This window comes from Flavobacterium sp. JAS (assembly GCF_020991455.1).
Taxonomy (GTDB): domain Bacteria; phylum Bacteroidota; class Bacteroidia; order Flavobacteriales; family Flavobacteriaceae; genus Flavobacterium.
In genome coordinates, this window is sequence record NZ_JAJMOX010000005.1 from 346029 (window position 1) to 403699 (window position 57671).

A 57671-nucleotide genomic window follows, 5' to 3' on the forward strand; every position below is an offset into this window, starting at 1 on the left:
CATTGAGCTGATTAAAAACATAAGTAGCATCATTTAAATTTTAATCATTAAAGTAAATAAGATAGGACGTAAATTATTTTAAAAAATATCTTTTACTCCCGATAATTTCTCTTTTTAGGATTTAGGGTAACTGGAGTAAATACCTTTTTTTCCACAAAAAATTAATAGTTGCTATTTTAGGGACATGACAATAACCGGATAGTACCTTTTTACTCACTCTTCGAATTTTGTTTCCATATCCAGCCGACTATTTGATAATAATATCAATTTTATTTCTTTTTTTAATCCTACGAAATCCTTAGCATAATACCTCTTAAAAAAGCCCATAAATTCATCCCTATTACTGAGTTTAATTTGCATTTGCTTATCTTGATTTTTTCCGTAAATGAAAAACAAATCTAAATTTTTATGAATCTTTAGAACGTATTCCTTCTCTGTATGGCCAACCCAGAAAGTACTATATTCATCCTCTATTCTAATTATTTCTTCAATAGCAAACTTAACATCTTCGACTGTCGCATTATCAATTAATTCTCCCCCAACCTTTCTCTATCCAAAATTCTGTTGCCATCTATCTTATTCTAAAGTTTTACTTTTTATATAAATCCAACCACCCTTTTTTATTTAATTAAAACTTATCAAATGTGATTAAGAGATTAGTTAACTTCAAGGGCTTTCTTGCTAAATTCTAAAATCCAACAATGGTGATCAATTTAAACCAGGACCAGATACAAAAACTCACAATTCTTTCTCTATAGAACGGTTTAAATCATCCAAACAAAAATCTAATGCCGCATTATGATTATGTACCAAATCCGGTACATCATTCAACTTAAACCATCTTTGAATTGGAAGATCAGATCCAAAATTGATTCTGTAATGTTCACTATCTATTAAAGCGTAATATCGTAAACGTGCCTCAGACATATTATAGAAAATTGAACAATTAATTTCTTTAAAAATAATGGTAGAATGAATATTGAACTCCTTCAATAAACCATGTACAGTATCATCAGTATCATTCGCATTCTTAACTATACCCGATAAGACTCCCCATTTTGCAAGGTCGATTCCTTTATCTTGTTTTACCAGAAGAACTTTAAGGTCATCTTCCTCGTAACAAAAAACTACGCAATCCACTAAAATCTTATCCATAAATCAATTAATTATTAACTTCCTGTTTTTTTATTCATCTCTAATTTTTTTCCCAGAATTCAATATCTGTTCCTGAAGAATCTTTTGTTATCATTTTATTTATTTTTTCTCTATTCTTTCTCCTCTTTATTTGAAGATATCTATTAGGAATTTCTCAGGAATTTTTCCGTTCCAAAGATTGATTGGTGTGCTTTGACCAAAAAAATTAAAGCTGACCATTATCAAACAGACGAAGGTCAATAAGGCTTGTTTTATACTTATATCTTTCATTTTCTTTTATAATATTGCTCAATAATATACCAGGCTTTCTTTTTTTCTCCTTTTTCAGATAACAATCCTTTTCTGTTATACCCCTTTTGATAAACTTGGTTCATCCTCCCCAATGATTTATAATCAAATAACAACCATGGAGAAATTCCGCATAAGTTTGGTATAGTTTTAAATAATTCTATTTGATCCTTGTAAATTTGTTTCTGATATCCTTCTGTCCAATAAGCAGCCTGATCACTTGGTTCAGTATTATTTCCATAGACTGCTTCTCCTCCAAACTCTGAAATAAATACCGGTTTGTCAGGATAAGCAAAGTCCCATTTTACCTCCGATGGTTTACCTTGCCACGGATCATACCATCCAATATACTCGTTAATACAAATCAGGTCAGAATATTCATAAAGTGTATCCCACACCTTAAAGGAGTTATCCTTGTATGATTGTGTATTGACTACATGGGTAATCAAACGGGTTGAATCTAATGCCTTACATTTTTGAGTTAACACACTAAGAGCATTATTTCGATTTGGTGTTCCCGGATATGTCTCATTTGAAAGACTCCATATTATAACGCCACAATGATTTTTGTCTCTTCGAATCATTTCTTTCAGCATAGTCTCCATCTTTATCTGAACAAGACTGTCCGAAAATTGAATATGTTGATAAATGGGAAGTTCACTCCACACCATTAAGCCCCTTTTTTCAGCTTCCTTAATTATGTTCTCATTGTGTGGATAATGGGCAAGACGAACAAGGTTACAGCCTAATTCTTTTGCTGCATTCAATAATACTAGGGCATCCTGTTTTGAATGGGCCCGAGTCCCTTTATATGGATTTTCTTCGTGGATATTTACTCCTTTAAAAAAGATTTCTTTTTTGTTAAGCAACACTTTATTCCCTCGTACTTCAATACATCTAAACCCAATAGTATCTGTTACCGTATCAGTTTCACTTTCAATTATTACGTTATAAAGCTTAGGATTTTCAGGAGACCAAAGCTTAAAATTTGAATCAAATTCAACATTGACATATCCCATATCATTTGATTCCATTTTATAAGATTTGTTAATCTCCGGAATCTTTATCGTAACCTTTTGTTTTTTAGCTGTTCCATTTAGCTGTATCCATCCCGAAACTTTTTTTAGACTTCCTTTTTTTAATTGAATAGAATAATCTTCGATAAATGTTTTATTCGTTTCAATCAAATTAACATCACGAGTTATACCGCCATAATTGAACCAATCATAGCCCCTACCAGGCAAACCGCTCTCCAGGCGCTTGTTATCTACTTTTACGATTAGAGAATTTTCTCCTTTTTTTACCTTACTTGTTATTTCAAACTCAAACGGTGTAAATCCTCCCTCGTGAATGCCTATTTTTTCTCCATTAAGATATACAGTGGCTAAATAATTTACTGCCCCAAAATGAAGAAATAGTCTTTTTTCTTTATTGAGCTTGTAATCGAATAGTTTCTTGTACCAAACAACTCCTTCAAAATAAGTTAGTTCACATAACTGCGAGTTAAAATCACCTGGAACTTTTAAAACTGGTCCGCCATCAAAGGAATATTCGATAAAGTCAGTCTTCTTTTGCGGTTTTTTCTCTAACCAGACTTGTTTCCAATCACCTATGTTTGTCGGGTCAAGAATAACCTGCCAATCACCATTTAAACTTAATAAATTTCGGGACTCAACATTTACCATAGCAGACTGAGCCTGTAAATAATTCCCAAAAAAAAGAATAATCACAATAGCCAGTTTCTCCATTTTCAATACTATTTTCTCTGTTCTTTCATGCATTTCTTTTGGTCCTTTCTATTAATATTAACGTCTATTACATGCGAAGTTTTGGAAATCAAAAAAACGTATTATTGAATTATTTTATCACCCCAACAAATCCTCCTCCAGAAAGACACTCCACTTTTACTGTACTTCCTTTTTTAATTTTTATTGTTTCTGAAGAAAAAGATTTGTCGTCCTTTCCATCTTTAATCAAATGTAAATCATAGTTTCCTTTGTCCAGAAAATCAAATTTTATGATTAAAGTCTGAGGTTCTCCTTTTCCGTTGAGTCCGCCTATATACCATTGATTTCCTTTTTTACGGGCAATCACTACTTTTTCGCCTGGATCGCCGTCGATTAATTTTGTATCATCCCATGCAGTTGGAACCTCTTTCAAAAAGTTTTTTGGTTCTGCTGGTAAAGATTTATATGCAGATGGGCTGTCTGCAAAATGCTGTAATCCTGATTCAAATACAACAGATAAAGCCAGCTCATGAGCATAAGTTGTTATATGTGGATGCTGCGAATTTGAAAAAGTAACAGGCGTGTAATCCATCGATCCAATTACATTTCGTGTAAAAGGAAGCGTAGTATTATGTGCTGCTGCTTTATTAGTCAATACCTGATCATTATTGTACCATTCTGCACCATACACAGCTTCTGTTGTCATGAGATTAGGATAAGTTCGCGCCCACCCACGAGGAATTGTCGCTCCATGAAAATTCACCATTAAATGATATTTTGCAGCATCTTTCAAAATATCAATGTAATACCTCATCATATCTTGCTGGTCACCGGCAAAAAAATCGACTTTGATTCCATAGACGCCAATTTTGTTGAGCCACGAAAATTCTTTTGCACGTTTTTCTGCTGTAAGTAAACGGTCATTCGGTGTTGGATCGAGCCAGATTGAGCCGGAATTATACCACATCAATGGTTTTATTCCTTTGCTTTTTGCATAATTCACTGCAGCATTTATATCACCTCCATTAGTCATTACATCCCATTCCCAGTCGATCAATACATAAGGCCAATTCATTTCAACAGCCAAATCAACGTACTCCGCTACCTTTTGATAATCCTTAGATCCATGATTGTTTGCCCAATAAATCCATGAAACTACACCTGGTTTAATCCAATTAGTATCTTTTAATTGGCTTGGTTGGCTAACATCTGTAATCAAAGTTGATTCGACTATATCTGATAATTTACCAATGATAAGGGTATGCCACTGAGAATTCCAAGGTAATGTAGTCTTAACTCCATCCTGCTTAAAATTATCACGGCCATTAGGGTAAGTAACCTGATATTGGTTCGTATTTTTTAAATTACTCAGCTTTGCTCCGCAATTATTTTCTGTTATATCTGCCTCCGAAATTAATGCCCAAACGGGCTGATTATTCACTTTATATAAAGCTGGAAAACCCCATTCCTGGTATTTATCAATATTCAAACCCGTTTTGCTTAAGGGATAAAAACCTTCATAAGCAAGATTGAAAGGCTGCATCCAACGGGATGTGTTCTCAGGCAAAACATACGTTGTAGCTTCATTTATGATATTAACTTTTGAGTCTGATTGATTTGGGAAAACATAGCGAAAGGCAATACCATCATTATAAACCCTGAAAATAATATCTAATGACTGATGATTGGAATTTTGAAAACTGAATGTTTTTTCGGTACCTGAATTCTCGCACTGCTGGCGTTTACCGCAAACCATTTCATATTTATCGTGTATTGAAACTGGTTTTGACGTTGAAATCAAACGCAGGTTATCTGCAAATTGTTCATCGGCACGATTAATACCTAATTTAGAATCCGGTAATACTTCTACAAACTTGTTTTCAGTTTTATACAATGCCTTAAAAAAAAGATTATGTTCCGTATTCTTTTCAGACAAATTCAAAACAACTTTTATTTTTCCGTTAGGCGAAATTATTTCCTGCGCATTTATACTTAATGAACTTAAAATAACAAATAGTACAGAAATACTATGTTTCATTGATACTCTCATATTTTAATTATTGTGCTTTGATTTAATAATTATACTTTTTGCTTCTAATCCATTAGAGATTACCGATAATTTAATTTCACCTGCCTCATGATTGCTTTTTATAACCACCAAAGCTCGTCCATGCCATGCTTTACGAGTACTACCTACATATTGCTCAGTGTCTTTTATATCAGCATTATCAACTCCTGCAATAACTCCCGGTCCTTCAATTTTAAAATCCAGACGATTAACAGCATTCGGTTGGAATATTCCATCCTTATCTGTTATTTCGATAGTTATATACGATAAGTCCTGACCGTTGGCCAATATTTCATTTCGATCTGCTGTAAGTTTTATTTTTGCAGCATCGCCGGCAGTTTGTAAAATGGTTGATGCTACTTCTTTATCATTTTCTACTCCAACAGCTTTAAGCAAACCGGGAGAATATGGAATTGAAAAAGTAGCCTTAAATTGCTCTTCTTTACTAGTTTTTTGTTCACCAACCAGTTTGTCGTTCAGGTATAATCTTACTTTAGGATATTTAGAATATACCTCAACCTGAACCGTTTTTCCTTCAAAGACAGGCCATGTCCAGCTTTCCCACGTTGGCCATACTGACCACCATGTTTCTTTTATTTCCAAAGGTTCCGGAGCTGGTTCACGAACCGCCATATAGAGTTTTTCGTTATTATTGTACAACATACTACGGTAATGAGAAATGGGTTTTCTCCAACCAAGCAAATCTATATCACCGCAGTAAGCACCATGATAGGGAAAGAAATCATTTTCCCAGTGCTGACCAGGTACTTCTCCCGAATAATACCAACGTCCAATTCCCGATTCTCCCAAATAATCCATAGCTGTCCAAACAAAATCACCTATTACATAGTTATTTTCCTGAACGAGTTTCCAATTGTTAAAAGCATCTTTAGGATAAGATTCGGTTTGAACTATAATACGTGAAGGCACTCTTTTATGATCGTCCGGAGCAGTATGCAGGTTGTAATTATATCCGGCAACATCGTGTACGTTTATCAAAGAATCTAAGTTTTCCCATTTGTCTAAATTCACAACTGCAGAAGTTACAGGCCTTGTAGTGTCTATTTTTTTTACTTCCTGCATAAGCATTTTAGCAGTTTCAACAGCCTCAGGTTTTCCTCGCTCTACAATTTCGTTACCGATGCTCCACATAACTATAGAAGGATGGTTTCGATCTCTCAAAATCATTGCCTGTAAATCTTTTTTCCACCATTGGTCAAAATATTTTGCATAATCATTGCTATTTTTTCCAATCTTCCAGCAATCGAAAGATTCATCCATTACCAATAGACCTAATCGATCGCAGGCATCAAGAAACGCCTCAGAAGGCGGATTATGAGAGGTTCTCACTGCATTGAACCCACCGGCTTTAAGCAATTCTACTTTGCGTTCTTCGGTGCGATCAAAAGCAGCAGCCCCTAAGCTGCCATTATCATGATGCACACAACCACCATTTATTTTTACTGTTTTTCCGTTTAACTGAAATCCATTTTCAGCAGTAAATTTTATAGAACGGATACCAAAATTAGTTTTGGTTTCATCAACTACTTTTTTATCTTTTACTATCTGAATCTGAGCCTGATATAAAAAGGAAGTTTCTGGTGTCCAAAGCTTAGGATTCGATACTGATATAGTCTGAGTTAATTCTTTCTCATTATGCGCCGGAAGCTCTATTTGCATCTGGCCATTTCCAACATTCTTAGAAATGTTGTTTGAAAGAACTGTCTTTACAACAATACTCTGAGCAAATTCTGTTTCATTTTTTATTTTGGTTTTTACCAGTACAACTGCCTTTTTTGAAGATACCTCGGGAGTTGAAACAGCAACACCCCAATTTGTAACATGTACAGGATCTGTAACCATCATCCATACATGGCGATAAATTCCGGAGCCACTGTACCAACGGCTGTTCATTTGCTGTGAATTATCGACCCGTACTGCAATAACATTTTCTTTTCCAAAGTTTAGATAAGGTGTAAGGTCATAACTGAATGATGAGTAGCCATAAGGATAAATACCGAGCGATTTTCCGTTAATAAAAACTTCAGAATTCATATAAACACCTTCAAAATAGATAGCTGTTTTTTTGGTTTTCCATTCGTCAGGCGCTTGAAACGTTTTGCGATACCAGCCAATTCCTGAAGGAAAATAACCGCCACCTGCGCCAGTAGTATTTTTAGGATGAATTTTTCCTTCGATACTCCAGTCGTGAGGCAAATCGAGATTACGCCAGCTTGTATCATTGAAATTGCTTGTTTTGGCTTCAGCGTCATCGCCTAAAAAGAATTTCCAGTTATAATCAAATAACTGTTTTCTTTCGGTTCTATTTTGGGCATATCCGGAAAGAAAGCTTATAAATAGTATAAATACGAATACTAGCTGTTTTGTGGGATATTGCTTTTTATAGGGTTTTAAACTCCTCATTTTGTTGTGTTTATATTTATAATTGAATTATTGGATATAGCATTCTTTTATTGATATGTTATTGCATAATTATAACAAAGGCTTTACAACACTTTGCAGAGAATTATTATCTTAACGCAAAGGAGTTATCCGATATAGTCCGGCACCATGTTGTGGCAATTCGCGCTCAAAGCTCCCATTAAAAGTTCCCAGATCTTTGTGATTCCACAAATCGCGCACTTTTACTTTTCCTTTTATATCAATAGCTTCAAAGTTTACTTTTACATTGGCCTTGTCGGGAAAATTTAATGTGCCTTTATCAACCAAAACCCCAAAAACTACTGAGCCTTTTTCCTGTGTTACGTAACCGGTTGCTGTAAAAGAATCATATCCTTCGAGCAACTCATAAACGATCACAGACTCTGCATGAGCGCCAATTCCCTCTCGTGTTTCATTATTTATAATAATTGGGTTATTGTCGCAGGTACGGTTGACATTCGCTTCTCCCCAGCCCGAAGTTGCACTCACCCATTTGAGGTTAGTCAGTTTTAAATCGCCTTTGGGGCCGTGAAGTACAGGATCGACCCAAACGATATGATCCGAATCAAACCCGTTATCACCATCTTTCACAAAGAGAACAAGTCTTTTCCCCTCTTTTACAGATACTTCTACCTTTTGCGAACTTCCTTTGCCGGCAATTATTGGACTTACATAATCGGCATTGTTTAAATCAACATTCTCTCCCTTGCTTTGTGCATTGAAAAGAACCACATACTTGTCTTTACTATTAGGCACATCGGCTGTCCACACAATTAAATTCTTTTCACGCGATACCTGATGGTTATTTATGCTGTGTTGATTTACTTTGAGCATTTCGGGATTGGTGAGCATTTCCTTAGTAAAATCGTCGAGTTTGGTCATGTCTCCACCAAAAATAAGTGGTGAACGACCAATAGCCCAAAGGCTCATAAGCGTATATTGTTCATTTTGGGTGAAATTAGTTGGACGTTTGAATTCAACAATTCCAATAGGCAGCATATCGGCATCTGGGAAATGTCCAGGTCCACGAAAAGGGGTCCACACATCCATTCGCTCAAACATGCCTTGCAACAATCCCCAGCGATCCCAAAAATCATCAGTGATACGCCACATATTGGCATGATTCATAACATGTTCGCCCATTTTAACCGGCGTTGCTCCCGGCGATAAACTTAACAGAATATGTCTTCCAGTTTTGTCTATTGCTTTGCGGAGAGCTTCAATTTCTGCTTTTTGCACATCATCATAAGGTCGTGAAATATCGTCACATTTGATAAAATCCACGCCCCAGTCAGCATACATCTGTACAATAGAATTATAGTAAGCCTGACCTTCAGGGCTATTGGCATTAACGCCGTACATATCAGGATTCCATCCACAAGTAGAGCTTTTAATAACAATATCCTGGGCTTTTACGTTTGTCCCAAGTACAGACGTATTTTTTTCGACAGCCTGACGAGGAATTCCACGCATAATATGAATACCGAATTTCAGTCCTTTGGAGTGCACATAGTCAGCAAGGTGTTTAAATCCTTTTCCATCAGCAGCTGAAGGAAATTTTTTCAGCCCAGGAGTTAAGCGGCCATATTCATCCATGGTGAGCATCGCTTTGGGGTCGTAAGCATGTCCTTTTGCTTCAGGTTCATACCATTGAATATCTACTGTGAGATAGTTGTATCCGCTGGGTAAAAGGTATTTTGCCATCGCATCGGCCTGTTCTTTTACCTGCTGTTCCGTAATGGTTGTTCCAAAACAATCCCAACTGTTCCATCCAAGAGGTGGGGTTGATGCCCATTGGTGGTATTTTGGGGTTGTTTGTGCATTCATAACGCTAAAGACAACTGCCAAAAACAAGGTAAGTTTAAATTTCATTTTTATTTTAGTTTTAAATCACTAGTTACTAATCACATAAGCTAATCCCTAATACTCATTTCGGATAGTCGCATACACTCCATACGACTCATTACTTACTTTGTAAAAAGGCAGAAGCGTATATTCTTTTCCATTATTTTTCAATGTAAATGACATAGAATTCTCTCGTTTAGATATATTTTTCAAAATATCTGACTCATTTCCTTTTAATATTGTTTCTTCATTAACTTGAAATGCTAATAAAACCGGTCCATAAAACAGTGCAATTACATTTGGATTATCAGGCATTTTTTTTAAATCAAAATGATAATTAAAACGTATTTCTATCTTATCCCCATTTTTCCACTTTCTGTCAATTATAAAATAAGACATCGGAGTCACATTAGTTGTAATGAGTTCTCCATTTACCAAAACCTGAGTTTGTTCATCAGCCCAGGACGGAATAAATAATTTCAATGCAAATGGCGTTGTTTTATCAGTGGTTATGTTAAATTTTACAATTGAATTATCCGGAAAGTCAGACGACTGTGACAACGTAATCCCTTTAGATTCACATTTCACAGTGGAAGGAACATACAAATTAACCCAGAGGTTATCATTGTTATGAAAATAAATATTAGCATTTAAGTTCGTAAATGCTTCAATTGTTGTTCCGTTACAACAAAAAAACTCATTGGGACTGGCAAAGCCCTTCTTATTGGGAGAACCCAATGGCAAGGAATAAACGTTCCATCCAGTTTGGGCATTTTGCAGTGCAAAAACAGAATTATAAAGCGTATTCATATATACATCAGCGTATTCGGGTTGGGCAGTCCAACGAAACAAAGTACTTGTAATTTTTTGAGTGTTATGTGAAACGCATGATTCAGATGTTCTGTGGGTAAGAGTTGTACTTAAACAATCCGGTTTCCCCCAATGTTCTGAAGTTTGAGCAGTTGGAGTTGTAGCAATAGGCCTTGGGCCACTGCTAGAACCATTCACATAACAATGATGATGTTCCAGCATATCCCAAAAATGGGAAACAACATCACGATAATAGCTGTCTCCGGTATTTTCATACCGTTTGGCAAACCCAATTATCAAAGGCAAATGAGTATTAGAATGCAACCCTGACAAAATATCTTTGCCCTCATACAATGGCTGGCTAAACCATTTACGGTCAAAAAGACAAGCCAATCTGTAATGAGCTGAATCTTTAGAAATTTCAAATAAATTCTCTAATACATCATTCATCCCACCCGCTTCATTTGCGGGATTTGCCTGCGGAGTATATAACATTTTTTCAATAGTTTCAGGCGAAAGTTTATCCATACGCTCTTTTACATAAGCAGCCATATTAACAACTATTGCATAGGCTTTTTTATTTCCGGTTACTTTATAAACATCGAGCATTCCCTGCATCATTTTATGATAGGTATAATATGGAGCCCAAACTCCGCTAAATTGTGTCTCTAATGTTGTAAAATCTTTTTCGGGGAATGCGCTCAGGTATTTGCCACCAAGTTTTTGCTGACATTCTTCAAGCACATCAACCATATATTTAACACGTTTTTGAAGCAAAGTATCACCTGTTTTTTCAATCAAAGAAGCACAAGCCGACAAATAATGACCTACAAAATGCCCGCGCAATCCCACCTTAGGCGACTCCCAGCCTTCAAGTGGTTTCGCTTTCGATTCAATTCCGGCATTTATTCTAAAATTGTGTAATAGCCTATCTGTATCAAACTGATAAATGTACTTTGTATTGACAGTCTCCCGCTGCTTTATCGAGGACTCAGACAAAATAACATCCTTATTTAAAAATGCAATTGGCTGGTTCGCCTTATCAAGGAATGATTGTGCAAAAACTGTCTGACAAACAAACAAAATCAACCCAATATATTTTATTTTATTTTTCATATTGAAATTTGAACATTAGAAAAATTGCATTATTATATTGAAACTTTCGTAATGAATTTAAAAATAACAACTCTAATAATATTTTAAAAACTACTGCAATATCATTAGGAACGCTATTTGTTTTTTTATAACTAATGATTCTGGATTAGCTTGCCAGGATAATTTTGTCTTTACTGCCAAGCATCACTGTCTTTTTAATTCTAAAATTATCTTTATTTTTTTCAAGTAATTTCAAGCATATATCTTCCTTTGGAACTCCTATAACCGTAGTATACACACGCAGCACAAGCACAGCTCAATACCTTATTTTAGTTCAATAAACTCCGGTTCATAAGGTTTAATTGTAAAATTCCCCACATAATCTTTATCCAAAAGAAGACTTCTTGATTTTGTTTTCATCTGTATTTCTTTGGCTTCTCCCGTCACATTCAAATACAAATAATGTTTTTTATCTATCTGCCTTGCGGATGATAGTTTGCCTCGACATATAAATTCTGAGCACTTCCGGAAATACTAAAAAAGCATGAAAGTAATGTTAAGCACCAAAGACTAATCTTATTTATTTTTATATAATGAAACCTCATAGAAAGTTACTTTTTTATATTTAACTCTATTTTTTGACTGCCTGTCATCATCTAATGTAAAGTTTCCAAACGCAATATCGTTAATGAATTTCCAGGGAATGAACGTGTAATAGTTGTTCCTGAAAATTTTACATTTTCTGTTTTCGGGGAAACTTTAGTAGGTTGTTCCATTGTATTTTCATCCAATGGACTGGCAGATGTAAGCACAATGACTTTTCCTTTCCCGGTAAAAACTTTTGCATCTTTCAGGTCAATCTGTGATTTTATTGCTTTGGCTGAAGCATTTACAATTTTAAGAATCACATCACCCGATTTATAGTCTTTCACAGCACTCATAATTAAACTTTTCACAGGAAGAGTTTTATCTGAAATTTCTTGTATTAACTTTCCGTCAAGATAGGCCCTTACGGTACCTCCTTTGATTTCAATTTTCACATCATACCATTGTTCCGCTTTGGCTTCTCCTTTCATTTCTGCAATAGACATACCCATTTCCAGGTGCGTAACAGAATTGTTCCAACCACCTACTTCGAAACGGTTACGTTCATCATTATTTCTATTGTGGAAGAATATCTGGAATCCGTTCTCACCCAAAATCCTGCGAGCTTTCAGAGTGATCGTGTAGTCTTTCCACGTAGAATCTCCCATAAAAATACCCACTCCTTGTTCTATTGCCGATTGTTTGAGAACTCCATCTTTTACACTCCATTCGCCTTTTCCGGTTTGTCTCCAATCCTTACCGAGTTTTGCAAAATCGGGTTTAAACAGAATTTCCCCGTTAGGAGCTGTAACCACAACATCTTTAAATTCGGCCGAATTCATCCAGGTGCCAAAACCAATACACCCCATTCCTACGGGAGTTTCAATGACCGGATTATTCTCTACAGAGAAAGGAAGTACGTTCGTTCCCTGGTTGTTTGAAAACATTTCCTGAACATAATAGCTTGGCAAGCCAAACCACTGGTGACTGTCGAAATTAATTAAGTTTACCGGCCATGCTTTGTGGTTTGCATTGCACAACAAGGGTGCATAAGCTCCCAAAACAACTACATCCGAGTTTCGTTCCATGCCCGTCATCCAAGCAGCTTCACCTATTGCACCGCGAAGGTTACCGTTTCCTGTGCCTGAAGTTACCGCATATTCGCCAATAAAAACTTTGAAGCCATTGCGGTCGTAGCTGTCATATTTATTTGAATTCCAGATAAACCAATCGGGATTGTTGTAATAATGCTCATCAATTAATTCCGGCTTTGGCTCTTTAGGGTGCCCACCAGCCCACTCGTTGGCAATGAGTTTCATGTACGGATATTTTGTCTGAATTGCCTTTACAAACAATGGCCAGCGTTCGTTATAAGGAGCTCCTCCATTTTCGTTCCCTATTTCCATGTATTTCAGGTTAAATGGTTCCGGATGTCCGTTTTTAGCCCGAAGACTTCCCCAAACCGAAGATTCCGGTCCATTGGCGTATTCGATTGCATCAAGCGCATCTTGCACCCATTGTCCCATTTGGTCGAGCGGAATTACTTCTTTGTGTGACATTCCAATGTTTATACAATAAAGTGGTTCAGCTCCCAAATCTTCGGCAAGTTGAAGATATTCATGAAACCCAAGTCCGTTAGTGGCATTGTAACCCCATATATTCCAGAGTGCCGTGCGTGTATCAATGTTTCCAATTGTATTTTTCCAGTGGTACATGTGTTTGAAATCGTCACCTTCAACCCAGCAACCTCCCGGGAAGCGCAGAAATTTAGGGTGAAGAGCATCGAGCGCTTCGGAAAGATCGGTGCGCAAGCCATGATTTTTCCATGTTTTAACTGGGAGCAGCGAAACCATATCCAGAAATAGTTTTCCATTGCCTTCACCTGAAATTTGTAGGCTTGCTTTGGGATCGCCTGTGCTTATTTTCAGATTTGCAGTGTAATACCCCCAGTCTCCGGTAATTCCTTTTATTTCAGCAGCTGATATTTCATTGCCTTTCGCATCCATAATTTTTATTTTTAAAGGAGAAGAAAAACCTTCAATAGCACGTGCGGCAAACCTCAGCGTATAACTTTCGCCCTGCACCATATTCATGCCCCAGTAGCCTGAATTTTCCAGTTTAAAAGAACCAGAAGCTCCAATTAGTAATGCTTTGCGATTTAAGGAGTTTAATGGCGGTATCACTTGTTTTGCGAAAAGATCGGCATTACTGATCGAAACTGAACTTTTGCCATCGGTACTTGTAAACTTCCAATCCTGAAGGATATCAGCATCTTCAAACGAACGATTTCTTACCATTTCCGGATACAATCCTCCATCGGCAGAAAGGTTAATATCTTCGAAAAAAACACCGAACAAGGAAGGTGAAATTGCATGCCCCGGATTGTTTACATCCACCATGATTTTAACCTTGCCCGCTTTGTTCGTCTGCGCGTTCAGAACCGTACTCAATCCCCAAAGTAATAAACCCGCAATAAGCTTTTTATTGATTTCTTTTTTCATTAATTTATTATTGTTTATTTGTCCCATTTTATAAATCCGATCCATTAATTGCCATTTTGTCCCCTGCTTATTTTATCTTAAAAACTACTGCAATATCGTTCGGGATCACTTTTGGTTTTGTAATTACTAATGATTCTCCCGATTGTTTCCATGAAAGTTTCTCTTTACTGCCAAGGATTTCAATACTTTTAATTTTACCGTTATAGTTATTCTTACCAAGCAATTTCAAGCTAATGTCCTCTGAAGGTACTCCTAAAAGACTTGCATAAAGAATTTTCCCATTTTGATTGTAACGAATATCTTTTGCTGTCAATTTTGTTTTTCCTTCATTAAAACTTTGATCCTGACCAGGCTTTATAGCATCTGAAACTGGTCCTTCACCATATTGTTTCCACGGGCGTGTATCAAAAATACTCTCTTTATTGACCTCCATCCAGCTAGCGATTTTTTCAAGAATTGCAACTTCCTTTTCATCAATACTACCGTCTCCACGAACCGGAATATTAAGCAGCAAATTCCCATTTTTACTTACAATATCAATCAGCATTTGAATTACTGTAGCTGCTGATTTGTATCCATTATTATCATAAACTGATCTGTTGTAATGCCAGTCACCAATACAGGTACAAGTTTGCCATGGAAGACTTTGGGGAGTATCCGGCGCACCACGCTCTACATCCCAAACCATGCATTTTTTTTGTTCATCGGTTAGTATTTTCCCAAATAAAACAGCCTCCAGCTTGTCATTATGGGTTGCCATATTATGATTGTAGAAATCAGCCGCAATTTTGAGTCCCGCATCGCTTACCGGATAAAGAGGCAGTGCAACATCATCAAAATAAAGCAAATCGGGATTGTATTTATTGATAAGATCTATGGTTCTGTTATAAAATTTTTCACAGTATTCTTGTGAAGGTATGGCCGCATCATTGCTCCAATCCCACTGATTCCACAAAGCATACAGATCTTTTTCACTTCCTTTACTCAGAGGATGATTTTGCGCATAAAGTTCAGCAGGGTCAAGTCCTTCCCACCATGTTCCTTTACCATCTGCTTTGGTAAGTTTTCCATCGTAGGGAACTCCTGCTAATGCACCGGTCTTATCTGAACGCTGGGCAGTTTCAAACCAGGTCCAGGCGTGTGAAGCGTGTACACTAAGTCCGAATGGCAGATTATATTTTTTTGCTGCTTTTGACCAACCAGTGATAATATCTTTCTTAGGCCCTACACGTACCGAGTTCCATTGCTGGTATTTACTGTCCCACAGATCCAGATTATCATGGTGATTGGCCATGGCAAAGAAATACTGAGCACCTGCCCTTTTGTACAGTGCTACAAGTTTTTCAGGATCCCAATTTTCAGCTTTCCAATCCTTAATAACTTCCTTGAATCCAACTTTGGAAGGATGCCCGTAATGCTCCGTAAACCATTTATATTGGTCACCATCTTCATTATACATAAATCTCCCAAACCAGTCTCCTTGTTCAGGCTGGCATTGAGGTCCCCAATGTGCCCATATGCCAAACTTGGCATTACGGAACCATTCAGGTGTCTTATATTGCTGCAGCGATTGCCATGTTGGTGCAAACTTTCCGGCAGCAACAGGTTCATTACCCTCCCTAATCGGAGATACATACTTTTCCTGAGCTGCCAAAAAATTCAAAAACAGCATAAAAACCATTATAAACCGGTTGATTTTCATATGTCTTTTATACTTTATATTTATAATTTTCAAATCTCACAAACCGATTTATTTTTTAAGAATCTTAAATGTTTTTGAGAAATTTGAGTTTACTCCTTCAACCTGCACCAGGTATAATCCTGGTTGCAATGAAGACCCCATTAACAAGTGCGCTGATTCAAGAGTGGATGCTGCTTCCTGTACTTTTTTTCCTGTAACATCAAAAATGCTAACACGAATGGGTTCCTTCGATTTTGTAGCTTCAATCTTAAATTCATTACTAAATGGATTTGGGAAAAACGCTATTGAAAAGTTTGAGTCCTCTTCAATATCATTTTTAGACAACGAATTCATTTTTGCACTTTGGCTGCCAACTATATTTATTGACCATTGCTGATTAAAACTGCTGCTCTGGCTCCATTGAAATAAATCAGCACCATTGGTCGTGGCACCCATTCCATCGAGATATAAACCTGTAGCTTTGTTTTTAAACTTAACATAGTTTCCTGCGGTTTCACGTGTCCAATATTGTGCATCACTGCCACTATAACTGTATTGTCCTGCAACTGAACCATTGGAATTTCTATACATACCATCAAGATACAATCCTGAAGCTCGATTCTTTAACATCACATAATTTCCAACCGTTTCAATTGACCATTGTTGTGCCGTTGCACCGCTGTTAGCATATTGCCCAGCATTAGAACCATTGTCGAACCTGTACATCCCATCCATCAGCAAGTTGGTAGCTCTATTGCCCAGAGTAACGTAGGAAACAGAAGGTTCTGAAAGATCCCAGTAAATTAGACCTCTTCCTCCGCCTGCCCCCATAAATACTCTTCCGGCAACATTCATGTCTCCAACAAGCAATGAAGCACCACCAAATTCATGGGCATCATTATTGATTCTAAGCCATGTAGCCCCCTGATCTGTTGATCTGAAAAGCCCATTGACACCAGATACTGTTCCCCAGATGAAAATAGTAGGGTAGCTCGCTCCGGACATTGTTTTTCCTATTCCGATAGTTTTGCAATACGATACATTGGCAACAGTTGTATATGCTGCCCCATAGTTGGTCGAATATTTTAATCCATTGCCGGCAAGAGGCACCCAAATATGTCCTTCAAAACCGGGCACTGTCCTGATCAGAACTGATTCCCACGGATGATTTGCAGTTGACGCGCCCGGTGTACCTGCTACTGAGAAATTGACTCCCTTATTAGAGCTTCTGAACATCTGTCCCGTCGATGGATGGTAGATATAGAAATAATTTGAATTTACCTGATCAGCCGCTGGAGCAGCATCGCCAAGCGATACACCCGCACAACTGGACCAGCTTGTGCCGTTATTGGTCGTATACGAGGTAGTTGAGGATCCCCAAGGACAATGCAGTATAGTACCTCCATCAGCACTAATGGCTACCCTTCCTGATACGCCCACATTACTGGTAGTGCCAGTCCATGTAGTTCCTTTATCGTTAGAATAGTAAACGACGTTTTCCCCATTACCAATTCGGACTACTTTACCCGGATTCGCAGCAGCATAAGCAATGCTATGGTTATTAAAACCTCCTAAAGGAGAAATCTTCGTTGAGGGAAAAGAAATTAATGACTCATGTACAAAGCCTGATACGTCTCCGAAAGAGGAAATAAACGGACCTCCCGGAATGCTGACCCCGTCAAGTAATGCTGTCTCTTCAATTCCTATTACATCATTTTTCCATGACGCATTTGCGGCTGTAATATTGGAACAGGTGTATACTCCGCCGCCTCCTATTACGCGCACTTTTAAAGGATCGTTAAGGTCAAACTCAATAGAATCCATCCAATTAATCGCTCCCCCTGCTGTCCAGTTCATACCGTTAGCATCATAGGTGGAATCCGGACCGATCTTTAGGTTCCAGGTTGATCCTCCATCGGTAGAGAGAAAAACAAAATCTCCCCAGCCGCTACCAAACTGTTGGTTCCAGTACATACCACAGGTCGAAACTACAACTCTATTACTATTGGAAGGATCTATACTTACACCGCCATACGGATACTTTGCCGTAGGATGATGCGCCGGGGTAACATTTGTCCAAATTCCTGTATTTGTGTTGAGCTTATATACTCTGCCCATATCATTAGCAGGTGTAGTCCCTGAGTAATCACCTGAAATATTGGGACCTTGTTCAACGGAAAGGGTAGCATACATAGTATTACCTTGTAGTGCTACTCTGTGCGGCATAAATCTATTGTCAGGAGAAACGTCTGTAAATGTTACTCCACCATCTGTACTCTTGTAAATATTGGCGCTGCCGATGCGGGAAACACCTATATAAATGGTTTGTGTAACCCCGTTTACCACAGCACTCGAAGGATCATAAGCAACAAGACATATTCCGTTTCCATTAGCGGTGGTCGTTACACCACTCCAGGCCTGATTCCAACTAACTCCCCCGTCTGTACTTTTCCATAATCCGTTGGCTCTGGTTCCGCAGAATAATATGTTGCTGTTTTTGGGATCTACAGCGAGGCGTTCTCCGTTGGAACGTCCATATCCATTTCCATGTGTTTTAAACTTGGAGGTAACATCTGTATAAGTGAAGGTATTTCCTTTGTCTGTGGATTTCAATATGGCTGTTCTTCCATTGTTGACATAGTCAATTCCGCAAAGCATATAAACATTATTGGGATTCTGCGGATCCACGGCAAGAGATTCCACTCCGTAAAATCCGTTTTCTGACTCACTAAGCCAGTCAAGCAACTGAACCCACTTATTGTTATTAGCATCCCAGCGATATGCTCCGCCTATATCTGTGCGGCAATACCTGTCGCCGGAGGTTTGGTTGGTAACGAGTCCTGTCACAAATCCGCCTCCGCCAATGGGTACATTCTTTGAGGTATAGCTCTGGGCGTTTGTTATAACCGGACTAAACACTAAAATAAGGTGCAAAAAGAAAATTTTTATATACTTTTTCATATTTAATATTTTAATTGTACAAAAACATTTTAAATTTTATTCTGCCTTCTTGTTTCAAATTCTGAATTATCTGAACTCAAAAAAGCTTTATTACCTTTTGTTATCACCAACAAGAAAGACGGGGATACATAAGTACTGAGGGTTGCAGGGATTAATCAATGAATTTCCAGTCATCAAACAGAAAATCGTCTCCATTAAATACAAAATAGATATTCACTGTTCCTTTATCTATTTTCTGTTCTATTTTCTTTGAGAGCGTAGTCCAATCCTTCCCATCACATACAAGAGAAACAACAGCTTTACCTTTAAGATTATTTACATAAACATCAATTCTGCCTTTTCCTTTCACTCTGGCTTCAAATTTGGAAGGAAGCTGTTTGCTAAAATCGGCTCCTCGAACCATAAGACATTGTTTATCTGCTTTTGCTTTGGCAACCATATTGCCCACATTCCCAACAGCTTCAAACTGAACTTGCCCTGAAGTGCCTCCGGTAGTTTCTGCCTGCTGAAGAACAAATGGATTTAATGGGTTAATTTGAGAAGGACCTTTAAAAGTTGCTTTGCTCATGTGGATATTCACATTCTCTTCGTCTACCTGCATTTCTTCGATACCCACATTACGAAAACCGCCCTTGGTACCAAAATAATCCTGTAAATACATAGCATGGTAAGTAAGATAATATTTCCCTTTAAACTTGAACAGGTGTGTGTGATTGTTTGTCAAAGGTCCCACATTGACGTCGCCAGTATTCTTAAAATAACTATTGCGATATTTCCAACTATCCGGATTTAAAGGGGTTTTACTTGTCATATAAGACATACTGCATTGGGTTGGTTTATCAATATTCGTATAAGGCCATTCTGTACGTTCTTCCCAACTCGTATTATAGGTATAAGCCCAGGTTCCATTGATAAAGTTAAGGTCGCTGGCTTCAAAAAAATAAGGAGCTGGTATCTTGGCAACCTCGCTGGCCAAACTGATCATATCTGTTCCTAATTTGACGATTCTGGCATTATCGGGCATGTATTTTGTTTTAGGCTTTCCGCCTCCAAAAGCCAGCCAACCTATACCTTGGTCGTCAATCACAACTCCGGGATCAAATGGAGCTTCGCAATCAACTCCCAAGACAGAACGGTCGACTATATTTTTTCCTAATGGATCACTCCAAGGGCCAACAGGAGAGGTGGAAGTAAGTACGGCTGAGCCAACACCGCTATTGGAATAATACAAATAGAAGTGTGTCTTACCATCTGCTTCCAATCTGGATGTAATGGAAGGTGCCCAGGAATTCTGACTCCATGGTGCCAGCTTTGCTGTATCGATAAGACCATGATACGTCCAGTTGACCATATCATCTGATGACATCATAACCAGTGTATGGATGTGCTCGTATGAGTTTTTCCCATCCTTTCCTACCTTCTCATATTGTTGATGATCATTTGTGGCATACACATAAATTCTTCCGTTGTATTCTACAGCTGTCGGGTCGGCCGTAAACATAAAATCTAATAATGGATTCGCATTATTGGTGAGAAGTTTCGGCGAAACATTTGCGAATTTTTCTTCCAGGTTTTCTTTAACCACTTTCGGTTTACCTGTTTTAGTCTGAGCTTTTGCAGATTCTCTGCCTCCCAGAAAAGCCATAACAATGACTGTACTTAACAATATTTTTTTTCTAAACATGCTTTTTTTATTTTACCCCAAAAACGGATACTCGTTAAGGGTTTATTTCAATTAATTATTCTTTAAACAACTGTAACAAAGTGATCCAAAAGGGATTCTTCGCCCAGAGAATTATCTAACGATATAAATCGGCAGTTGTCCCTGTGCTGCAAGAGAAGGCTTCGACACAGGAGCATTTATGCCCTTGATCAATAAATTATCGTAAAAAGGTGTACTGAGCTTTTTTCCGCCACCAGCAATCAATCCTGCCATTCCTTGGCTGTACAAACTATCTGTCACTTGTAGTACCTGCTTTTCATCAACGAATGCTCTAATAATAGATCCTTCGAATTGGAGTTTCAGGTTATGCCATTGGCTCTGGCTGATATTTGAAAGTTGTATTTCACCAAGCACCTTTTCCCCACCTTCGCTCTCATCGTTTTGTTTTTTGATAATTGCTTGTTGTTCAGCATCTCCAGTAAGCTCCTTTTTATCCTCTTTTCCTCTGCTTACAATTATGCTGCATTTGCCATTATCTTCAAGTTGTAGGTAATAGCCTTTTGGAATAAATCCATACCCGGTACCAACGTGGTTGACCCTGCCCATAACCCCAACATTGTCGCCTGCATTTAAATAAACATCAGCACTTACTTCATAATCCTTCCACTGCGCATCACCTAAAATACTATAAGGCCGCCAATCTGGTCCCCAGGAGATTGTTGCCTCTGGAACAACCTGGCGCAGGCACTTACCTTTTTTATCAGGGCGTTCAGTTATTTCAAACGTATCGACAATATCGGCAGTGTAGCGTGGTAAATACCCCCATATTTTAGGCAAGGAATATTCCTCAAATGTTTCATAATATGGAAAAGGGAAGGGTTTGGAATCGGGAATATTAGCAAAGCTTCCTTTTTGCTGCCCTTTAGTGGTGGAAAGAGAGTAAACTGAATTGGGCTCTACGGTAAGTGTGAATGTGCCCTTTGCTGGTTTTATACCAGCTTGCTGTACAAAATGCTCTTTCTCGTTACTACGCCATACGCAAAGCTCTTTTAAAGAAAGCCCCTCGCTGATCTCAAAACGGATTTGTTGTGGAGCTTTTGCGTTTTTTGTTTCGATAATGATGCTGTAGTCCTTTGCAGGCGACTTTAAGGTTACTAAAGTTCCACCACCTTTAAGGTTAACACTACCTCCATTCAGGTATTGCCATCCAACTTTCGAGAATTGCCCATAATGTGCATAACCCCACAAAGCCTCGCGTACCTGGTAATGCCCGCTCCATGGCCATTGTGCCAGTATAGCCGCAGGATCTTCGGAGTATGGTTCGATAGGGTAAACACCGGCAATATCATACCAATTCACGATCTTGGTAACACCGCTTTGAATAAAGTTGCGATTGAAACACTCCACAATACTGATCAGGCAATCGTAGCCTTTTTTATAAATATGATCCTCGGTGTTCCAGATAGGTTTATCAAGTTTCTGAGCCATCTGCTGAACTTGTTGCGAAGCAGCGTCTCCTTCATAAAATGTGTGAGCACTGATAATATCTATGGAGTTGCGAAGCTGCTCATCTTTAAACAAATCCTTGACAAAGTCTAGTTTGTCTTTCCACCAGAGATCAAACCCATGAAGCTTAATTTTTTCAAAGCCATTGGCATTAAGGGTAGAGCGTAATGTCTTCGCAAAATTGTAGTCAACTCCCTTTTCATTGCGACAGCCGATGGCATCTAATTCAAGGCCATAAACCTCACGAAGCCCCTGAAGCCATTTAACGTAATAATCGGCTGCATCCTGCGACCAAAAATTTCCATTCCCAACCCATCCGGGAGCACTCCACGCGGTAGCATCGAGGGTAAGATCGGGATTGCGCTTTTTGGCTTGCTGTAAGATCCACCAGGTATAACCCCGAGAGTAATCAAGATCGTTACGCGTGTGCATGTGGCTAGGCATTGACCCCTGCGTTGAATTACCATCGCCGGGAATCTCAACAAGTAGTGCGCTTACGGAAGCTCCAAATTTTGGTTTATAAACTAAGTCCAGAATCTGACTGCGTTGGGGTTCGGGATAATCCTTGAGCAGTACCGATGTAGCGCCTCCCCCATTTACCACACCAATTCCATCGAAACGCTTTCCACCGGCATTGCCCTTTAGTTTCACCATCTGGACAGAATCCTGATACATGATTTGTTGTGCATTAGATTTAAAGAAAAATAAAAGAAGAATTAGAGGTACTGAATTAAAAATTGCTTTCATAAATCGATGTCTGTGTGTTAAAATAAATAGGACCGCTGATGGGCCGGACAAAGCACGGTGGAGCTATTTAACCGGCATAAATTTGTACAGAGCCACTCCATGCACGGGAACCTTCACCGAAAGAGCTTCTTTGTCCGCATGGATTGTTATAATATCTTTCTGACGCCATAGATCACGCACCTTTTGCTTTCCGGAAATACCAAGCTTATTCAGGTCCTTATAAGAGATATCTACTTTCTCCAGACCGAAATTGCAAAAGCCTGCTACACGACTGCCATCCTCCAATTCTTTTACATAAATGCGCAGATCTCCGATAGTTTGAACACAGGTAGCCTGTTTACCAAGAGCATCCTGATTAACCGCAATCACTTCATCGTTTGTCAATAAATTCAGGGTAAAGTCATCCAGCTTTTCCAGATCGCAACCCAGTAGCAGCGGAGTAGAGAAAAGACTCCAAAGGCTCACGTGAAGATACTGCTCATCTGGTTTAAGCTTGGTCGGATGGAGGTTACCCCAGCCTACTGTTCCTACAACCAGCATGTCTGCATCGTTCCAGTTACCGGGTTTAGCCCAGGCTGCAGACTGATCCTGAGCTAATGCAATGCCTTTAACGTTGGACCAGGTGTCCAATATATCATTGGTTGTACGCCAGGTGTTTCCGCCTACCGAATCGCCCCATTTCCAAACATCCGACATTCCGTATTGACACAAGCTGAAAACAATGTCACGGGGCTGCTGATGAATATACTCTCCCATTGTTTTGTATGGTTTGACCGCCGTAGACAATTGATAACCTCCATTGTACGATATGGAGATTACTTTGTTTGGGTCGTTATCGGGTATTCCATTTAGCGCTCCTCCATAGCTGCACCAATCGTATTTCAGATAATCGAAACCCCATTTGGCATACGTTTCGGCATCTTGCTTCTCATGACCATAACTACCTGCACAACCACCACAGGTCCAGGGACCAGGACTAGAATAGATGCCGATCTTCAAACCCAGATCGTGCACATAATCTGTCAGGCCTTTCATGTCTCCAAATTTTTTATTAGGAACTATAGTACCAGCCTCGTCACGCATCTTACCTTGCAGTGAAGGATCTGTCGAATCGCGGTTATTTTGCCAGTAGTCGTCAATATTTACATAATTCCATCCGTAATTTATAAGTCCGGTTTTCACCATTGCTTCTGCAGCGCGTTTAATTTTTTCACCAGAAACTTCATGAGCGAAACAATTCCAACTATTCCAACCCATTGGCGGGGTAAGTGCAATTTTATCACCACAGCTAATGCGCAAACTTTTTTCGGCTATACCCTTCGCATTCTTTGCCTTCAATTGAATAACGTAAGTGCCGGCTTTTACAAGCTTACCAGTAATAAGTCCTTTTTTTTGATCCAGCTTTAGTCCCTGAGGCAAGCCGATAACCTCAAAGGTCATTGGACGGTCGCCGGTGGCGGGTATCCTGAACTGAAACGGCGAGCCCGGGCGGACACCGAAAACGCTTGCGCTATTGATCTTCGGTTTTGCCAATGGCTTAGGGGTAAGAATGTAGGGCTCACTTGGGACAGGGTAATAAGTAGCAAAAGTTGATACTCCTGCGGCCTCAAATTTAGCATCAGCCCAGTTGGCATGATCACTGCCACCGTCTCCTGCGTCTGTTACCCACAGCTCAAGTTGTTTCACACCCGAAAGTTTAACACTACATAGCCGGGCAGCATCACCTTCATGCATTACACCGCTCGCCCAAAGTTTCGCTCCATCACCGAATACTATAAACTCTACGGCTGGCTGACGTCCTTTCACTTCATCATCAATGCCCACCTGTGCGGTAAACGAACTTGCCTTACCATCGAGTTGGATAAAAAGAGAACTTTCTGCGTGTGTGCCGAAGCCACGCTCAAAGGTTTTGCCAGCGATAGTCATGATGTTGTCATCAACCGTCCTGTTTTTTTTAGGTACACCCCAGCCCTGTGAAGCTACGCTGAGATCCAGTTCATCTAACCAAACCGTTTGTGCGGAAAGAGTACCGCTAACGATCAGAAGTAAAATAATTTTATAAAAATGTTTACGTTTCATTTTTTGGTTCTTTTTAGAATCCATAAATTTTAGATTCATTGTTTCCTTGAGAATTCTTTATAAGTAAATCTGTGACTCTTACAAGTCACAGATTTTTTAAATTCAGTCCTGCTTAATAGTACCAATACGATGCCCTGCAAAACTGTATTTTATTTAGTTATAGTGTCTTACTTACCTCCTTCAATAATGGCATCCAACATAGCCTGGTCTTTTACCTTATCATTAGCTCTGTCTAACATAAAACCTATCTCCCACCAGAATGGCACAATACCATTCGCTTTAGCCTGTTTGGTCACATAATAGGACCAATAATTCACAGACTTGTTGTGCATATCCATATCCTTAGGAACAGGCTTGCCAAGGCCGGGAGTTCTTCTCCAGGTTGCATACTCGCCCAGTATTACAGGGATACCTTTATCAACAAATTTCTGTTTCATTTTTTGGAATTCAGAATCAATCACATCCTCTTCACCAAAGGTGGCGTTGCGTTCCGGCTCAATAGTAGAATGATTCCCGGCTCCCCAGTAATAAATCATCTTACCCCAACTTACATCTGCATCGGTTACGATCGTAAATAAAGCAGGTGTATAGTTATGTACCTCAACCATCAATTTGTTAGGAATGTTGTCTGTTGGCATCGTATTCATCAGATCAAAAGTTAGAGCAGCATCAGTTCTGGGCCCCTGTACAACCAGCACCCTGTAACTGTTTTTACCTCCGGTAGCGCGAACTGCCTTGATGAATGTTTCGTAGTAACCATTAAGTATGGCCATCTTTTCGGCATCATCAGCCGGAGGTTCATTTGCACCGGCAAATATAAGGTGCTCATCAAAATCACGCATGGTGGTAGCAATCTGTTCCCAAATCGCCTTTTGCATTGCATTAATGGACTCTTGCTTTGCCTTAGTGATATTATTATCAAGCCAGCCATTATCCGCGTGAGCATTTAGTATCACATACATATCATTATCCACACACCATCCAACTACTTCTTTCACGCGGTTAAGCCACGCAGGGTCAATTTTTGCTTTTGCCGGATCGCTTAAATGGGTCCAAACCCAACCACATGGAATCCTTACAGAATTGAACCCTTTTTCTTTTATAAATTTCACATACGATTCGGTAATTTTACTATTCACCCACTCAGCTTCGGTTGGAGCTTCCATGGTATTGCCAAAATTTATTCCCAAATGCATTTTTGCAGACAATTGCATCGCTGTACTGCTCATTCCTGTTTCATCGGGAGCTTTAGGCGTTAAATTATAGGTTGGATATAAATTACCTCTTTGTGTAATTGTAATTCTTCGGGCCTGACCATTATTAGCCTCAACAGTTAGTACAACAGACCTGGTAAATCCGGTTTCATTACTTAAAGCTGTAAATTTTGTTGTAGTAGCTCCACTACTACCGCTTGTTGTCGTTAATTGCAACCACGATGCTGCCGAATTGCTTAGACTCCATGCACTGTTAGCTTCAATGGTGATGTCTTCTGATGTACCTCCAGCTGGTTCAAAAGAAACTATTTTTGCTGAAACCGTTAGCTGTGGTTCCTCTTCGTTTTTTGAACAAGAAACCGAAAATCCGGCAACAATCAGCAGTAGTACAATTTTATAAAAATGTTTAAATTTCATTTTCTGTTTTTGTTATTAGAATTAATAATCAATTTTATTTAAGACCTGCAGAAAAGTTTAACTTTCATGAGATAGATGCAGGTCTTTATTTTTACTATTAATTTGTTATTGAATTAAAAGATTTTTGTTATTTGATTCTCACAATCCTGATATTATCAATCCCTGCACGAAGACCAGTTGTACTGGATTTGTCAGAGGTATTAACAGCAAAGAAATTTATAGTCTTCTTTTTTGAACCAAATAATTCTGAAAAGCTTGTTGCCGGATTACCTGTACCGTCTATACCATCTTTTTTTGTACGGAATTCAGTCAATGGAATTGTTACTGTTACCCATTTTCCTTTTGTAGTGAAATTAGCTCTTTTAGTTTCTGAAAGTTTCCATGGCTCAAAACGTGCCAAAAAATCCCAATTGTAATCTCTAACAATAAACATTGATATACCGTTCCAATCTCCGGGAACATTAAGTTCAAACTTAAGCGCAAATTGATCGATATCTAAATCTAAATCAGCCGCTGAAACCCATTCTGATCCATTTTCGATATTAATGCTTCGACCGCCTTCCCACCAGGCTCCGTTACCAGCATTAAGAATAGGAGTGTCTAAAATAGGATACCATCCATGGTTACCCGGGAAATCGGGATCATTATCGCTAGTCGATGTACCCCATGCCATGCTGCCAATAGTATCAAAATTACAAAGCATACCTATCGTAAGATCATTAACATTAAATGTTGTTAGAATTTCACCAGATGCTGTAATTATTTTTAAGGGTCCGCTTGTCAAAGTAGAAACTGGAAAGCTAATGGCAGTTCCATCCTCTTTTGTTACATAATCAGTTATTGCTACCCCTCCAAAACTGAGCTCGCTTATAAGAAATAAATTGGTTCCAAATACAGTAACAATCTCACCTTCAACCGGGTTTTCGTTTGAAATACCAGCAAGCGAAGGTGGTCCGGCAACGATATCAATTTTGAAAATTGCGGAACCACTTGCAGTAGCGACCTCAATAGTATTTAATTGATTTTCAGGAACTGAAGGAAATGGAATTACATAAGGCAACTGTACAACAGCATAAGTATCTGAAAACAGCCCTACATCGAATGGAATTGATACACCATTGAAAGCAATTTTAACTGCATTTTTAAAATTTGATCCCTTTAAAACTACCCACTGACCAGGCACCAATTTATTTACAAGAGTATCATTAGGAGCAGCCGCATAATTCCTCACCTCTGTAATAACAGGAGCTCCATTTGAATCATCATCATTATTACAAGATGTTAACATTGCAATCATCAGCATCATGCCTAAAAAAAACAAATGATTAACACGATTACTTACTATTTTTTTCATGTTTATATATTTTTTATAACTATTCATAATAAGGTACTGATGGTTCGTTCAATTTAGGATTAGCAATCACCTCTACTGCAGGCAGCTGTAAAGTAAAAGTGGCGAAGGTAGCAGGAGAAATAGGTCCAATAGGATCTGTTGGCGTAGCTACCCCAGTATCACTATTATAATCAAATCTTACTCTTTGTTGATTACTAAGAATACTAACTGCTTTTTGAGGATTATAATAAGAAAGCCTTACCAGATCAAACCAATATTGTCCTTCACAAGCAAACTCAAGCCTTCTTTCATTTAAAATAACATCTGTATTAAGTACTGTTACCGGATCAACACCTGCTCGCTCTCTTACCTTATTAAAATACAATAACGCAATGGCATCACTTGTAGATCCATTATTGCCCAGGATAGCCTCAGCATATACTAAATAAATATCTGCTAATCTTAATAATGAATTATGCTGTATGGAACCCAAAAAGGTCATTGCAGGAGCATTGTTATCTGCCTCATTACCAATAATATGTTTTTTCATACCTGGTCCCGTAGCAGTATAACCGCCACCAGCAGCGTTTAATTCGGCATAATGGTCCCCTGTCACCATAAAAGTCGCTTTACGTCTTAAAGAATCCTGCTTCGAATAAGCTAAATACAGATCATAACTAGGTGAGGGAGCTCCCCATGCTCCATCTTTTTGAGGATTAATATCTTTACTTGGCGAGTAGGTCAATAATTGATTCCCTTCCATCCAGCCACTAGTAACAGACCATTGCAGTGCAAATAATGACTCGGAATTATCATTGAATTGTGTTTTAAAAAGATCCGGATAACTTGGAAGCAAGGCTAAACCACTGTTTTCGATTACATCCTTTGCATACAGTTTTGCCTTGTTTAAGTATTCCTGATTACGCGTACCTCCGAGCTGTCCTAATCCAGACATTGTTAAATACACTTTACTTAACATTCCCTTTGCTGACCAGCTGGTAACTCTGCCTTTCTCCTCAGTTGCAGGAAGATTCTCGACAGCAAAAGTTAAATCTTCAGTAATAAATCGGTACACATCTTCTATTCTATTTTTATTTACCAAAGGTGATTTTATCAACTTCGTATTATCTTCAATAATAGGTACTTCTCCCCACAACATTACAAGATGATAGTATGCCATGGCACGTATGAATCTTGCTTCAGCCAGTCCGGCATTTTTATCTGTGGCTGAAACTGTTGCCGGCGTATTTTCATTAATACCCTTAATGGTGCCATTACAGTGTGCAACTATAGTATATAGTCCTGTCCAGCCGTCTGTTAAACGTTGGTTAGATCCTGAAAGGGTAAAAGTATTAAGCTGTACCAGATCCGCACCTTGCCATGGTATAACAAGGTTTCCGCTTAATATATCTCCTAATGGAATATATGCGATATTATTCCATTGTGCCCATACTCTGCTATAAAGTGCAGCCGTACCTAACCTGATCTCTTGTTTTGTCTGATAAAAATTTTCAGTGCTTATCTCTGACTGAGCAGGGCGATCCAGAAAATCATCCTGACAACCAGTCAAAACCATTATTCCCAAAAGGGTTGAAACAGTTATTTTATATATTGACTTCATATCTCTCTATTCTATTAAGTTTATTTTTATTTAGTTAATCCAACATTAACTCCCAAAGTAAATGTTCGGGCTTGTGGATAGAAGCCATAATCAATTCCTGCTTCTAACGGGTTCCATGAACCTATTTCCGGATCCATTCCTTTGTAATTTGTAATAACAAAAGGATTACTGATATTAACATACACACGTAGAGAACTTATGTGTATTTTTTTTATCCAGTCGTTTGGCATCGTGTACCCCATAGTCATGTTTTTACATCTGAGGAAAGATCCGTTTTCGACGTACTTGTCAGAGAAACGATGATTTCTGTTACTATCATTATTTTTAAGCCCTACAATCGTAGTGTTTGGATTGGTAACATAAACGTTATTGACATCTGAAGCCGAACCATTTGGATCAATTAAAGCCAAATCTGCATGATCATTTAATGATTTTAGGAAGCCAAATTGTGTCGAAGGATTTTCTCCGTTAATCCTCAATCCATTTATTACTTTATTACCCATATTGGCACTAAAGAAAATATTCAGGTCAAAACCTTTATAGGTAAAAGTATTACCAAGCCCTAATTGAACAACAGGAATAGGAGAGCCTAAATAGGTTCTATCCTTTTCTGTAATTACACCATCACCATTTAAGTCTTTAAATTTCATGTCTCCATACCATACCCCTCCAGGGTTTGGCGTAATTGGCAAAACTGCCCCATTTGTATCTGTAGGTAAAGCATGGGTTTCAAAATCCTTAGCAGTTGCAAATATCCCATCTACTTTATAACCATAAAAGTCACCAATAGAACCACCTACCCGTGTTTCAGAAACTACTTCATTACCATTATATTTTCCAAGCAATGAAGCGCCGTCTGTATTTAATTTTAATACCTTATTTTTGTTATGTGATAAAGTAAAATCGGTAGTCCAGCTAAATTCATCTCCGTTTCCGGTTATGTTTCTTGAACTCAAGTGAAGGTCAATTCCTCTGTTTCTAACCACCCCAACATTTACAAACGGAGGATTAATTACTCCTGACCCACCAATTGTTCCGGAATACAATGGTAAAGGAAGTTGCAACAAGAGTCCATCTGTCAGACGATTATAAACATCAACTGAAAGATTAAGTTTCCAACCGAAAAGTGATGCATCGACCCCGGCATTACTATATTCTGTTTTTTCCCATGAAACTTCACGATTTCCTAAACTATTAATAATTTGTGCATTACCCGCCAAAGCAGTTGAAGTTGTCCTTAATGTAGTTATATAAGCATTGTCCCTAACATTTTGATTATTAGTCGAACCATAACCTACCCTAAGCTTTAATTCATTGATAGTTTTTGAGCCTTTTAAAAATTTCTCGTTATTTAATTTCCAGGCAAATGCTCCTGAATAAGTGGTTACCCAGCGATTTTCTGGTGCAAATTTTGAAGAACCATCTGCACGCGCATTTACGGTGAACAAATATTTATCATCATAAATAAAATTAATACGACCAAAAAAAGATTCCTGTGCATTGTCTCCTCTGGTTCCACCATTGGTTGCTGTTGCCGGATCACCACTGCCTATATTAGTAACACTGTTTGAAATGAAATTTTTTCGTGCTGCAGAAACATTTTCGAATTGAAACAATTGTGCCTCATGTCCTGCCAGTATATTAACATTGTATTTGCTTTTAAACACTTTAGCATACGTTAAGAAACTTCTAAAAGTGGTAAAATACTCCTGACTGTAAGAATAATAGGCATCATTTACTAATCTCTCCGCTAACCCAAACTTGTAAGTAGGGCTAAATCGATCTTCTGTCCTAAATGAAAAGTTCCCTGACACTTCATTTCTAAAGGATAAATCCTTTGTAAATGCTATATCTGCATAAAAATTAGCGAACACCTGATTTCTTTTGGGAGTATTTACATTAGTAAGTGCAAGAGCATACGGATTTACACGTTTATTAATCCATCCTTCACTACTTTCTTCTCCCGCAAAACTACCATCAGGATTTCTTACAGGGATATCCGGTGTCTGACTTAATGCCTCTGCAATAACATTTGAACCTGTTGAATTTACATTCTCATCAATATGGGTTAACTGTAAACTAGTCCCTATTTTTAACCAGTCTGTAGTTTTGTTATCCAAATTTAACCTTATCGATGCTCTCGAAAATTTAGATCCCAATGCTATACCTTCCTGATTAAATAAAGATCCTGATAATAAATACTGCGTTTTGTCATTACCACCGCTTAAAGTTAACATATGACTCACCACAGGAGCCTTTCTGAATAATTCTTCTTGCCAGTTTGTACCCTCACCTAAATAATTTGGATTAACAAATTCCGGTCTTTTATCAAATCCCCAAACAGCTGCCCTGTCATTAATAAACTTAGCATACTCTCTTAAATTCATAGTTGGATATTGCTTAATCAGCTCCTGATATCCGGTTGAAAATTCATAAGTAATTTTTGGAGCTCCTTCACTTCCTCTTTTAGTGGTAATGACAATTACACCATTAGTTGCCTGCGAACCATAAATTGCTGTTGCTGATGCATCTTTTAATACATCTATAGATTGAATATCCGAAGGGTTAATTGTGGATAAGGGGTTTGTACCATTAGCTCCGCCATAACTTTGACCAATTATAACGCCATCAATTACATATAAGGGAGAGCTTCCACCAAAAGAGGACAAACCTCGTATCTGTATATTAACTCCTCCTCCGGGTTGGCCGGAAGTTTGCTGAACTACTACCCCGGCTACTTTACCCTGCAAAGCCTGGTCGATTGTTGTGGGACGTGTTTTCATAAGGTCTTGTCCCGATATCGAAGATATCGCCCCGGTTAGATCTTTTCTTTTTGACTTACCGTAGCCAATTACGACCACCTCATCAAGTGCTTTTCGATCTTCTTTAAGGATAATCTTTAATTGGCTACCGGTAATCTTTACTTCCCGGCTTACATAACCCAAATAAGTTACAACAAGTGTTTCTCCGATTTTAGCATCGATAGAAAATGAACCGTCCAAATTGGTAGACACACCGGTTTTAGCTCCTTTGAGATTAATATTGACGCCAAAAAGTGGTTTACTCTCTGTCTCCTCTACTATAGTACCTGTAATTTTTACATTAGAATTTTGAGCTGATGCCAGGCTAAAAGAAAAAAGCAGCAACAGTAATGCATATTTTTTAAAGAGTTTCTTTGCTTTTACAAAGCGTTGAATTACATGTTTTTCATTCATAATTAATTGGTTTTGGTTAGTTAGTCAAGTGGTTATTTTTTTACATAAAAAATGTATTGGACAGAAATAATCTTATCATTATTTCATTGAATACATTTTCGATCTATTGGGAACAAATTAACAATAATGCATTCCCAAACGACGGTTCATTTTGTATCAAAAAACGGTGCCGATTGTTGCAATTATTATACTTGTAATAAAAAAATGACTTTATTTATTTTATTTTCATATTTAATATCATAATAAATTATCATTTCAACAAGAGAGTATTTTCTATATAAATGCAGGAAATGGCCCGTTTTTAACAATAAGTTCACACTTGATGATTCTTTGGACTCCATACAACATCATTAGATTTTTGAAGAAAGAACAATTACAAGAACTGTAGATTATTACCAATTAGTGGTAGCCTTTTTTGCTATCAGATTAGAAGGTTTTGAAATATAAAACAGCTATTGGTATAAACAAGCAAGCCACACGAAAGGATCGTGTGGCAGAGGGGATTTTTTAACAACAGATTGTCCTTTGTTAAAATTTATTTTAAGAATTTCCAATAATCAAAATACAGTATATCGGTCTTGGCTTTTCCTTTAAAAACAAAATACAAATCGTGAATTCCGGAAGCTTTTTTAACATCAATTGTTTGCAATGTCCATTTTTCATTACCTTTCTTTATTGGTACATTTACGGCCCCCAATAACTCTCCATCTTTAGTATCCAATCGTATTTCCATTGAAACATTTTCGTTGTGTGTGGTGCCAATTCTCGCAGTGAATTTCGAAGCGCCTTTTTTACCAAAATCCACCTCTCTTACTTTGGCAAAAGCGTCATTGTATTTTGCCGTAATAAAATTACCAACTTCATTATCATTCATTGACTTTACTCCTTCAGACCAGGCAATGGTTTCTGCTTCAGTTTTGACATACGGATTTAATGGATTTACACTCTTTTTAATTCCTTCTGTCATATTCATTTGCACGATTGAACCATCTTTATTAAACTGAGCTTCTTCTACACAAACTGAACGTGTAAAACCACCACCTCCCGGCAATGCGCTATTGTGATAGAAAAAATAACTCTTTCCCTTAAAATCAATTATGCCGGGATGATTGGTAAAAGAACCTCCTTGAGTTGGCATCACAACACCTTGATATTTCCAGGGTCCAGTTATGCTTTTACTGGTTGAATAACCTATATGTTCCGGAATTGGTCCTGCGGCAAAAAACAAATAATAGAGACTATTGCGTTGATACAGCCATGGTCCTTCCTCATAAGTGGTAGGTCGTATCTCATTTTTTTCTCCTTCGCGTTTCCCAAACGATGCTATAGTATTGGGTATTTGTTTAACTTCACCCGAACAGGATGTCATGTCCTTGTTTAGTTTTACGTAATACAAGCCGGGATTCCCCCAATACAAATATGCCTGACCATCCTTATCAATAAATGGAGTAGGATCGATATCGTTCCAGGGATGATGATTAATAAGTTTCTTGCCAATAGGATCTTTAAATGGTCCATAAGGACTATCTGAAACCAAAACGCCTATGCCTCCGCCATGCACTGGACAATATAAATAAAATTTACCATTTCGTTCAATACACTGAACTGCCCAGGCACCATTATCCTGCTTTGCCCAACTAAAATCTTTTAGAGAAGCAACTATTCCATGGTCTGTCCAATTGACCATGTCCGTTGAGGTATAAAGTGACCAATTGAGCATTTTAAAACCTTTGCCATCGGCATTGGCATCGTCTTCATCATGGCTCGTATAGAGATATACCGTGCCGTTATGTACCATTGGTGCAGGATCTGCCGTATAATTGCTTTGCACAATAGGATTTTGTGCATCGCCAATAGAACAATTTAAGATCGTTATAAATGTCGCTATAAGTTTATAAGTATGTTTCATTTTAGTTATTTAGTTAGTTCAGGCCTATCGGCAAAAATGATTGGATTTTGGGTTTGCGCCAAACCAACGGCCTGAACAAGCAAAACAAGGAAGGTAAAAAATGAGCTGATTTTTTTTCATGAATAAAATAATAATGGAGAATAGAACTTACTTGATTTTTCTAACAGCTTCAAAAGATAAATAGCCAAAAGTACAAGTAGTTTTTTTCTCATGGTTTAAAAATGGGGCAATGGTTAGTAAATGGTTTCTTAAGCAAACAAAGTAATAAGAAAACAATACCACATAACGTTTCCTTTTGTATTACAAGAGTGCACCAATTGTATTAAATGAAAAACCTATGCTCTCAAATACATTTATAAATCAATTCATTATGAAATTACATCAATTAAGATTTAAAAAAGTATAATTCATTGAGCAGATTAAAATATAAGCAGTATAAAAAAAAGTAGTAAACCTAAGCTTACTACTCAATGCCATTAAGTTAAGGGGAAATCTATAAAATTACTTAACAGTTTAATTCAGAAAGTAATTAGAAAAATCCGTTTTTATCAGCGTTTTCGCTTTAGCGAATCAGTAAAATCAGCGTCTAATTTTGATGCGGATAAAACAGATTTACTTCGTGAAAACGCGGATAAAAACGGATTTGATTTGCAATAATTTTATTTTTTGGAAGCTTAACTTAATGACATTGGCTTACTACTCTCTAAAATTGTACTTGTATTTGGTATTTAATCTGTATTACTTTTTGAGATCATTTAATAATTCCTCTCCAGCTGCCATTGTTATTGTTGTTTATAATTACGTAAGTATTCAGAAGGTAAAAAACCAAACTCTTCCTTAAAGTACTTAGCGAATCTTTTTGGGGAATTAAAACCTACTTCGTATGCTATTTCAGCAATTTGCATTTGGCTTTTTTCGAGAAGCTGGCGTCCGCGTTTTAGTCGTATCGTTCGAATAAATTCTATTGGACCTTTACCCGTAATCGCAACCAATTTTTTATATAAATGACCACGGCTTAGACCTAAAGCCGTACTAAGGGCTTCTACAGAAAACTCAATATCATTTATATGTTCTTCCACAACCTTAATAGCTTTTACTATCAGGGCTTCATCCAATGAAGTAATAGTAATTTCTGAAGGAGAAACATCTAACTTTTGACTAAACGAAGCATGACTTTTCTCTGTCCATTCGACAAATTTTTGAATACGCAGTTTTAACAAATTAAAATTAAAAGGTTTGGTTATGTAATCATCTGCACCAAGCTCCAAACCTTCTACTATATGTTCTTCAGCAGTACGTGCCGTCAATAGAATAACGGGAATATGAGACCAATGAATATTTGTTTTGATTTTTTTACATAGTTCTATCCCATTCATTACAGGCATCATTACATCACTGACAACAATAGTTACATTAAACTTTTGCAGCAATTGCAATGCTCCTTCTCCATTATTGGCCGTTATTACAGTATAGGTATCTTCGAGATTATCTTTAATAAATTCACAAAAATCATTGTTATCGTCTACAAATAGTAATATTTTTTTATTTGTAAGCCCATAATCTTCTTCTTCGGTTGTATATTCTTCCGTAATATTTTCCGGTAAATATTCTGAGTCTGCATTTAAATCAGCCACTCTGATAGGAATTTGAAAAGTAAAAATACTGCCTTGAGGAACATTATTTGTAACATTTACGGTTCCTCCATGAAGATTGATATATTCGGCTACAATATGTAATCCTATACCCGTTCCTGTTTTCTCCTGTTCTTGCTGAGCCTGATAAAATCGTTCAAAAATATGTTCTTTTTCGATATCGCTAATGCCACGACCTGTATCAGAAACACTAACACAAACATTATCTCCGACTCTTTTTATATGAATCTTTATAGTACCTCCGTCTAAAGTATATTTGAATGCATTTGAAAGTAAATTTGAAAATATTTTCTGAATCTTATCGCGGTCAAACGACATAACTAAACTTTCAATATCACTGAATAAAAGTAAACTGATATTACGCTCTTCGGCATAAACGCAAAATAAAAGGTAAATTTCATTACTAAAACCAACAAAGTCGTCCGATTTTAAATTCAGTCTCTCTACTCCAACATCCAGTTTATGAAAATCCAGCAGTGAGTTTATTAGTGTCATAAGTTGCTGTGCATTTTTATACATAACACTTAACTTTTTTCTCATACTTTCGCTCGTTGCATCATTCAATAAAATCTGCAAAGGAGTAATAATGAGGGTAAGCGGAGTACGCAAATCATGACTAATATTGGTAAAGAACTTGAGTTTTATTTCATTGATTTGTGTTTCTCTCTCATGATCCATTTGAATACGCTGCTGTTCCAGATTTATAAAATGGCGTTCTTTTGTTTTACGTACAAAGAATATCAGCGTACCAATAATTAAAATTGCATAGATGATAAAAGCCCAAATTGAAAAATAAAAAGGAGGCATTACATTAATAGATAATTCTGTAGGGATATTGTTCCAGAGACCATCAGCATTACGTGCTTTTATTAAAAGTTTGTAATTACCTGTTGGAAGTGACGATATTACTATTTTATTTTTTTGAGTTGGCAGCCATTGTGTACTAAAGCCTTCTATCCGATAAACATATTTCACCTTATCGGCATTCAATAAATTTCCTGTTGTAAACTGTAAGGAAATAAGCTTATCATCGTGCCTGAAGTTTAACTCCGAAGTTAATTGCATTGAATGGTCGAGCAGCTTATGACCATCATAATAAGAGTCGACCTGAATTATATTGTTACCAACTGTCAATTCCGTAAAAATAACCTTTGGTGTAGATTGGTCTTTTTCATACAATTTATTCGGATTCAAAATAGTATATCCTTCCACATTTCCAAGCAGAATATCATTATTTCGTAATTTGCAAAAAGAGCGGTCATTAAAAAAATTATTCATAAGACCATCTTTGACAGAGTAATTTTTACTTGAAAAAGAAAATTCTCCGTTTGATATAGGCCTCACTGTAAGTATTGAAAGTCCGTTGCTGGTTGTTACCCAAATATTATTGAAATTATCTTCTGTTATGCCTTTAATTGAGTTATCGCATAAACCACTCTCTTTGTTAAAATAATAAAGTGCATCCTTTTTTTGATTCCAAATGATCAATCCGTCATTAGTACCAAGCCATATCAAACCACGTTTATCTTTATAAACATTTGAAATTTGATCCTGAGGAAAAGTTTGATTCCTTCTCCTATTTCCATGATATAAAATCTTCTTGTAATTGGTAATATCAATTACTAATAATCCATTTACAGTACCAAAGTACATTTTATCACCACCATCGTAAAACATATCCAGCGCATAGACAATATCATCAAATGGGGTAAGTACAGCATTAAAACTATCCGAATCTGTTGGTAATACCTGAATTTTTCCACCCAGTGGTCCTATCCATACATTTCCGTAGCGGTCTTCTTTTAAATTCCAAATACTATTAGTGCTTAATTTGCTGTTCTTTGTGGTATACTGAATCATTTTGCCATTTTCATAACAAAAAAGTCCTTTTTGATAGGTACCAATCCAAACACGATTTTTCCTGTCTTCGAATATAGATATTATGGCAATATCAGGAACAGGGAGTTTCCTGACTGCCTCTGTTTTTTTATCCTTTATATACAATCCGTTTCCATCAGTACCCAGCCAGATATTTCCCTGATGATCTTCCATTATAGACATAATATCGGAACATTGGGGGTGCTTGAAATTGATGAAATTTCGAAAACTTTCGTGATAATAGGATAATCCTTTTTTATTATATCCCACCCAGATAGTCTCGTTGTTGTCTTTGTAAAGACACTTTACACTATTCGAGGACGGGCCGGTCTCTACCCATGGATCAGATACCAGATTTTCAAACCGATCTTTTCCTTTGTCATAGATAAACAGTCCCTTGTGGTCTGTTCCTATCCAGATCTGTCCCGGTTGATTTTCAATAATACTTGTTATATGATTGGCCTGCGTTTTTAATCCCGAAGTCAATTCGAATTTTTGCCACTGTTCAGTTGAATTTTTTTTGTAAAAAACCTGTTCGCTTTTATCCGAACAAATCCACAAACCATTATTACTATCCAGAAAAATTATATTAAGAGCATTAGTAGTATCTTGTTTAACATCGTCTGGTAATTCCAGGAACGTCAAAACTCCTGATTTTTTATTCAGTTTCCAGCAAGCACCTGAATTATATTGAATTGCGTACAAGAATTCACCATTATCAGTAATAGAAATTTCATCTTCTAACGTAGTTTTTAACTGGAATACCGAAGTTTTCTTTTTCCTGAAATCATGAAAAAATATTTTCTTTTTGTTTACAACCCAGAGATTGCGATTTTTATCTATAAAAACTTTAGCATTAAAATCCGGCTGTATGCCCAGATTAAGCAAGAACAATTTTGGATCTGAAAAAGAATCTTTATCTCTTTTATAAATCATATAATAATATCCAAAGTCTATCCAGATATTACCGAGACCGTCTTCCTGTAAATCAATTATATTATTTGAAGACAAGGTATTAGGAAGCCCGGAATGCATTTTATAAATCTTAAACCCATATCCGTCATATCTATTTAATCCAGACTCGGTACCGATCCAAAGAAAACCGTAACTATCCCTTAGAAATGCTCTGACATTATTATTTGAAAGCCCCTCTGTAGTTTCTAAATGATGAAAAACATAAGAAGATTGTCCGACAATACTTTGGAAAGAAAAAATCCAAAATAGTACGCAAATAGAAATGTAGAGCTCTCTGGTATTTTTTTTCATTTTAGAATGATGAGTAAATCTTCAGGATTCAGAAAGATAATTATTTAGTATAAATTTATTTATCCCTCTTTTTGCTGTTCCTGAAAATCAAATATAACAAATGTTTTGGTCCATCTTTAACCGCTTTTAATTAATTATGGTATCGCTATACTTCATTTCATTGTGAAAGTATGGCAATACCATAATTGCAATTTATTCTATATGCTGTACTTTTACTTTCCTTGTAAAACCACAACAGAAAAAGGTGGGATTGTAACTTCTAAAGTATCATTCTTTACTGAAAATTTAGTAAAAGCAACCGGACTTATCTTGTTTGGATTCTCAAAAGAATTATAATCCTGAACTTTCGAAGAGGACAGGACTTCTCCTTTTATGCTTTTTATTCCCAGTTCTTTTAAATTAATTTTAACTTTGTTTTCTTTATTTAAATCAATATTTACAAGTGAAATATGCGTTAAATCTGCTTTATCTTTTGAAGCTGAAACAGAAACCGCCGGTAATTCTTTAGTCTCAAAAATATATTTTGGAGATTCTATTTTTAAAGGAATCAGGACAGCATCCTGATGTACATTATACATTTTCATGACATGATAAGTGGGAGTAAGTACCATTTTTTCTTTATCAGTCAAAATCACGGCTTGTAAAACGTTAACTATTTGAGCCAAATTTGCACCTTTTACCCTATCTGCATGATTGTTAAACACATTTAATGTTACACCTGCAATCATAGCGTCTCTCATTGTGTTTTGCTGGTATAAAACACTTGCACCTTCTTCGGTATCATACCATCCGCCCCACTCGTCTACTATCAAAGCAATTTTCTTTTCCGGATCGTATTTATCCATGATTGCAGAATGCTTTTGAACTAACTCTTCCATTTTAACAGCTGCATTCATGGTTTCAAAATACTGCTTTTCATCAAATTTTACAGATGATCCTTTCTTTTCCCAATTTGAAACGGAGTACCAATGCAAAGCCACAGCTTCTATAAGTCCCTTAGGAATATCACGCATTAAAACTTCTGTCCAATGATAATCATCACCATTGGCACCTGAGGCTATCCTGAATAATTTTTTATCTCCACTTCCGTCCGGGATAAAAGTCGCATACTGCCTGTATAAATTAGCATAAAATTCTGCAGTCATATTTCCGCCACATCCCCACATTTCATTTCCAACTCCCCAAAGAGTAACTTTCCATGGTTTTTCTCTGCCATTTTTCTTTCTCAAATCAGACATTGGAGAACCTGATTCGTAATTTACATACTGAACCCATTCGTCTAATTCACGAGGAGATCCGCTTCCAACATTTCCTGCTAAATAAGGCTCTGCTCCAATAGCTTCGCACATATCTAAAAATTCATTAGTTCCAAAACTATTGTCTTCAACAGTTCCTCCCCACCAGCGATTGACAATATTTGGTCTGTCTTTTTTAGGACCAATTCCATCTTTCCAATGATAAGTATCGGCAAAACATCCTCCGGGCCAGCGAAGATTAGGAACTTTTAAATCTTTCAATGCTTTGATTATATCGTTACGAACACCCTTTGTATTCGAAATATTACTGTCTTCACCAACAAAAAGTCCTCCGTAAATACATTTGCCTAAATGTTCTGCAAAATGACCATAAATATGTTTATTGATAATAGTTTTATTTTCTGTTTTTACCAATGTTACTTCTGTAGCTTTATTTTGCGAAGAAACATTCTGACAAACAATAAAAATACAGCTTAGTAAAAAGAGTTTTTTCATGTGAATTAGTAGTTAGTGGTTAGTTAGTTTTTGTTTAAAAGTGAAATATTATGCGGAACACGCTTCATGCAATAAAAAATTGCCCTTGCAAATGTCCTTAAAACTTGATTTTGTCATAGTACCCATTTGTATCAAAGAACTAACTCATTTGTTGCATTGATCAAATTAAAATCGCTATCACCTAAACTATCCGGGTTTATGACGCAAAGAGTTCTTAATAAAGAGAAGGCACAAGAAAAGTCGTCATTGTCCCAAATATTGAAAATAACACGAACCTTTTAAAGCCGTTTTTTGATAAGCTGCAGCAGAAAAGCATCAAATACAAAATACTTCCTCTTTTTGCCAAATGCCGTTAATCTCTTTGTTTTATTATTTGTGAAGATTGTAAATACATCATTTGTCTGACATAATGCTTCAAATTTACTATTCTAATTATTACTCTAAAATTACATTTACAATCTAAAATTTTATTGATGTCCTTTATTACTAAAACCTCTACTATAAAACCAAAAAACACAATGATGAAAAAACAAATTAAAAAATATGCATTTTTAGCGCTAATCGTTTTTGCAAACGGATATGCTCAAACAAAAAAGCATCTAGATGCCAATAAACCAATTGAAGATCGAATTTCTCTTTTGATCAAAGAAATGACATTAGAAGAAAAGGTAGGCCAAATGAATCAATACAATGGTTCCTGGGATGTTACCGGACCAAAACCAGAATCAGGCTCGAATGAAGAAAAATACAATAATATAAAAAAGGGATGGGTAGGTTCTATGCTGACCGTTCGAGGTGTTAAAGAAGTTAGAGCCGTGCAAAAAATGGCTGTCGAAGAAACCCGTCTTGGGATTCCGCTTATTTTTGGTTTTGATGTGATACATGGTTACAAAACCCTCAGCCCTATTCCACTGGCAGAAGCCGCAAGCTGGGACTTAGAAGCAATTAAAAACTCGGCTCGAGTAGCTGCTCTTGAAGCATCTGCTTCGGGATTAAACTGGACTTTTGCACCTAATGTAGACATCTCAAATGATGCTCGATGGGGAAGAGTAATGGAAGGCGCTGGCGAAGATCCCTATCTGGGAAGCAAAATTGCCATTGCAAGAGTCAAAGGTTTTCAAGGGGAAAAGCTAGGCGCAAATACCTCTATTGCAGCTTGTGCAAAGCATTTTGCAGGGTATGGTTTTGTAGAAGCAGGCCGCGATTATAACAGTGTAGATATGAGTAATTCTAAGTTATACAACACTGTACTACCACCTTTTAAGGCAGCAGTCGATGCGGGAATTAGCACTTTTATGAATTCATTTAATACGCTAAATGGTATTCCTGCAACGGGAAACAGCTTTTTGCAAAGAGATATTTTAAAAGGAGCGTGGGGATTTAAAGGTTTTGTTGTTTCTGACTGGGCTTCTATAGCCGAAATGATTACCCACGGTTATGTGGCTAATGGTGCTGATGCAGCTCAAAAAGCAGCCATTGCAGGCTCTGACATGGATATGGAATCTAATATTTATGTGACAGAATTAATTCAATTGGTTAAAAAAGGATCGGTAAAAGAAAGTGTTATCGACGATGCTGTTCGCAGAATTCTTAGAGTAAAATTTGAATTAGGCCTGTTCGATAATCCATATAAATATTGTGACGAGGCCCGCGAAAAATCAGATATTGGCAGTCAAGCAAATAATGATAACGTTCTTGATATGGCAAAAAAATCTATCGTTTTATTGAAAAATGATAAGAACCTTTTGCCTTTGAAAAAAACTGGAGCTAAAATCGCTTTAATTGGTGCTTTGGCAAATGATAAAAACAGTCCTTTGGGAAGTTGGAGAATTGCAGCTGATGACAATACAGCAATTTCAGTTCTTGAAGGGATGCAGCAATATAAAAACAACACATTAGTTTATGAAAAAGGAACTGATGTGGCTACAAATAAACAAACATTTCTAGATGAAGTAAAAGTTAACACAACTGATTTCTCAGGATTTGAAGCAGCAAAAAAAGCGGCAAAAGATGCCGAGGTGGTAGTAATGGTTTTAGGCGAAATTGGTTTTCAAAGCGGCGAGGCACGCAGCAGAACAGAACTTGGTTTACCCGGTAATCAACAGCAATTATTAGAGGAAATTTATAAAGTAAATCCTAATATCGTCTTGGTTTTAAATAACGGACGTCCCTTAGCATTACCCTGGGCAGCAGCCAACATTCCTGCTATTGTTGAAGCGTGGCAGTTAGGAACACAATCCGGAAATGCAATTGCACAGGTTTTGTACGGAGATTATAACCCGAGTGGTAAATTGCCAATGTCATTCCCTAGAAATGTAGGCCAATGCCCTATTTACTACAATTTATACAATACAGGAAGACCTACTGATAAAGATCAAAATGTTTTTTGGTCACATTATTCTGATGTTGAGAAAACACCTTTATATCCTTTTGGCTACGGATTAAGTTATACTTCTTTTGCCTATAAAAATCTGAAAATAGCAAAACCTTCGTTTCAGAAAGGTGAAAAAATTGAAGTTTCTATTGAGGTTACCAATACAGGTAATTTTGACGGAAAAGAAGTGGTTCAATTGTATATAAATGATCCAGCTGCCAGTATTGTTAGACCAGTTAAAGAATTAAAAGGCTTTGAACTTGTAGCCTTAAAAAAAGGAGAAACTAAAACAATTCAATTTACATTAACAGACAAAGAATTAGGATTTTATGACAATGACGGCAAATTTTTGATAGAATCCGGTCTATTTAATGTCATGGTTGGCTGGAATTCTAATGAAGGACTTACCGGCAAGTTTGAACTAAAATAAAAGCTGTCCGGAATAATATTTTTTTTTAACAACTTTACAACCTGAGTACGATTATCCCATAAGCGGGCAATAATCGAACTCAGGTTTTTGGCAATAAGAGAAATTTAGATAAAAAAAATTAAGTGTTCTATTTACTTTTATTAATATTGCTTTATATATTATGCCAATCAAGAGTTGAAAGTCTGCAATTTGTGCCGTTAGCCACTTAATATTGGTAGAAAAAATGAATTAGAATAAATTTAGCGTGCCGTAGGTACGCAATAGTTATCATTTTGTTGCGTACCTGCGGCACGCTAACGAATTTTGGTACTATAATGACTACCAATATTTAGTACCTAACGGCACATTTCAATTCTTAATTAGTACATATTCTTAAAAAAGAATCAATTGCCCATTTTATTTTCAATCAAGGTTGATAAATAATAACATTAAAATGTAAATGAAAAATATCAAATATATTCTCTTATGCTTCTTTTCGATTATCAACTGCCTGTTTTCACAAGGTAAATTTGATAGTTACCAATTTAGAGGCATACAAGAAACCACTACCAAAAGAGCCATTTCTTCGATTATTCAGGATAAAAACGGTTTTATTTGGATAGGTACAAACGGCAAGGGTTTGTATCGATACGATGGGGTAAATTATTTTGGATATGAATACGATAAAAAGCCCGGTTCAATAAACAGCAACTTTATTTATGCAACCTTCATTGATTCTAATAATAACTTATGGGTTGGTACCGATGACGGTTTGTGTTTGTACAACAGGGATTTAGACAATTTTACCAAAATCAATATTGGGGATGTTATTAGAAAAGGTTATGACGAGCCTATTACCGTGAAAACAATTATTCAGGATAACAACGGCAATTTAATCTTGGGTACGTACGGTTTTGGATTATTCAAACTCAATATAAAAACTTTAAAAGCTGCTCTGATTCCGTCGAAGGTATTGGACAAATTTAATTTTCTAATAAAATCTTCGGTAAAAAACAAGCACGGAATTATTTATTTAGGAACAAGTTACGGTCTTTTAGAACTTGATTTAAATGGAAAACTCAAACAGGTTTATAAAGATAAATTCAAAAGAGAACCTTTATTAGATGACATCGAAAATCTTGTTATAGATAAATTTGGATACATATGGTTGGGAACAACTGAAAGTGGTCTGATAAAAATTAAACCCGAAACAGACAATTACCAATTTGAAAGTTATGCTATTACCAAAAACAAAATCTTATCGATTATAGAAAGCAGTCACGATTATATAATTTGCGGTACCGAAAATGACGGATTATTGGTTGTAAATTACAAAGGGCAAGTATTGCAGAAATATTTGCACAGTAAATACAATGACTTTAGTTTAAAATCCAATTCGGTTTGGTCCTTATTCGAAGATAAAGAAAAACGGCTTTGGTTAGGCTATTTTAATAAAGGGCTTGGTGTATTTGACAAACCCAATAACAAATTCAATTCCCTTGAATCACAGGTAAACAACGACAATTCTTTACAGACCGGTTATGTAACTTCGGTTCTGAAAGACAAAAAAGGCAATCTGTTAATCAGTAATGAAGGCGGAGGTCTTGATATTTATAATCTTACCAATAAAAGTTACATTCACGTAAACAAAAACAATCAAAGCTACTATTCCGGTTTGGACGCTGCTGATATTCAGACCATATTTATCGACAGTAAACAAAATATCTGGATAGGAAGCTGGGATCGCGGCATCTACTTTTTGAAAAATGGCACTACCCGATTCATAAACTACAATACAGCAAATACTTCGGGATTAAAATCGAATCGGATTTTTAGTTTTTCTGAAGATTCAAAAGGCCGAATATGGATTGGAACTTTCATAAAAGGATTGCATTATTTTGATAATAAAAGCAACACTTTTATTCATTGTGAGTCGAAATCATTTACAGACAATGCTTTAGATAATGCTTTTATTCGTAAAGTTTTTGTAGACTCTGATAATGTTTTGTGGATTGGAACAATTCTGGGATTATATCAGGTAAGTTTAAAAGATGACTCTGATTTTAAAGTGACCAATATGCGTGATGCGATGTTCAAGGACAAAACGAAGTATAATAGTATTCAGACTATTTTATCGATCTATGAATCCAACGATAAAACAATTTGGATAGGAACTGATGGCGAAGGATTGTTTAATTACAACAAAAAAGACAAGACATTTTCGAATTATAATAATTTTCCGGGTTTTAAAGAAAAATCTGTTCGTGCCATAATTTCTGACAACAACGGATCTTTATGGATAAGCGGCGGATCAGGATTAACAAAACTCGATTTCAAAAATAAAAAAAGTACCAATTTTACTAAAGATGATGGTCTTGTTGATAATGATTTCAACAATAATGCTGTCTTTAAAGGTGGAAATGGAGAGTTGTATTTTGGCAGTTATGAGGGAGTAAATTATTTTAATCCTAACGAGATCAAAAAAACAGAGAAAGCGCCAAAATTATATTTCAGCGATTTCAAATTATTCAATAAATCCGTAAAACCTAATGAAGATTCCTCGCCCTTAACCAAAGTAATTGCTCAGACTAACGAAATTGTTCTCAACTATACACAATCTGTTTTTACGATTGAATATGTGGGAATCAACTATAATTATTCTAAGAAAAATCAATACGCTTATTATCTCCAAGGTTTTGAAAAGGATTGGAATTATGTGGGAAATAACAGAACCGCAACGTATACCAATCTGGCGCCGGGCGATTATGTTTTTAAAGTAAAATCGGCAAATGCAGACGGTTCATGGAGCAATACTCCATTAGAATTAAAAATAAAAATCCTTCCTCCGTGGTGGAAAACCTTTTGGGCTTATTTATTGTACACTTCTATTTTAGTTTTCCTGATTATATACCTGAATAAAATTTATCAAAATCGTTTTAAAGCCAAACAAGCGATACTATTAGAAAAAGAAAAAAACATTCAGTCAGAGAAATTAAACAATAAGAAATTACAATTCTTTACCAATATTTCGCACGAATTCAGAACGCCATTAACATTGATTATAAATCCTTTGGAAGACATTTTAAGAAGTAAAAATGTATCTCCGGAAATACATAATAAATTAAAAATTGTACATAAAAGTTCAGACAGACTTTCGAGACTAATCAATGAGCTTATGGATTTTAATAAATTAGAGTTCAACAAAATTTCCCTTCAGGCCAAAAAAATTGAAGTTGTAGCCTTTACACAAGGAATCATTGGTTATTTTGATGAAGAAGCTGCGGCACGAAACATCACTATTAATTTTGAGTCTGCATTTGAGGAACTTGAAGACTGGCTAGATCCTAAAATGCTCGAAAAAATACTGTTTAATATTATTTCAAACGCCTTTAAATTTACGCCGGATAATGGCTCTATTACTATTTCTATCGCTAAATCAGATCTTGATAATTCACTGTTAATTACTGGAAACAGAGTTCCTTCTTTTTCCATAACTATTACCGATACAGGCTCCGGAATTCACAAAAAAGATCTAAAAAGAATATTTGACAGATTCTATCAGGTCAATAATGTAAATAAAGATTATTACGGAAGTACAGGAATTGGTTTAGAGGTTGTAAAAGAATTTGTGGAGCTGCATAAAGGAAGAATTGATGTCGAGAGTCAGGTCGGAGAAGGCACAAAATTTATGGTAACATTTCCTTTAGGGAAATCTTTGTATAAGAAAAGTGAAATAATCAACGAGATTTTCAAAACCGAAAAAACTAAAAACCATTTTCTGACTGAATCTGTTAATCATTCTTCTGATGAAGATGATGAAACAAATCAAACTATTGAAAATGATGTTGTCGAAACTGCAAAACCCTATACTGTTTTAATTGTTGAAGACAATCCTGAACTAAGAAATTATCTCAAGCATGAACTCAGCAAATTATATAAGGTTATTGCAGCGGAAAATGGTCAGAAAGGTTATGAACTTGCGGTTCAGAAATTACCGGATTTAATCATTACAGACGTTATTATGCCTGTAATGGATGGATTACAATTGTGTAAAAACATAAAAGGCGATTTAAAAACAAGCCACATTCCGTTATTAATGCTCTCGGCAAAAGCAATGGTAAAAGACCGTTTAGAAGGCATAGATTCCGGTGCTGATATGTATTTGAGCAAACCATTTGAATTAGATATTCTAAAATCGAGTCTGGCGCAGCTTATTACAAGCAGGCAAATCATGTTTAAGAAGTTTTATAGCGGAATCACCAAAGATGGCAAAGAAAAAACAACTTCGCTCGATAATGATTTCATTCAAAAAATCCTGCATTTTATCAACGAAAACATTAGCGAACCTGAATTAACGGTAGAACTTCTATCTTCTAAAATTTTCCTAAGCAGAAGTCAGTTGTATCGAAAAATAAAAACATTAACAGGCGTTTCGGTTAATGAGTTTATTAGAAATGTACGATTAGAAAAAGCAAAACAATTGATCGAAAAAGGAAATAATAACATCAACGAAATTAGCTATAAAGTAGGATTTACTTCTCCCTCCTATTTCACCAAGTGTTATAAAATTAAATACGGACATTTGCCTACACAAGAAAAAAAGACAAAAGAATAAGTGTCAAAAATATACCTTTAAATACAAAATACAGTTAAAAAAGAGCTTCGATATAAAAAATTGAGGCTCTTTTTTTTTGTAAGTCATTTTTTTCAAAAAGCATCCTAATTAATTGGAAACAAAAATGAACATATATAAAATATTATTTCTTTTTTTTAGACAAACTATAGTTTTTAAGTAATTTTTCTAGCAATATCTCAGTATCTCTTTTAATGCCTCAATTGCCTCTATTTAGCAATAATGCCGTGTTTAGCCTTTTTTTTGCATCATTTGTTGCAGAATATGCTTCATCTGTTCTACAATAGCACCCCACTAGATTTTACTTTCGTTAAGAAATATTTAAGAAAAAGTTTTCTTCTCATGACTCCAATTTTGAGCATGCAAAAAGACCCTTCTATTGAATATTTTACAATAAAAACTAAACTAACTTAATCGACCAATTTTTATGCAGAAAAGAACATTCAAAAAACTATTATGTTTAATAGTATGTATGTGGGGAAATTTTTTCTTTGCTCAAACTGTTAAAGGAAAAGTAACATCAGGAGGACTCGGCTTACCCGGTGTTGGTGTAATAGTACAAGGAACAAAAAATGCAACAACCACCGATTTTGACGGAGGTTTTGTCTTAAACAATGTAGAGCCAAAAAGTACATTGATCTTTAGTTATATCGGTTACAAAAATGTGTCTATGCCAGCAGACACAAAATCAGTGATGAAAGTCAATATGGTTAATGACCTTGAAAAATTAAATGAAGTAGTCGTAATTGGTTACGGAACTTCAAAAAGGAAAGATGTAAATGGAGCAATTTCTTCCATCAAAGCTTCTGAAATTCAGGACAAACCTTTTACTTCTATCGATCAGGCTCTTGTGGGTAAAGCCGCGGGTGTAAATGTTACTCAAAATTCCGGTACACCGGGAGGAGGAATTTCGGTTCAAATTAGGGGAATTACTTCTATTAACGGAAATGAACCTTTATATGTAATTGACGGAACTCCGGTCTTTGCGGACAAAAACAACGATTCATTTTCATTTAGCGCATTAGGCGGAGGAAACGGACAAACTAAAAACTCAGCTTTATCAGGATTGAATATTTCGGATATCGAAACTATTGATATTCTAAAAGATGCATCATCAACAGCAATATATGGTGCAAATGGTGCAAATGGTGTTGTTTTGATTACAACTAAAAAAGGAAAAAAAGGAAAATCGACTTTTGCCTATGAAACGTACATGGGAACTCAGCAAGTAACAAATTCAGTTGATGTTTTAAACCTGCCTCAATATGCGACTTATCAGGCTAAAATTTTCAAATTAAATGGTGAGCCAATTCCATATCAATATCAAAAACCTGATTTATTAGGAAATGGAACAAACTGGCAGGACGAACTTTTTAGAACTGCTACAATGTACAACCATCAAATATCATTTTCAGGTGAAAAAGAAGGAACAAGATATTATACTTCTTTGAATTATTTTGATCAGGAAGGAATTGTTCTAAACTCTGATTTCAACAGAATGTCCATGCGATTAAACATAGATTCAACTGTAAAATCATGGCTTAAAATTGGTAACAATATGTCAATTAGTAAATCATCTCAACAAGTAGTTCGAAACGACGACAGAGGTGGTTTAGTAATGAATACGTTAAGACAATCTCCGGAATTACCCGTTAGATATGCTGATGGTTCTTTTGCAGGCCCTACAAGTGGTTTAGGTTCTTCGGCAAATGAGGCGACCAATCCAATTGCATTATCAGAATACAACAACGCAAAAACAGACCGTTATAAAGTCAACGGAAATGTATATGCTGATTTCACTCTTACCAAAGGATTAGTTTTTAGATCTGAATTAGGATATGATTTAAATTTTGCAAAAAGCAGCTCTTTTGCGCCTGCCTATACTTTAGGAAATGTGTCTGAACTTTTGAACAAATCATTCAAACAACAGGATCAAAGCTTTTATTGGAGTTTAAAAAACTATTTGACTTATAATAAAACCTTTAACGAGAAACACAATTTTACCTTTTTGCTGGGTCAGGAAGCGCAAGAAAGTCAATACGAATATTTAAGCGGTTACAGATCAGGTGATTTTTTAAGTAAAGATTTTACCAACTTAAATATAGGCGATATCGATACCGCCGTTAACGGAAATGGTTCTGGCAGATGGTCTATGACTTCTTATATTTCGAGATTAAACTATAGCTTTTCTGACAGATATTCATTTTCAGCTTCTTTAAGAGCAGATGCTTCTTCGAACTTTGGACCTAATAATAAATGGGGTTATTTCCCATCATTTGCTGCAGGTTGGACAGTTAGTAACGAAAAGTTTTTTGAGCCTTTATCGTCTACAGTAAATTATTTAAAATTTAGAGCAGGTTACGGTTCGGTTGGAAATCAAAATATTCCGGCAAACAGATACCAAACCATTCTTTCATTGACTGCATCTCCATTTGGAGGCGTGTCTCCAACAATTGATAATTTAGGTAATCCAAATATTAAATGGGAATCACTTAAATCTTTTGATGTTGGTTTTGAATTAGGAATGCTTAATAACAGAGTAAAATTAGATTTTGATTATTACGTTAAACATTCTTCTAATTTCCTAACCAAACAAATCAATGACGAGTCAAATCAAAGTGCACTTAATTATTATTTGAATACGGGTGAAATTGAAACTAAAGGAGTCGAACTTACCTTGAATACAAGAAATATTGTTACCGAAAATTTTACATGGGACAGTACCATTATTTTTTCAAAATATGATAATGAATTAACCAGTTTTCAAGGAGCTGGTAAATCTTTATTAGGAAAAGTACAATTCGACTTATATAACGTGACCAGAACTACAGAAGGTCAGCCAGTGGGACAATTCTACGGATATGTTACGGACGGTTTATTTAAAAATGCTGCAGAATTAGCCGCAGGACCAACTCAGGAAACGGGAACAGGAATTGGTGATATTCGTTTTAAAGATCTTAATGGTGATGGAAAAATTGATGCTAAAGATCAGAAAGCTATAGGAAGCGCAATCCCTGATTTTACTTATTCATTTACCAATAACTTCAAGTATAAAAACTTTAGTTTATCTGTTGTTTTAACCGGAAGTCAAGGGAACGAAATCTACAATTTTACACGTCATTACACTGATGGTATTTATCCTGGATTTGGAGATCGATTTGCAAACGTGAGTACAAGGGCTTTAAATGCTTTTGAACCGGGAGTAAACGAAAACACAAATGAACCAAGAATTACACTTAATGATCCAAATGGTAATGGAAGAATCTCAAACAGATTTGTTGAAGATGGTTCTTATTTGAGAATTCAGAATGTTTCTTTGGGCTATGATTTACCAAGTCAGATATTCAAAAATTCTATTATATCTAAAGTTAGATTGTATGTCAATGTCCAAAACTTATACACATGGACAAAATACTCCGGTTTTGACCCTGCTTTAGGAAATTTAGATCAAAATATAACGCTTAGCGGTATTGATCTGGGACGTTATCCAGTGCCAAGAACTACTTCAATGGGTTTAAATTTAGAATTCTAAAATTGATAAAAATACAATTAACTTAATGATTCATAGTCATTAAAATAAAAAATAATAGTCATGAAAAAACTTTTTAAACTTTTTATGATGGGAATGCTAATACCATTGCTGTCTTTGTTTTCCTGTTCTGATGATTTTTTGGATGCACCATCTGAAAATCAATTAACGCCGGGCGATTTACCGGAAGGAGTTACCGCTTTTGACGGAATCGCTGAGAGTTTATATTTCAAACCCTGGTTTACTTTTAATGATAAATTCCTAATTGCCGTTGGAGATATGTATGCCGGAAACGCTTTTACATTTGATGGTGCTTATGCTCAATTTAAAGATGCTCAGGTAACCTCACAAAATCCAATCCTGACAGAAGGATACGTTTCGTTGTTTTCGGTTATCGATCAATCCAATAATTTAATGAGTTTGGTTGAAGACAGAAAAAGCGAATTGCCTGAAGCATCTTATAAAAATGCTATCGCAATTTCAAGATTTATGAGAGCCAATGCCTATTTCTATTTGGTAAGAAGCTTTGGTGCTGTACCAATTATTAATAAAGCAGGAACGGCGGCACAACCAAAAAGAAATCTTGTTACAGATGTTTACAAATTCATCAAACAAGATTTAGAATATGCCATTGAAAATTTGCCTGCAACTTCAGTAAAAAAAGGATATGTTACCAAATTTGCAGCAATGGGGATTCTTGCAAAAGTGCATTTAACGTTAAACGAATATGGAGAATGTGCTGCGTTAACTCAGAAAATTATCGGAAATCAATATACTTTGATTTCCGATTACGGAAACTTATTTAGCAGTCCGGAGAATAACAATAGTGCCGAAAGTATGTTTGCCTTGCAATGGAAAGCTGTTGCTACAGAATGGGGAACTCAAAATACAAATCAGGCTTATATAGTTCCAGGAGGCACCGGAATAACAGGTGGTGGAGACGGTTGGGGAGTTTACCTTCCTTCTATTTCATTGCAAAGCGGCTTTGAGCCAAACGATATCAGAAAAAAGAGCACAATCATGACAGATGGCGACTTTTATCCTGAGTTATTAAAAAATCAAGGAGGTTTCAGGTATAAAAAAATATACTCCTCGACTGCGGCTAATTTCAGAAAGTATATTGTAGGTTCTGCGGCCGAAAGAAACGATGTATTTTTTATGAGAACGTCACAAAACACCATTATACTTAGATATTCTGATGTTTTATTAATGAATTCTGAGGCGCTTTTAGCAGGAGCCGGTTCAACTACTTCTGCAGCTGCTTTAAGCTCTTTCAATGAAGTGAGACTAAGAGCAGGATTACCTGCAAAAACAGTACTTACAAGAGATGATTTATTTAACGAAAGAAGAATTGAATTTGCACTTGAAGGACAATATTTCTTCGATTTAAAACGTCGAGGCCTGGCTGAAGCAACAGCAATTATTTCACAGCAAGAAGTTGGTTTTTATTCTGATGACGCCAGAACAGAATTGGTTTCCAGAAAGATAACTCCGGGAAGCAACTATTTTGAACTGCCATTACCGCAATCTGCTATTGATACTAATCCATCATTATTAGAGCCTCCGGTTCCTTTTAACTTTAACTAACTTTTACTATGATTAAGAAAATAACATATAGAATTATAATTCTTTTGGCATTGGCATCTTTTACAGCTTGCCAAAATGACGATTCGACCAGTGCAAATATAGATGCAATGGTTGCTGAACCGGGAGATCTATTGAATCAGGCTTTTCCATTGAATAAAGTCAGAGTTGAAGGCGAAGGTTTAAAAGGATTAAAAAAAATCACGCTGGATAACAAAATTGATATCAGTTTCAATCCAAACTATAATTCAGATAAAGCGTTCATTTTTACTATTCCCTTTGATGAAAAACTAGGAAGCAGATTTGGTGTACAACCCATTACATTTATAACAGCAGCAGGATCAGTAACCAAAAACATTGAGATTTTACAGCCAGTTCCCACTATCACAAAAACAATTCCGGTTGTTGCAACTCCGGGATTTCCATTGGAGATTGAAGGTACTTGGTTTTATAATATTTCTTCGATCACTTTGGGCGGAAAAACACTGAGTTATACCCTAAAATCATCTACCTCAATTATCATCGGTTTACCATCAGATGCAGTTTCAGGATCAGAGCTTGTGGTTACTACACCGGGAGGTTCCGCAAAAAAAACAATCAATTTTGCAACTGTAGTTCTTGTGTCTGATTTTGACGGAAACGGCAGCAGACGTGATTGGACTGCTTATGGCGATATCGATAGTTTTAACGCTAATACTACAGGCGGCGCAACAGGCAATTATGCAACACTATCATGGGCAGGTTCTACAGCAAACGGTTACAACGGAAGCAGCGCTGGCGGTGGAGCTAGTTTCTTAAGCGCTTCTAATAATGATGCTTCAAAAACATTTATTGATATTGATGTAAGTGCAAATGTTGTGGGTGCTCAATTTGCTATTCAATTAAATACTATTGATGGTGTAAATTATGGCTATAACTTTAAAGTAACCGATGTAAACTGGACCACAAAGACCATATTATTGACTGATTTTAAAGATAATTACGGATTTGGTTCGAATACGGCCGCAACATTAGATCCTTCTAAAATCAATGAAATTAAAGTCGGAATCGCTCAGGGAGATACACCAAATCCTAGCGTAATAAAATATGATAACATTAAAATTCGCTACCAATAATGAATGGTTTGCATTTTAATTTTTAAACTTAAAAAAGAGGTTGTGGTCAAAAGCGACCTCTTTTTTAAAAGTATAATAAAACAGAAATTATAAATGAGAATATTCACAATCACAAAAGGATATTCTATAATAAAATACAGTATGAAAATTAAATTTTTACTAATGTTGACTGGTATCTTCTTCTTTTTGAATTCTTGTTCAAAAGAAGACAACATAGCAGCTAATACTTTAGAAGCGCCTGTTGCAAACGCACCAAAAGACGTGAACGATGCAGGTTTTAGAGCAAAATGGAATTACGTTTCACATGCAAAAAGCTATCTTTTGGATGTTTCAACAACTGAAAATTTTGCCACTTTTGTCCCAAATTATAATGCAAAAGAAGTTACAGATTTAAACGAAGTTGTAGTAGGTTTAACCGGAGGCACGCAATATTATTACCGAGTTAGAGCAAAAAATGAAACAGAAACTTCGGGTTATTCCAATGTTATTAGCGTTGTAACTACTGGTACAAGCAACATTCCTGAAGATCCTACATTCTTAAAAGTAAAAGCAAATAAATTGGCTAATCCATTTTTTATAGGGATGGCAATAAAAGCTTCGCAATTAACTACTGGAAGTCCTTATGACATTATTTTGAAAAATGAATTCAGCAGTATTTCTGCCGAATACGAAATGAAAATGGATCAGATTTCTACCGCAAGTGGTGTTTACAACTGGACTGTAGCGGATAAAATTGTTGCTTACGGAAATGCTAATGGAATTAATGTTCACGGTCATGCTTTGGTATGGCATAATTCGGTGCCACAATGGTTAAAAGATTTCTCTGGTACTGATGCCGAATTTACTGCCGAAGTAAAAAAATACATTACAGATGTCGTTACTCATTATGCAGGAAAAGTAAAATCCTGGGATGTGGTTAATGAAGCCGTAGATGATAATGGCGGTGCTATGAGAAATACTATTTTTCTGCAACGAATGGGAGCCAATTATGTAAAAGATTGTTTTAAATGGGCAAAAGATGCAGCAACTGCTACTGGCGATAACTCATTATTGTTGTTTTATAATGATTATGCAACTTCAACTAATGCTCCAAAACAAGACAAAGTTTTTAGCATTGTTGATGATTTAAAAGCAAGCAATCTTATTGATGGTCTTGGTTTTCAAATGCATAACACTTATTTAACTCCAACAAAAGCTCAAATCGAAACTGATCTTAACAAAGCTGTAGCAAAAGGGCTGAAAATCCATGTTTCAGAATTGGATATACAAGTGAATCAATCAAATGACATTTCAACTTTTACAAATGAAAGAAGACTGGCTCAAAAAGAAAAATACAAAGAGATTGTAAAACTTTATAATGCACTTCCTGCAGCAAATAAATATGCCTTAACCGTTTGGGGAATGAAAGATAATGAATCCTGGATTCCGTTTAGCACAGAACTTAACCACCCAGGAAATGACTGGCCTTTATTGTACGATTCAAATTTTGCAATTAAAAGCTCTCATACTGGATTTCTGGAAGGCTTAAATTAAATTTTTTAAAACTATAATACTTTACTTCAACTATTAATAAACCAAAAAATTAAATTATGAAAAAATTAAATTTGTTAGCGTTAACAGTGACATGTGTATTAGGTTTAGGATTTACTTCCTGTGCAGATGATGCAACCCCAACAGCAAAAGATCAATCAGCAAGTGCAAGTACAAAAACCAGTACAAGCAAAGTAGCCGCCGCGCCATGGGTCAAACAATTTGAAGATACATTTGATGTAGGTTCCAATCTGTCACAATGGACAAAAGAGCAACGAGCAGATTATAATTCCTGGTATTGTGACTATGCCAGCTCAGTACCAACTACGCAATGGAGAGATGGAAAACAATGTTTGGAAATCAAGACTACAAAATTGAGCACATACAAATATCAATCCGGATTCATTTCTTCTAATTATCAATATAAGCCTGAAAATAATACAGAGTATATGCTTTCTGCCAATATTAAACTAGTAGCGATGGATGGAGGAACTTACAAGTCTTTCACACAAACTTACGGCGCCTGGCCTGCCTTCTGGTCTGTGCAGCAAAATGGCTGGCCAACAAAAGGAGAAATTGATATCATGGAAGGTTATTCTTTTGCGCCTAATGCAAGTCGTTTTACTTCAAATCTTTTTTATGGAACTTCTAGCGGATCAAACCAATTAGGAAATTCTGCCGAAAGAAACTATCCGGGTAATTTTGATATAAACGGAAATGGCGGATGGCATTTATATGAATCTTTTTGGAAAATGAAAGACAATGTAGTAACCGTAACTATAAAGGTTGATAATGTAACGGTTTCGACGTATACAAACAGTAGTGTTGGCAATCTTAACTTAAATAATTTCGGGCCACACTCGATTATATTTAATCTAAATGTGGGATCAAAAGATTCCAATTTTATAGATCCTAATAAAATCAATTTATTTTCAACTGTAATGATGTGGGTAGATGATGTAACAGTTTACAAAAGACCAATCTAATTTATACTATAGTTGATTTTTACTTTAAATTAATTAGAATTTGCTCTTTGAAAAATTAGAGATTTTTATGATTTAACATGTTTTAACATTTAACCCCTACGA

The 57671-nt window shown here is 36.4% G+C and carries 26 protein-coding genes; 7 read left to right on the forward strand and 19 right to left on the reverse strand.

The window, feature by feature from the left end; all coding sequences use genetic code 11:
* Positions 1–738 precede the first annotated feature (738 nt).
* The 19 genes from LPB88_RS09425 to LPB88_RS09515 form a co-directional block, all read right to left on the reverse strand.
* The gene (locus LPB88_RS09425) at positions 739–1155 is read right to left on the reverse strand and encodes a hypothetical protein (RefSeq protein WP_230714883.1); all 417 of its coding nucleotides are present in this window, start codon (positions 1153–1155) and stop codon (positions 739–741) included.
* Between the two features lie 266 nt (positions 1156–1421).
* Positions 1422–3224, reverse strand: a complete 1803-nt coding sequence (locus tag LPB88_RS09430) for a glycoside hydrolase family 2 protein (RefSeq protein WP_230714885.1) — start codon at positions 3222–3224, stop codon at positions 1422–1424.
* A 76-nt stretch (positions 3225–3300) separates the two neighbouring features.
* A complete protein-coding gene (locus LPB88_RS09435; protein WP_230714887.1) occupies positions 3301–5208 on the reverse strand; it encodes a glycoside hydrolase family 97 protein in 1908 nt (635 codons plus the stop codon).
* Positions 5209–5223: 15 nt separating this feature from the next.
* Positions 5224–7662: a glycoside hydrolase family 2 TIM barrel-domain containing protein gene (locus LPB88_RS09440; RefSeq protein WP_230714889.1), complete on the reverse strand. Its 2439-nt coding sequence runs from the start codon at positions 7660–7662 to the stop codon at positions 5224–5226.
* Between the two features lie 111 nt (positions 7663–7773).
* The gene (locus tag LPB88_RS09445) at positions 7774–9552 is read right to left on the reverse strand and encodes an NPCBM/NEW2 domain-containing protein (RefSeq protein WP_230714891.1); all 1779 of its coding nucleotides are present in this window, start codon (positions 9550–9552) and stop codon (positions 7774–7776) included.
* Positions 9553–9600: 48 nt separating this feature from the next.
* Positions 9601–11451 (reverse strand): beta-L-arabinofuranosidase domain-containing protein, encoded by a 1851-nt coding sequence (locus LPB88_RS09450; RefSeq protein ID WP_230714893.1) that lies wholly within the window; start codon positions 11449–11451, stop codon positions 9601–9603.
* 635 nt (positions 11452–12086) lie between these two features.
* A complete protein-coding gene (locus LPB88_RS09455) occupies positions 12087–14561 on the reverse strand; it encodes an alpha-L-arabinofuranosidase C-terminal domain-containing protein (protein WP_230714895.1) in 2475 nt (824 codons plus the stop codon).
* A gap of 22 nt (positions 14562–14583) precedes the next feature.
* Entirely contained in the window at positions 14584–16218 is a 1635-nt protein-coding gene (locus LPB88_RS09460; RefSeq protein ID WP_230714897.1) for an alpha-L-fucosidase, read from the reverse strand.
* A 48-nt stretch (positions 16219–16266) separates the two neighbouring features.
* The gene (locus tag LPB88_RS09465; RefSeq protein ID WP_230714899.1) at positions 16267–19158 is read right to left on the reverse strand and encodes an RICIN domain-containing protein; all 2892 of its coding nucleotides are present in this window, start codon (positions 19156–19158) and stop codon (positions 16267–16269) included.
* A 151-nt stretch (positions 19159–19309) separates the two neighbouring features.
* Complete coding sequence (locus LPB88_RS09470; protein ID WP_230714901.1) at positions 19310–20842, reverse strand: glycoside hydrolase family 43 protein; 1533 nt, start codon at positions 20840–20842, stop codon at positions 19310–19312.
* Between the two features lie 111 nt (positions 20843–20953).
* Positions 20954–23074: a family 16 glycoside hydrolase gene (locus tag LPB88_RS09475; RefSeq protein ID WP_230714903.1), complete on the reverse strand. Its 2121-nt coding sequence runs from the start codon at positions 23072–23074 to the stop codon at positions 20954–20956.
* A 63-nt stretch (positions 23075–23137) separates the two neighbouring features.
* On the reverse strand, positions 23138–25177 hold the full coding sequence (locus LPB88_RS09480) for an NPCBM/NEW2 domain-containing protein (protein ID WP_230714904.1): 2040 nt from the start codon (positions 25175–25177) through the stop codon (positions 23138–23140).
* A gap of 143 nt (positions 25178–25320) precedes the next feature.
* Positions 25321–26784 (reverse strand): cellulase family glycosylhydrolase, encoded by a 1464-nt coding sequence (locus tag LPB88_RS09485; protein WP_230714906.1) that lies wholly within the window; start codon positions 26782–26784, stop codon positions 25321–25323.
* A 127-nt stretch (positions 26785–26911) separates the two neighbouring features.
* Positions 26912–28138 (reverse strand): glycan-binding surface protein, encoded by a 1227-nt coding sequence (locus LPB88_RS09490; protein ID WP_230714907.1) that lies wholly within the window; start codon positions 28136–28138, stop codon positions 26912–26914.
* A 19-nt stretch (positions 28139–28157) separates the two neighbouring features.
* Positions 28158–29738 carry a RagB/SusD family nutrient uptake outer membrane protein gene (locus LPB88_RS09495; protein WP_230714918.1) on the reverse strand — a complete coding sequence of 527 codons (1581 nt, stop codon included), beginning with the start codon at positions 29736–29738 and terminating at the stop codon, positions 28158–28160.
* Between the two features lie 26 nt (positions 29739–29764).
* A complete protein-coding gene (locus LPB88_RS09500) occupies positions 29765–32953 on the reverse strand; it encodes a TonB-dependent receptor (protein ID WP_230714920.1) in 3189 nt (1062 codons plus the stop codon).
* Positions 32954–33488: 535 nt separating this feature from the next.
* Positions 33489–34862: a glycoside hydrolase family 43 protein gene (locus LPB88_RS09505; RefSeq protein ID WP_230714921.1), complete on the reverse strand. Its 1374-nt coding sequence runs from the start codon at positions 34860–34862 to the stop codon at positions 33489–33491.
* 782 nt (positions 34863–35644) lie between these two features.
* Positions 35645–39658, reverse strand: coding sequence for a two-component regulator propeller domain-containing protein (locus tag LPB88_RS09510; RefSeq protein WP_230714922.1), 4014 nt, complete (start codon positions 39656–39658; stop codon positions 35645–35647).
* Positions 39659–39870: 212 nt separating this feature from the next.
* Complete coding sequence (locus tag LPB88_RS09515; protein WP_230714923.1) at positions 39871–41409, reverse strand: alpha-N-arabinofuranosidase; 1539 nt, start codon at positions 41407–41409, stop codon at positions 39871–39873.
* Between the two features lie 521 nt (positions 41410–41930).
* Here LPB88_RS09515 and bglX point away from each other — a divergent pair.
* The 7 genes from bglX to LPB88_RS09550 all read left to right on the forward strand — a co-directional run bounded on the left by bglX (position 41931) and on the right by LPB88_RS09550 (position 57569).
* Positions 41931–44213, forward strand: coding sequence for a beta-glucosidase BglX (gene bglX, locus LPB88_RS09520; RefSeq protein WP_230714963.1), 2283 nt, complete (start codon positions 41931–41933; stop codon positions 44211–44213).
* A gap of 439 nt (positions 44214–44652) precedes the next feature.
* Complete coding sequence (locus LPB88_RS09525) at positions 44653–48807, forward strand: two-component regulator propeller domain-containing protein (RefSeq protein WP_230714925.1); 4155 nt, start codon at positions 44653–44655, stop codon at positions 48805–48807.
* 445 nt (positions 48808–49252) lie between these two features.
* Positions 49253–52357, forward strand: a complete 3105-nt coding sequence (locus LPB88_RS09530) for a TonB-dependent receptor (RefSeq protein WP_230714927.1) — start codon at positions 49253–49255, stop codon at positions 52355–52357.
* A gap of 60 nt (positions 52358–52417) precedes the next feature.
* Complete coding sequence (locus LPB88_RS09535) at positions 52418–53941, forward strand: RagB/SusD family nutrient uptake outer membrane protein (RefSeq protein ID WP_230714935.1); 1524 nt, start codon at positions 52418–52420, stop codon at positions 53939–53941.
* A gap of 8 nt (positions 53942–53949) precedes the next feature.
* Entirely contained in the window at positions 53950–55053 is a 1104-nt protein-coding gene (locus LPB88_RS09540; protein WP_230714937.1) for a hypothetical protein, read from the forward strand.
* A gap of 93 nt (positions 55054–55146) precedes the next feature.
* Positions 55147–56586 (forward strand): endo-1,4-beta-xylanase, encoded by a 1440-nt coding sequence (locus LPB88_RS09545; RefSeq protein WP_230714939.1) that lies wholly within the window; start codon positions 55147–55149, stop codon positions 56584–56586.
* A gap of 56 nt (positions 56587–56642) precedes the next feature.
* Positions 56643–57569: a glycoside hydrolase gene (locus LPB88_RS09550; RefSeq protein WP_230714941.1), complete on the forward strand. Its 927-nt coding sequence runs from the start codon at positions 56643–56645 to the stop codon at positions 57567–57569.
* The last annotated feature ends 102 nt before the right edge of the window (positions 57570–57671 follow it).

Excerpts from the sequence above, each read along its gene's own strand:
- LPB88_RS09425 (WP_230714883.1), bottom strand. The coding sequence starts at position 1,155 with ATGGATAAGATTTTAGTGGATTGCGTAGTTTTTTGTTACGAGGAAGAT.
- LPB88_RS09430 (WP_230714885.1), bottom strand. The coding sequence starts at position 3,224 with ATGCATGAAAGAACAGAGAAAATAGTATTGAAAATGGAGAAACTGGCT.
- LPB88_RS09435 (WP_230714887.1), bottom strand. The coding sequence starts at position 5,208 with ATGAAACATAGTATTTCTGTACTATTTGTTATTTTAAGTTCATTAAGT.
- LPB88_RS09440 (WP_230714889.1), bottom strand. The coding sequence starts at position 7,662 with ATGAGGAGTTTAAAACCCTATAAAAAGCAATATCCCACAAAACAGCTA.
- LPB88_RS09445 (WP_230714891.1), bottom strand. The coding sequence starts at position 9,552 with ATGAAATTTAAACTTACCTTGTTTTTGGCAGTTGTCTTTAGCGTTATG.
- LPB88_RS09450 (WP_230714893.1), bottom strand. The coding sequence starts at position 11,451 with ATGAAAAATAAAATAAAATATATTGGGTTGATTTTGTTTGTTTGTCAG.
- LPB88_RS09455 (WP_230714895.1), bottom strand. The coding sequence starts at position 14,561 with ATGGATCGGATTTATAAAATGGGACAAATAAACAATAATAAATTAATG.
- LPB88_RS09460 (WP_230714897.1), bottom strand. The coding sequence starts at position 16,218 with ATGAAAATCAACCGGTTTATAATGGTTTTTATGCTGTTTTTGAATTTT.
- LPB88_RS09465 (WP_230714899.1), bottom strand. The coding sequence starts at position 19,158 with ATGAAAAAGTATATAAAAATTTTCTTTTTGCACCTTATTTTAGTGTTT.
- LPB88_RS09470 (WP_230714901.1), bottom strand. The coding sequence starts at position 20,842 with ATGTTTAGAAAAAAAATATTGTTAAGTACAGTCATTGTTATGGCTTTT.
- LPB88_RS09475 (WP_230714903.1), bottom strand. The coding sequence starts at position 23,074 with ATGAAAGCAATTTTTAATTCAGTACCTCTAATTCTTCTTTTATTTTTC.
- LPB88_RS09480 (WP_230714904.1), bottom strand. The coding sequence starts at position 25,177 with ATGGATTCTAAAAAGAACCAAAAAATGAAACGTAAACATTTTTATAAA.
- LPB88_RS09485 (WP_230714906.1), bottom strand. The coding sequence starts at position 26,784 with ATGAAATTTAAACATTTTTATAAAATTGTACTACTGCTGATTGTTGCC.
- LPB88_RS09490 (WP_230714907.1), bottom strand. The coding sequence starts at position 28,138 with ATGAAAAAAATAGTAAGTAATCGTGTTAATCATTTGTTTTTTTTAGGC.
- LPB88_RS09495 (WP_230714918.1), bottom strand. The coding sequence starts at position 29,738 with ATGAAGTCAATATATAAAATAACTGTTTCAACCCTTTTGGGAATAATG.
- LPB88_RS09500 (WP_230714920.1), bottom strand. The coding sequence starts at position 32,953 with ATGAATGAAAAACATGTAATTCAACGCTTTGTAAAAGCAAAGAAACTC.
- LPB88_RS09505 (WP_230714921.1), bottom strand. The coding sequence starts at position 34,862 with ATGAAACATACTTATAAACTTATAGCGACATTTATAACGATCTTAAAT.
- LPB88_RS09510 (WP_230714922.1), bottom strand. The coding sequence starts at position 39,658 with ATGAAAAAAAATACCAGAGAGCTCTACATTTCTATTTGCGTACTATTT.
- LPB88_RS09515 (WP_230714923.1), bottom strand. The coding sequence starts at position 41,409 with ATGAAAAAACTCTTTTTACTAAGCTGTATTTTTATTGTTTGTCAGAAT.
- bglX (WP_230714963.1), top strand. The coding sequence starts at position 41,931 with ATGAAAAAACAAATTAAAAAATATGCATTTTTAGCGCTAATCGTTTTT.
- LPB88_RS09525 (WP_230714925.1), top strand. The coding sequence starts at position 44,653 with ATGAAAAATATCAAATATATTCTCTTATGCTTCTTTTCGATTATCAAC.
- LPB88_RS09530 (WP_230714927.1), top strand. The coding sequence starts at position 49,253 with ATGCAGAAAAGAACATTCAAAAAACTATTATGTTTAATAGTATGTATG.
- LPB88_RS09535 (WP_230714935.1), top strand. The coding sequence starts at position 52,418 with ATGAAAAAACTTTTTAAACTTTTTATGATGGGAATGCTAATACCATTG.
- LPB88_RS09540 (WP_230714937.1), top strand. The coding sequence starts at position 53,950 with ATGATTAAGAAAATAACATATAGAATTATAATTCTTTTGGCATTGGCA.
- LPB88_RS09545 (WP_230714939.1), top strand. The coding sequence starts at position 55,147 with ATGAGAATATTCACAATCACAAAAGGATATTCTATAATAAAATACAGT.
- LPB88_RS09550 (WP_230714941.1), top strand. The coding sequence starts at position 56,643 with ATGAAAAAATTAAATTTGTTAGCGTTAACAGTGACATGTGTATTAGGT.